The organism is Legionella stuttgartensis (assembly GCF_977063405.2).
Window position 1 is genome coordinate 1 of the sequence record NZ_CDRUHA020000003.1, and the last position, 54,790, is coordinate 54,790.

The window sequence follows — 54,790 nt, forward strand, 5'->3', positions numbered from 1 at the left end:
CTTTAAGAATTTTTAGAAGATTTAAAATGGTTATATTGGCTTCGCCACGTTCCACAGTCCCGTAGTAACCCCGATTCATTTCGATGAAATTGGCAAAACCCTCTTGAGAAAAACCTTTCTCTTTTCTGATTTTGCGAATTTGCTTGCCTAGTACAATTAAGTCGGTTTGTTTTTTCATTCAAAAAGCATATGTGCTATGCTTCATATATAGCCACACGGTATGTCTATCATTTTTGAGTTTTGTTTAGGAAATGGTAATAAAATCCTATTTTGTTATTTTTAACATTGTTAATTTTTAACACGGTAAATAATCGTTATTTGAACTATATTGATACGATTAGGAGAAGAAAATAATACCTGACTCACTGGATAGTTATCAGGAATTAAAGTAGGTTAGAGTTCTTTAGTTAAATTGAGCGGACTCATGAGGAATTCATCTGTAGGTAAACCAATTTTAGTATTGAGAAATGACGTGCTACTTAATTAAAAGGGATTTAAAGATTTGTTTTATGCTGGAGACCATAGATGAAAGGTATCGTTTTTACCTCCTTAAATAACATGATTATAGAACAATTTGGCATAGAAACCTGGGACCAACTCGTATCCTCACTAGACCTTCCAAGTGGTGGAAGTTATACAGCAGGCGGCACTTACTCGGATACAGAACTTCAGCAATTGATTCAGGCCATTGCGAAGAGGACCAATCAGCACGCTTCTGTTTTTTTAGAGGCCTTTGGTGAATACATGTTTCCTATCTTATCGAGTAAGTACGCAATTTTTTTAAAAAAGGACATGACATTAAAAGAATTTTTAAAAAGCATTGATGGAACAATTCATGTGGAAGTAGAAAAGTTATACCCAGATGAAACATTACCTACCATTAGCTATGAAGAGCCTGCTGCAAAACAATTGGTTATGTTATATCGATCACATAGAAGGCTCTGCCATTTTGCAATAGGTCTCATCCAAGGAGCCGCTCAACATTTTAAAAAGAGAATTACCATTAAGCAGACTCACTGCATGTTAAAAAAAGATGATCATTGTCGTTTGGAGATTACCTTTGAGTAATGAGAACAAAGCAATATTTGAGCGCTCTTATTATCGCGAAAGAAAAGCACGCGAGGAAGCCGAATTATTGTTGGAAAATAAGACAAGGGAACTTCATTTACTGAACCAGGATTTGGAAAAAAAGAATGCTGAACTGCTAAAAACGCTAAAAGATTTAGAAAGCGTACAAAAGAAATTATCGAAATTAGCCCATTTTGATGTATTAAGCCGATTACCCAATCGATTGCAGTTTGAACTGGATTTAAAACGTGAGATTGCCAGGTCAAAAAGATACGGTCGTCATCTGGCTCTGTTAAGCATCGATTTGGATTTTTTTAAAAATGTGAATGATCGCTTTGGTCATGATGTCGGTGATGGTCTATTGCGTGAAGTAGCGAAGCGTCTTTGCTCAAGTCTTCGCGAAGAAGATTGTGTGGCTCGATTAGGAGGAGATGAGTTTGCTGTTATTTTGACAGAAATTAATAATCCACAACAGGCAAAATTAGTGGCCAATACTATGATTCAAAAGATGGGTCAACCATTCCTTATTAAAGGTCATACCGTCATGATTGGACTAAGTATAGGAATTGCTTACTTTCCTGATGCCGGTGAGGAGGCAGTAACCCTTCGTAAGAATGCCGATATTGCTTTATACAACGCCAAAGAATGTGGTCGAAATAATTGCCAAATCTTTACACCGTCTCTTAGAAAACAATATTCAAAACGCTTGGGAATAGGGACCGAGTTGCATCTTGCTTTGGAGCGACAAGAGTTTTTTCTCGTTTATCAGCCTCGGGTTGACTTAAAAACGAATTCTATGGTTGGGATGGAGGTCTTATTGCGTTGGCAACATCCCAAGCGAGGTGTTGTTTTTCCTGATGAATTCATTTCCGTTGCAGAGCATTTTAACTTGATTATTCCAATTGGTGAATGGGTCTTACGAACCGCGTGTAGGCAGTATGTGGATTGGAAAAAGAGTTACGCTCCTTTCAACTGCACCCTGGCGATTAATATTTCGCTTCATCAATTTCAACACAAAGGGTTTATTTCTTCTGTGAAGCACATTTTACAAGAATATCAAATGCCATCGGATTGGTTAGAGCTTGAAATTACGGAAGCAACGGCAGTCAATTTTTTGGGAAAGATTGAAGATACATTAAGTACGCTTCGCAATATGGGGGTAAAGCTTGCTTTTGATAATTTTGGCTCAGGCTATTCTTTTTTATCTCACTTAAAAAATTCACCAGTCCAATCCATCAAACTGAAACAAACCTTAATTGAAGATGCTCATCTCAGAGAAAATGATAATTTAATTATCAAATCGACGATTGCTTTGTCGCAAGAATTAGGATTGAATGTGGTGGTGGGTGGTGTCGAAACAGAAGAACAACTCAATTTTTTACGGTCAAGTCACTGTTTCGAAGTGCAAGGTTATTACAGCAGTAAACCGTTAACAGTAGGACAGATGACGCAATTTATCGAGGAAAGGAACTCCAAAGGGCTGTAGCTTTATGTTATTTCATTCCTATCAAAAAATAACACCAATTAGGTTACCAAAAATAATTTAGCCTAAAATGGATAAGTTAATAAGCCCCGCTTTATTGACCAAAATCTATGAGAAAATGTTTCTTGTAGGAAAGTAGGAGCGCTGTTTGGTCAAGGAGACAGCAAGGGGTGACTATTTAGCCTTTCTATTTCCGAAGAGAGACTCCTTAAACGGAATTGATGGGTTAAATCTTGTGCTATGCTGTATTATATCGTGTTGATTATAGGGCATAATGCCAGGGATGTCGTGGCCATGAAGAGATCAGAAAAACAATGTTGTCCTAAGGAAAGGATACTCACTCAGAGTCAAGAATTGCAAGAAGGGGTAGATTTCTCGTGTTGTGCACAGGCTGATAGAGGTACTTCCGATAACTTCTTTCCATTTTTCACTCGATTAGTGCAAGCCAACTTGGCTAAATGGACGGCAGGAATAAGTCCTGCTGCCATCGGCTCTTCTTATTCCACCTGGCTTTGGCAATTGGCCCAATCCCCTGGGGTTTTGTGGGAACTTGCTTTTTATCCGTTTTTTCATGCCAAGGATTGCATTAATAATATCGTTTGTGTTGAACGTGCTGCGGATGGTAAAGACGTGCGTTTTAAAAAAGACAGTTGGCAGCCCATGCCTTGGCGTTTATTCGCCGAAGGATTTTTGCAGATGGAGGATTGGTGGCGACGCGCCACAACGGACGTACCAGGATTGCCCAACCAGGTGGAACGTATTGTTTCGTTCTGGGCACGTCAATCCCTTGATGCCCTATCCCCTTCCAATTTTGTTTGGTCTAATCCTGATTTATTCCATGAAGCCAGGCGCACTGGGGGCCTTAATCTCATCCAAGGAGGCCAAATCGCATTCGAAGATTGGCTAGAAAAGCTAACCGGTGCACCACCTACAGGTTCTGAACATTTTATCCCTGGGAAACAAGTGGCTATTACCCCAGGGCGGGTGGTCTTTCAAAATCATTTAATTGAGCTCATTCAATATGAGGCCCAAACGAAAACAGTCTATAAAGAGCCGATACTTATCTTACCAGCCTGGATTATGAAATATTATATTCTCGATTTATCACCACATAACTCCTTAGTGAAGTGGCTCGTAAGTCAGGGGCACACCGTATATATCATTTCTTGGCGCAATCCTGACAAAGAGGACCAGGATTTGGGGATGGATGATTATTATCGGCAAGGAGCTATGGCTGCATTTGATGCGGTGTCGACCCTTTTGCCAGAAACTAAAATCAATCTGATGGGGTATTGTTTAGGGGGCACCCTGGCCATGATTACCGCAGCTGCGATGGTAAGAGACAAGGACGAACGTTTAAACAGCTTGACCCTCGTGGCAGCCCAAGGGGATTTTACTGAGGCTGGGGAATTAATGCTTTTTGTGACTGAAAGTCAAGTGGATTTTCTTAAAAGTATGATGAGGGAGCAAGGGTATCTGGATACCAAGCAAATGGCCGGTTCTTTTCAGATGTTGCGTGCTTATGACTTAATTTGGTCCAAAATGGTTCAAGATTACATGCATGGCATGCGGCGCGGGATGATTGATTTAACCGCTTGGAATGCGGATGCTACACGAATGCCTTATAAAATGCAAAGCGAATACCTTGAAAAACTGTTTTTAAAGAATGATTTTGCCGAAGGGCGTTACACCGTTGAAGGAAAGCCGGTGGCTGCTGAAAATATTCAGTTGCCTGTTTTTGCGGTGAGCACTGAAAAAGACCATGTAGCCCCTTGGCAATCCGTCTATAAAATCCATCTTATGACAGAAGGGGATGTGACCTTTGTTCTCACTGGCGGTGGGCATAATGCGGGCATCATCAGTGAACCTGGCCACTCAGGACGTTCTTATCGTGTTCATGAGCATAAACAAGGCGAGGCTTACTTAAATCCTGGGAGCTGGCTTGCGATGGCAGAGAAGCGGGAGGGCTCCTGGTGGCAAGCATGGCATGCGTGGTTAGTCCAGCAAAACACTAAAAAACGCATTGCATCATCGGTCATGAATCCCTCACTGCCAGCGGCACCGGGAACTTATGTGCTTCAGAAGTAGAGCGTTCTTCTTGAACAATAAAACAGGAGTCAAGGACGGATGAAGAGTAAAAACGCTTGATTGTCGATTTTGCTAATCCGCATTCTATTGGTGCTGCTCAATAGGGCAATGAATTGGTCATTACTTATCAAAATTGAAAAACCAGGGAATAGGTACAAATTTTTAGCCCCCCATTTTCATGCCGCTGGATATTATTAAGCATCTGATAAAGCCGCACCCATTGCTGGGCAAATCCTTTATGTGGATGGCGGCTTTAAAATATAAACGCTCAATGGACTTTCGAGTGAGTTACATGTATTGCCCACCATTGACATCAAAATTGGCGCCGGTAATAAAACCACTTTGCTCTTCTGCAAGGAAAGCAACAACACGAGCAATTTCCTGGGGTTTGCCTAATCGTCCCACAGGAATTTGAGCAACAATCGCTTCTAAAATGTCATCCCTCAGAGAAGCAAGCATCTCGGTATTAATATAGCCAGGGGAGATGGTATTCACTGTGATGCCTTTCTTTGCGACTTCTTGTGCCAGACTTTTGGTAAAACCGTATAATGCGGATTTAGTGGCCGCGTAATTACACTGGCCAAATTGACCTTTGCGTCCATTAACGGAAGAAATGGTGATGATACGTCCATAACTATTATCCAACATGGTGGATATCACGGTTTTCGTCATATTAAAGACACTATTTAAATTGGCATGGATGACATTCTGCCATTGTTCTTGAGTCATCTTTTTCAAAGTGGCATCGTTTGTAACACCGGCATTATTCACTAGAATATCGATCTTGCCGTATTTTTCGATGACCAATTCGGTCACTTTCTCACAATCATTGAAGGAAGAAATATCGGCGTAGACAATGTCGATATCAAAGCCTTGCATGGCCTGTTTTTTCTGCCATTCTTTCGCCAAATCATGATTGCCTTGTTTAAAATAACAGGCAATGACTTGATAATCTAACTTTTGCATTTCCTGGCATATGGCAGTACCAATACCACCAGTGCCCCCTGTGACTAAAGCAACTCGTTGATTCACTTCTTTCCTCCTTGATGGTTTCATACAGTAAAAAAATAAGTGTTATTGTCATCAGAACGGTTTTGCCTAGATCTAATAGTGGTCATTTATTAGATAACTTCTACTTCCTCGGCCTGAGGTCCTTTCTGTCCTTTTCCCATTTTAAAAAGAACAGTTGCCCCATCAGGAAGTGTTTTAAAGCCGTCACTTTGAATTGAACTAAAGTGGACAAAGTAGTCTTTGCCACTGCTTTCAATAAAACCAAAACCCTTGTCTTTATTAAACCATTTGACTTTACCACGAATTTTATTGGCCATTTTTGTTTATTTCCTTATAATCAAGCAGGTTACATAGTGTCATGCCACGTTGTTCTTTTTGTCAATACTTGTTAACCAGAGAGCTCTTAGTGATTTAATGGATTGAATCAGTGGACTCTCCAGTGTTTCCCTTTGTTTTTTTCAATGAAACCACTTTATCACATTGAATCTCAATGGTATTTGTTTTAGCAGCAGATACTCCCCAACATCGTATTCTTTTTCCCTCTTTCTCGATGAATAGCACGTGAATAACCAAATTTTTCCCATAAGTGTTGTCGATGGTGATGCCTTGAGTCTCATTCGTTTTTGTCAGGAGTCTTCCCAGTGAATTGCCACTACGGTGGAACTCTATTAATACTTCAGTATTGGATAAGGAAACATTGTTTATTTTGGAGTCTTTGTGGTATTTGATGTGATAGGATTGCAAGCCAGCATAGGCATTGAGTGTCGTGCAGGAAAAAATTGCCGCAAAAGTAATTTTAAGAAGAACTATTTTTTTTATTTTAAATGACTTGATATCGTTCATGTGATTCCTATCCTTATCTTTGTCCATGTACTTTTACTATTTTGTGTCATAAAATTTTTACATGCCCAATCTTTAATAGCAAACGGATTATCTGCTTAGACGTTGCACTTCTAACCTTAATATGTATAATTCTCAAAAAATTTACATTTCATTAAAATTTAAAGGCATCCATTAAATGGCTCATATAAGCAAATTTTTACCCCAATCTATTGAAGAGGCAAGTAAAATAACCACCGATCCTTTTAAAATTGGAGACCGTGTATATTTTGTAAATGATCAAACAAATGAAACATGGACAATTGTGAATTTTTCATTGAGCTCTATTGATAAAAAACCCGTGGCTATTCTCAGAAGCGATACTTTTGATACCTATTCTTCCCTGGGAAATATCAAATTAATTTGTTAATTGGGCTGATTTCAAAATTAATCAGCTAAATGCTTTACCCAATCAGCAAAAGCCTCATCTTCGAACTGATAAGTTCCAAAATCAATTTTAGTAATCAAATTTTTATTCGATAATCTTCTTAGTGCATTATGAGTGGTATTTTTATTAACACTATCAATTCCAAGGGCTTCACCGAGTTTTTGCAAAGCTAGTTTTCCATGTAAGTCACTTATTCCATTGGCAATCATTGACATTATTATTTTATCGGCCGGCAATAACGTTTCCCATTGACGCTTAAAATTATCATCACTAAATACCCTGCTTTTAGTAGCCGCTAAAGCTGCAGCCGTGCCCTCCTCCGGATTACTTAAATAGTATTCTATGTATCTTCGAAAAAACTCAGGAGTCTTCTTCAGTTTTTCAAATGCATCAAGAGCGTCATGAATACTCATTGGGTATTTCGATATTTTATTTACCCTTTCGACCATAGCCAATACGAAATCTTTTCCTAATAATTCGAAGGGTTCTAGAGGCGCCCAGTTATAAAATGGCTCTGATGCAACCCCAAACATACGTCTTAGAGTGGTTTCCGAACTGCCAGCAAAAATTACTTTTATACGCTCTTTCCTGATATCCAATGCTGCTCTTAGAGCATGAGCAAAATGAGAGTTCTCTTCATATGCCAAAACTTGGGCTTCATCTATTACCAAAATCATTTGATCTTTTGTTTTATCGAAAGCATTCATTGCTTCCATTAATAAAGTACTGGTTCCTTTTTTTGTTTCTGCTAAATCTGTCTCAAGAGTCCTTTCCCCTAGACCTGTAATTTTTCCTGAGGCCTTAACTTTTTTAATATTTATAGGCTTGTTTAAACTGGTCCAAATTTTATTAAATCCTTTTGGCTCAATTGTCTTATAAAATTCGGAAACCAAAGCTGTTGCAGGATCAATTTCTAATTCCCAAAGATTACTATAGACGACAATATAACCTGCCTTTTGAGCTGCAGGTATAAAATCTTGTTTCAAAAATTCGGTTTTTCCCATTCTTCGTCTAGCAAATAATCCTCGGGCAGAGGTTAGACCTATTTCAAATAGATCGAGATATTTTTTAGCTAGTTCGGGGCGGGCATAATGCCAATTGTTGTGTTTTTTCATAAGTTCTTAATAATTCTTAAAGGATTTAAGAATTATTCTATAGGATAGCCTAATCATTAACAATGAAAGTCTTAAAAATTCTTATCGTATTTAAGACTTTTTAAGAATTATCAGAAGTGTCTTAGTATGTGCATAAACCTTCGTGGTCTATTTCTTGCTTTAGAAAATGTTTACTTTTGGGTTGATTGAATCTCAAACATTTTCTTTATAATCGATATATCCTTTAAGGATCAAATATAGACTCTTATTCGCAAAATGTCCTAAACAATTTGTCATTTAATGTATTTGCTACATTGCTACACGACCATCAAATCATTGAAACCTGATGGATAAAATTATCCATTAAATCATAGGGTAATTCGGTTTTTTCTGTTATAAATCCGATTAATTAATTGTAGCAAAACTCGTGCTACTGTATTGCTACATAACGCTACACTAAGAACACCGAAAAAACACATCCTGAAATAGGCAAAAGAGGGTGTCCTCAGTTGTGGCTTGGGTTTCTTCATGTTTTGTTTTTTTAAGTTCTTTTGTTTTTTGCAAAGAGTTCCTTATTTATAATAATTTTCTATAAATAAGGAAAATGGCAGAAACAAGACGTGATCCAGTGAAATTTATTAATCTCTGAAATTGTAGCGATATGTAGCATTTATGTAGCAATATATTGCTACATAAATGCATTCATTTTGATGCGATGAATATTGTTATGATCCTTGTGAACACTGTATTATCTGATCAATATAGGTATGCTCGTTTGTCAACGAGTAGCAAAAGTAGCATGGTGCTCAATGGGTGAATATTAGAATAACGTTTAAATCAAGGGGAAGTTAATGCCTTCTGAAAAATCTCGGTACCTTAACAGAGGACCTAAATCACCTGTGGATATGCATCAGCTGAAAAAGTATTTAAACTCTTTTACTAAAGAACATTTGGCTGAAATTGTTCTTTTAAATGCACAATATAATTCTGTCTTATGGAGGGCTTTAAGTGCATCTATTGGAATGCGACTTGCCAATGGAGACTGGGAAGAGATAAAGAAAGCCATTGACTATGCATTTTATTTCCCTGAGTACATCCGTTATACAGAAAATGGGTATGGATTCATTATTTATGAAATGATTAATGCGCTTGAGTTCTTGTATAAAGATAGAGACAAGCAATTTATTTTGCAGGTTGCTGATTATATGTTTGAGCAGGCAGAACAGGCTCTTGAATCTTTTGAAGAAGGTTGGGATTGGACTTGTGCATTAGAAAGCCTTAAAGACTGGATAAGAAATAAAAAATCAAATGTAAATGAAGGTGTAACTTAATAGAATTAACACAGAAAAAACAACTTTTATCTCATTGGCTTTCTCCTAAATGAAAGGGATCGCAAGCAGGCGCACAATCGTGAAAGAGATGTTGCTTAAAATTTTTTCTTAGGGATACTTAAATAATCTTTTGATTCAACTTCCCTAATCCCCTTTATAAATTTCGTGATGATTGACCTTTTATTATAAAAAGCACTATAATTAAGTCATAATAAAGGTATTTATTTAGGTCATTAAAATGCAAACTTTATATGCAACACAAGTCGCTAGCATTAGCGAATTAAAGAAAAATCCCACAAAACTTATTAATGATGCGCATGGGATGCCCGTGGTGATTCTTAACCATAATGTAGCTGCTGCTTATTTAATTCCAGCAGAAACTTTTGAAAAACTGATGGATGCTGTTGACGAAAGCGAGCTAAAAAGCATTGTAGAACAACGCCTTTCAGAGCCCTTTACGCCAGTTAAGGTTGCGCTTGATGATCTATGAGTTACATTTCCATCCGCTTGCGTTAAAAGAATGGAAGAAACTATCGAAGGAGTTGCAGGAACAGTTTAAAAAACTATTAAAACGGCGACTGGAAAATCCGCATGTTATTTCTGCCAAACTTAGTGGCCATCTTAAAGATTGCTATAAGATAAAATTGCATCAGGCTGGCTATAGATTGGTCTACCAAGTTAACGATAATAAAATGATTCTCCTTGTTGTTGCTGTAGGCAAGCGAAACAAAAATAAAGTCTATGAGTCAGCAGAAGATAGGACTTAAGCTGATGATGAATAGGGTATTTGATGGTGTGCACCTGAAGTGATTCTTAAAAATAACAACTACAGAAACTTGCTAATTTAACTTAGTTTATGCAATCAATTTGATGACTGGATTAATGGTCGTTTTAACAGGTTTAAAAAAATTATTATATCTATTGACCTTGCCGTTACGTCAACCCTTATCGTGTATGTTGTCAATTAGAGGAGAGCAAAATGGCATACACGATTAATCAATTGGCGAGGCTTTCAGGGGTCAGTACCCGCACTCTGCGATTCTATGATGAAATTGCTTTATTAAAACCTGCCTACTATGGTGGCAATCAATATCGTTATTACAAAGAAGAGCAGCTGCTTATGTTACAGCAGATTTTATTTTTTCGTGAGCTTGGTTTTCCTCTAAATGATATCCAACAGATTATGAGTAGTGATGATTTTGATAAAATAGAATCATTAAAAAGACATAAATCTGCTTTGGAATCTAGTCTTGAACGAACAGCAACGCTCATCAAGACGATTGATAAAACCATTTCACATTTAAGAGGAAAAATAATTATGCGTGATGCGGAAATGTATGATGGCTTCGATCCCATCAAACAACAAGAGCACGAAAAATATATGCTCGAAACAGGAGTGATATCACAAAAGCAAATTGATGATAGTTGGACGCGTGTTTCTCACTGGAAAAAATCAAATTGGGAACAGTTTAAAAATGCGGGTGAAAAGCTTAATCTTGAGCTGGCCAATGCATTAGCAAAAGGAGTTAGGACTGATTCGGATGAGGTTCAGGCATTAATCCAAGAACATTACGATTGGGTTAATAATTTTTGGACACCAACAAAGGAGACATATTTAGGACTTGGAAAAATGTACCTGGACCATCCAGATTTTCGATTATTTTATAATAAATATCACCCTGGTTTGGTTGATTATTTGGTAGCTGCTATGAGAGTTTTTGCTGAACGTAAGCTATCGTGATCATCTTGCTCTGCTGATAGAAGCATCAGTAGAGCACTATCTTTCTGGGAAATTATTATGAATACCAAAATTTGCTTTACTAATTCTACTATTCTGTTAAACGATGGCAGAACACTTGGATATGCTGAGTTTGGAGATCCAAAAGGAGAGGTAGTTTTTTATTTTCATGGACTTCCAGGTTCTAGGCTTGAGGCTGGGCATTGGGAAAATATAGCATGTTTAAATCATTATCGATTAATTAGTATTGATAGACCAGGAATGGGTTTATCTTCTAAACATCCAACGCGCACTATTCTTTCATGGGCTGATGATGTTGAGGCTCTTGCCAATTACTTAGGTATCCCTAAATTTTCTATTATAGGTCACTCTGGTGGAGCTCCTTTTGTTGCAGGATGTGGATATAAAATACCTCATCGGTTAAATAAAATAGCGATTGTCTCAGGTATGGGGCCTTTTGAAATACCTGAGGCTACAGCAAGTCTAGGACGAGGACAGCGGTTTATAAATAAAATGATTAAAGCAATACCCCCAATTGCTACCGTCATGGTAAATCTCATGTTTTTGATGCTGAAAAAACCCGGGATATTAAAAAAAATGACGAGTAAAATGTCAGAGGTAGATCAGCGTATTTTAGGTGACACAGAAGCTGGTGATTTATTTATCCAATCATCGTTAGAGGCTTTTAAAGGTGGTATTACAGGCGTATCTCAAGAAATTCAATTAAGCCTAAAGCCTTGGGGATTTGATATGAGCCATATAAAGTGCCCTGTTGTCATTTGGCAAGGTAGATTAGATAAACAAGCTCCGTTAGCTCATGCCAATCTTTATGCAAAATTAATCCCTAACGCCTCACTAAAAGTTTTGGATCATGAAGGACATATCTCGTTGCTCATTAACCATGGTGAGAAAATTTTGCGCAGTGTTCGTGAATAAAATTTTGCATCGTCGCTACTATTTTAGGTTACAACCGTATTGGAAGTAACGATCGTGATAAAAGTGGCATACAAGAGAACATTTTTATTTATATTAGAGCGTTAGATTCAACGATTTTCCCCCAATTTCACAATTGTCGCTATTGCCTGTAAGATAAACGTAGCCCATCGTTTTAAGTTCTGTTTGCAATCCCAATAAATTATAAAACTGCTCACATTCAGCAAGTTTATTAACTGCTAGGGCTATATGTCCCAAACTGGCATTTTTGGGTAACATTTTTTAGGTCCTTATTTGAATGTAAGTTGGTTCATATTGGAAGCATTGTTTATTATTAGATACTCTCAACCCGAAACGCTTGATAAGAAGGTGATTCATAGGGATGAGCCTTCTTTAAGGCCGCAACAGCCACTGTGATTTGCTCTTCAGTACAGATAATTTCTACTTTATATTCAGGTACTCTTTCAAGCTGATTGATTTCCCCAATAAAAGCATGGCTTCCAGGTAATGGCATAAATTGCCCCTCACCCAATGTTTGCCAAGCACAATGCTGATAATGATCAACACTCCCTGCGCCTGTAGCAAAAATAGCATTTTTAACAATTTCTAAATGGGTTTCTGGAACACAAAAACAAAGCATGTACATGATATCACCTATGGGGAAATTAATTCTGATTTCCAAGAATCTTCTATCTTCGTATAGCGAATTACTTCAGAAAAAGAAATAGAGCCGACCGTGTAGAAAATCCATGTTTCTGGGATAAAGCGAAAACCGAAATAATACTCGCTCATAGGGATAGGAAGTCCTGCAAATTGATCACTCAATTCTTTTTTCCTGGTTTCCAATTGGTTTAAATCTTTAATGACAAGTCCTGAAGTAGGAGCATAAGCAGAGAATCTCAATTGGCGTTCACGAGGAAGAGTACTCCAAAAAGCTTCATTTTCTTCTTGAGAAATGGGGATTGCTGTACCTTCTAAAATAACTTGTCGGTTCTGCATCGCAAATAAAAAATTTAAACAGGATTTAGGGTTATTTAATAATTCAGCAACCTTGCGTGTTTTTTGCTGCGTAAAAAATAAAAGACTCTCTGTTTCAATTTCCCGAATGGCCACCACTCGACTATGAGGTTCGCTAGAGCTGCTACAAGTACTTAAAACAGCACAGGAAGGATCCTCAATCCCCCTTTCTTTTTCCTTGTTCAACCATTCTTTTAGCATGTTAAAGGGCACGAGTTTCTCCTGTAAATTGGTGTGATAAAGTTAAAAGTATTAAACAAAACTCATGTTGGCACTTTGCATGCGCGTGGATTCACTTCCACCATCGTTTTTGAACCTGATTTTACAATGCGTATTTGATTGTGCTCCACTAATAATTCAACCGCTTGGTCGCGTTTTATTTTATCTCGCAATGGACTTAATTGTTGAATAGTTCGTAAGGTTGTTGAACTAATATTTTTTTCAATAAACCAGTCCATAAGTTTTAGGGCATCGGAAAACTGCAAAGAAACGGTTTCAGTAGGCATAATTCGTCGTGCTTCTTGCAAATGCCAACTAATTATTTCAATGGCATTTTCGGTATGCTCTACACCAATATCCCCATGGCGTCCTTCAAAAAGATGAAAGAGTGCTGCAAGCCGCGCTGTATTTTCAGCGGCCTTTGACGCGAAATCAACGACATCGACCCACTGGCCTTGAGGTTTTAACCCAGCTTCCACTGCATTAAAAAATAAAATCCATTGTTGTTTTGCGGCCATACTCATTTTCAACAATGGAAGTTGAATACAACCTTGATGGCTTAATTGTTCTGACTGGTTTAAGCAGGCAGTGACGCGTTGCTCATAATGGGTTAGAGAATGTAAAGAGGCAGGCGGCTCTTGGTAAAATCGATTTCCCATACTATTGGCAGGATAAGCCATAAGGCAACGAGCTAAAAAACCGCTTTGTCGGCTAATACCGGATGCTTGCTTGGTAAGTTGTTGTAAGATAAGCGGTTGCATCATCAAGTTAAGTGTTAAACGCCGATTTTCAATGGTAAATCCTTGCGTTGTCTTACGATGTGCTGTGAACGTCTTACCGTCCCACAAACGATTAAGCAATGCTACAAAACGAGTTGGATTGCCTTGCATGCTATGGCTACCCAAGATGATGCCTGCCTCATCAGACCATAAGGATGCAGAAGGCCAACCTTGGGCTAAATGAATAGCCAGTGCTTCTTGGGTAGCATCTTCAAAATAAAGAGTGGGTTGCAAAGGAATTTCCGGTTCTTGATGAATTAACTCATCAAGCATTTCTTTGGCATAATCCGAGTCTTCTCCCGTATAGGTTGCACGTTTGATTTGGGAGAATAAACTGTCTTTTTCCATTTGCCATACTTGGTGTTGCGTTAGCGCTGACAACACTTCAGGTTCGCGCCTTTTACGAATAAGTGTTTCCCAGTGACGCGCTGCCCTCGAAAAAACATTATCTGCAGCAGTTTTTCGGGTGCCAGAGCCGCTGGCAATTAAAAAATAAAGCGATACAGGACTAATTAAATAGTTGTCTCGCGCTACATTGGCAAGTGATTGACATGATAAAGACATGTTAGCCAAGGCGCTGCATGCAATCAAAGGCAGAGGTTGCTGTCCATATTGTTGATAGTCTACTACGGCTTTTTTAACAATTGAGGGAAGTGCCTCAACTGGGTAAGGACAGTCAGGGGCTAAGATTGGGGAAAGTGGAATAGGTTGTCCCCATGTAATGCTTTGATGTAGATTATTTTTAATCTCTAATTCATTCTGTTCAATAGTCATTGTTTTAGAGGATAAAGTTTTGGTTTTCGATTTTACCAGTAGCCTCAGTATGATGTAAAATTAGTGGCTGAAATATACTGATGATGCTAAATACTGGCTCTATGGCGATTCGGATATAGCGCTTCTATTAAAAATTGTTAGGGTCTAGATGATTGTAAAATGTGTACGAGCTGGTGTCCATGAATTAAAACAGATCAATGAGTTAATGTATCGCTCAAAATCTTATTGGGGATATGATAAAGCATTTATGGATAAATTCATGCAGCTTTTTCAAATGACCACAGACTATCTTGAAAAAAATACAGTGCAACTTTTTTGTGAAAGAAATACTGAAAAACCCGAAAAGGTGATGGGTTTTTATAGTTTTAGCATCAGAAATAAAGAGTCTGAACTGGATAATTTTTTTATTGATCTAGATTATATTGGTAAAGGCTTCGGTAAAAAAATGTGGTCTATGATGGTAGAAGATTTTAAATCAAATGGTGTTAGTAGATTCAAATTATGGAGCGATCCTGGTGCTGAACCATTTTACAAGAAAATGGGATGCATCAAAATTGGTGTTAAAAAATCTCCTATGATGCCAAATAGATATCCCATTATTTTTGAGTATAAGATTTGAAGAAGTTTTTTTCATTTTACTCTGGAGTAATGTGGTTTTTTTGAGCAACCCAAACAGTTGCTTCCCCACAATCAGGATCCCTAATGTTATGTACAAGGACTTTAAAATGGCACTTTAGAAGAATTTGAGTATGCGTTCGGGGAAATACGGGTTGAATTATTTACTTGGGATTAGGAGCATAAGGTAGGAGCGCGATATAATCCTCTGCTGTTCTGCAAGAACGGATATATTCAAAAAGATTTTTTAGATAATTGAAAGGATTGAGCCCATTGGCTTTGGCAGTTGCGATGAGGCTATAAAATAGAGCACTGGCATGAGCACCTCTTGGACTACCCGAAAACAGCCAATTTTTTCTACCCAAAGCGAAGGGTCTGATGAGATTTTCCACAAGATTATTATCTATTTCGAGAGCCCCATCTAATAGATAAGTAGTAAGCTCGCTCCATCGTTGATGCATATAAGCTAAAGCATCGCCTAATTTGGATTTGGGCGCAGCCGTTTTTAGAGATTTGTCCAGCCAGATTTTAATGTCATCAAGGATAGGCTTTGCTTTTTCCAGACGAAGTTCATAACGCTGTTGGTTTGTGTAGTAGTTATCCCGCGCTATTTTTTCAATGAGATAAAGCTTTTGGATATAAGCGACTGCTTGATGGGATTTTCCTGTGGTCTTAGCTAATTTCACCAACTGGGCAAAAGGTCTCCTTGCATGAGCGAAGCAGCCTAAATGGATAATATCTGGATGATTATCTACCCAATCATAACCTTTATAGCCATCCGTTTGTAGATAACCTTTAAAATCCTTAAGGATTTGTTTGGGCCACTGCGCTTGCCTTGTTTGTTGGTAATCAAAGAGAATCACTTTTTTATCGGGTCTGTGATTACGATAGACCCACATGTAACTGGTGCTGGTATTTTTTCGATTCGGCTCATCCATGACTTGCACTGTGGTTTCATCAGCCTGTAGGTAATTCGAAGTAATCAGTTCTTGCACAAGTGCATCCCTCATCGGCATGCAGACTTCAGAAGCCGCCATTATCCAGCCACATACAGTGTTTCTTGGTAATTCGATACCTAATCGAGCCCACATCTGCTCCTGACGATATAAAGGCAAATGGTCTTCGTATTTGCTGATAATGGTATGGGCTACAAGACTTGGGGTTGCAATGCTTTTAGGAAGAAATAGTTGTGGTAGAGAGGCAATGCTCACTCCCTCATCACAGCGATTGCAAGCATATTTTGGACGAACATGCGCAATCACCTTAAGCTCTGCAGGGATATACTCCAACTGCTCCGTTACTTCTTCACCAATACGTTGCTTCATACATCCACAAGCACAAAGCTTTTCTTCTGCTGGGATATCGTGCTCTATCATTTCACGGGGTAAATGTTCTGGCAATGGGCGTCGTACTGGTTTTTTACGGGTGTAGCTTACAGTAACTGTATTTTCTTCTTGAGGTAGCTCTGTAGTTTCTATGCGTTCTGCCTCATCAAATTGCAATTCACCTTGAAGCACATTCGCTTCTGAAGAGCGGTCAAAACGCTGTTGTTTGGCCAGGCGTAATTGCTCAAGAAGATGATGGTATTTCTCTTTCCATTCCTGGGCTTCTTGTTTTAAGGCTTGATTTTCATCTTGAAGTGGGGCAAGAATTGCTTGAAATTCTGGAGAACAAATGGAGTTGTCAGGAGTCGTTTTCATGGTGGAATTATACCATAACCACCATGATTATCTCAGCTTTTTTCAATGAAAATCACGATAAATTACAGGGATTTCACCTTGGTGAAACGTGTATTTATTAGAAGCCATCAGCCAATTTAAATGGTCCTTGGTTAACTCAATATGGCCTTGGGTATTACGCGGGAAAATGAATTTTCCTTTCTCTAACCTCCGATACCATAAGGTAAAGCTACACTCCTCATAGTAAAGGGCTTTGAGTTTCGAACCACAGCGACTACGGAATAAAAATAAATGCCCTGTCTCAAGTTCCATGTCGAATACTTCTTTGACTAATATCGCCAGGGTATTAATCGATTTCCTCATGTCAGTAATACCGCAATATAAATGAACCTGAACTTCTTCTGGAATCAGCATAGCAACCTCAATTGATTCAGTAAGGAAGAAAAATCTTTGCTCTTGATATCCATCTTTACTTCACAGCTAATCTGATTGGGAAATTGGATAATAATCGATTGGCTCGTTAGGGTCTCCTGATGAACAGAGTCCTTGTTACTAATCAGTATCGGTTCAAAATGACTGGGCTTATCTGCCTCGGACTTCTGACTTCCTGACGCTATCCTTTTACGCCATTGATACTTAAATTTTGCAATAGGAATCCCTTGCTCACTGCAGAAATCTTCTTGCGATAATCCACTTCGTTCATATCCTTTAAATAACCGTTCCCAATATTCTTCTTTTGATTTCATTTCTAGCTCCTCTTTTTGAGAAGCTCAGTTTATGCGGTTTTTAATTCAGTGGTAGGTGTATTTAGCCGAACGCATACGAATTTGAGTATATTCTTCAGACGAAAGGGATGCATGATATAAATCATATCCCCCATTATCACCCCAGACTTCCCCGTACTCGGGTCCGGAAGTAAATATTAATAAACCATTTTGCTCTACCAAAGAAGCAAGAGATTTTAATGTTTTTCGTTGATCATCATGAGGTAAATGAAAGAAACTATGCCAGGCAATGACCGCATCGAATTTCTCTTGTAAATCTAAAGTTCTCATATCAGCAAGTAGCCATTTTGCATCTGGGAATCTTATCTTGTATTGCTCAATCATTTTTTGACTTGCATCAATGCCCGTTACTTTATATCCTTGTTTAATTAAAAATTGTGCTATGGGTTCGCCTGTACCGCAGCCATCCGATATTTCAACTGAACAAAACCACCGCCAATACATTTGGTTTCAAGATGCTCCAGTTCAATGTCTTGTGTCAAATGTACAAATAATGAACGACCAGAACCTAGCAAGACTGGTGCGATGGTTATTGTTATTCATGGATTAAATTCGCGGCTATAAAATTTTGGACAGTTATTCCTCCATCAATATAAAGATGCTTAAATCCTTCATCAGTTAACCGCTTAACGAGCTCGATGGGTGTTTCGGAAGATGCTGAAACATATTTTAAATGAGCAGGAATTTCTATAGGTTTGCTACTCATCACTATGACAGGAAGCTCACCATAAGGCCAAGGGTCGAATGATAAGACTTTCTCAAAAGAATGCCTCCCCATAATGAGTCCATCGACCGTAGATATGAACTCTTTATAACCACCATCCTCACCTGGGGGCACAAGCTCATTTGCTTTCATTAGCCAATCAATAGAACCATTATCTCTTGCAATAAAGCCATCAAGACTTGTAGCAATAAATACAGAACATTTAGCAAACATCATCATTTATCCTTTGTATACAGACTTATTGATTGAGCTCATGCAGTGTAATAGCATTTCCTTCAGAATCGATGATAATTGCCATTCTACATACGGGTGATGAAAAAGTATCCAATTTGAATGTTACCCCATTCTTTTTTAATTGTTGCGTTAAGGAATCCAAACCTTCCACTTCAAAAGCAATACTACCCCCGGACACAGCACTTGGTTTAACACCTTCCGCAAGGGTTGTGATTGCAAAGCATCCGCCTTGGGGTAAGTCGTACTCTATCCAATGACCATTCGCAGATATTTTGCTAGGTATTAAACCAAGATTTTTTTTATAAAAATCCATCGCTCGATCTAAATTTTCGACAGGATACATGGTAAACGCTACTTTTTTAACATGGTTTCTCCTTTAAATAATTTTTCCCATTATTATAAGCTCACATGCGCCCAAATGTCGTCATGGTGAAAATGATCGATTATTTATCGAAGCGGTTTGCTGGATTATCAGGACTGGCGCGCCTTGGAGAGATTTGCCACCTGATTATGGAAAATGGCAAAGTGTTTATGGTCGCTATAATCGATGGGTTAAAAATGGACATTTCAATGGAATACTTGAAATTTTAAAAAAAAGATGGCGATCACGAATGGCACATGATGGATGGTAGCGTTATTCGAGCACATCAACATGCGGCTGGAGCTCAAGGCGGCCAAGAGAAACAAGCACTAGGCCGAAGCAAAGGTGGTTTTAGCTCAAAAATCCATGTAAAGGTTGATTCTTTTGGATTGCCTTTGAGTTTTATTTTAACACCTGGACAAGACAGTGAGATAAAAACAGCAAAGGAATTGCTCGGTGATGAACTATCCGAGTATTTATTAGCCGATAAGGCTTATGATAGCAATGAATTTCGCGGGGAGTTGAAAAATAGAGGAATCACGGCGGTCATCCCATCCAAAAAGAATCGCATCATACCTATAGAGCATGATACACATATATACAAAGAGCGTAATTACGTTGAGCGTTTTTTTAATCGAGTCAAAAGTTTTAGGAGAATTGCTACACATTATGATAAAACAGCTATCATGTTTCTAGGAGCACTAACTCTAGTAAGTATTATATTGTGGCTGAAACTTTAAAAACACGCCCTAGTATTAAAGTGCCATTGTTACCTAAAAATAAATTTTTTTAAAGAATTCACTCTAGACATTGAATAGAACTATTTGTTTTTCTAGCAGTATTTGGAAAATTAATTACTAATAAAGAAAGACTTTGGTTATCTATCTGTATGAAAATACTATAACAACTTTATGTCACATGAACATCATGTATTTATTCAAGCATTTTTGGGACCCTTTTATTAAAAGTTCACGAGAAGTTTTCAAAGAAATTTTTGGCTGGGTATTTATTGTGTGGGATATTTTGCGATTATCTGCCTTTATTAGCCTCTATTTTACAGAAAGGAGGTTCTAGTTCACATTTGCTCCGTTTCTGTAACTTAAGCATTCAAATTCTTAATGCTAACTATATGAAAACAAATTATTTTGTTAAAATAAGCGCTAACTTTTGATGGTAAGTGGCCTAGCGCTCCGGAACTTGCGCCCTGATGCAAAAATCTAAAATATTAGATTGGAAAATCTCTTATGACGTCATTATATTTATCTTGTGCATGCTAAGCCTTCCTTGGATTTAAAAAACAGGCAGCATTGCAGGCATCAGCTGATTCGTGATGGCTCTTGGGATAAGGATAGAGGATGTCAAGTCTTAAATTTCTTTAAGCTTAACTTAAATAGGTTGGCTGTTTTATTTATTGAAAAATTTTAAATGTTGCAGAATTAATAACTCTAGTTCTCTTATTCAAGGATATATATTTTGCCAGAATTAGCATCGATGCGTAATTTAATTTTTTTATCCTCTGTACCAAGGGCCTTTGCCTCATACTGACTGCCGTGCGCTTCAATTTTGAAAATAGTATGATAGCCAGCGCCCTCAATTCTCTGCGCCGCTTCAAGCATTGAGATGGGGTATTTCTTGGTTTTTAAATTGGTGTTGATAAAGTCCCCTGTATTTGGGTTCATTCGAATAATAAGCTGAATCCCTTTTTCATCAAAGGCTTCCACCTCATATAAACCATCATCAAATTCAACTTCTCTTATTACGCTATAACCGCGAGTCTGTAGAATTTTCAAGATTTCAGACATAGGTAAGGTGCGACTGGGAATTTCATCGGCCAGGATTGTTTGTGTGGATAACGAAAAAATAAGGCCGCCACAGATTGAAATAAAAACCTCTTTTTTCATATTCGCCTCCTGTGCGGTGTTGACGGGAATAAAATTTCATCAATTTAACTCCGTTTTTTTTATATTGAATGAATATAAAACCAAAGGAGTACAATTTACTTTTATTTCATCCATAATAATGATATTAAAAAATAACAGCAAGTGAGTTATTCCAAGGATGCGAATGATGAAAAAATCTAGTTTGGTAACCCCATATGTATTAGTGCTCATTTCTTTAATGTTTTTGTTGGCTTCCTGCGCTTCTTCTATTAATAAGGAAGATTCAAAAAACAATAAACAGCCTAAACGTGTATTTGGTGGGTATCACCCGCGTGGTCATGGTCACGGACACCACTAAACCGAATTAAATTAAAAAATTGACATTAAGATAACCGTTAGTGATTCATATTTTAATGCATGGGTATGGTGTGAAAATATTTTTGATATAAAGATAAATAAAATCCATTTTTTTCGATATGTTTTAAGGCTTGATTGATTTGGTTCATTAGCATCTTAGAATCCATTTTGGCCATGATTCCATAACCGATGCCGACGGGGAAGGGTTTACCTAATCCTTTAAACAAGGTGTTATTATTGGCTATCCAATAATCAGCCGAAAAGTCATCCATAAGCAAGGCATCCACTTCCTGTTGATTTAAGGCAGTGATGAGTTGATTAGTTGAAGGATATTCTCTAACCCTATTGGTTTTAAATTTCTGAGTAATGAGTTGTTTGAAGAGAGAGCCTCTGATAATGCCTATTGATCTATTGTTGAGTTTTTTAAGAGATGTAATTGAGTCGTTTTTTGTGGTCATAAAACGTGCTGCACTTGCCAGATAGGGAAGACTAAAGAGAAAGGTTTTCTGTCGTTCGTCGGTGATGATAATTGCCGCTATCCCCAAGTCAATTTTACTCGCTTTTAATTCTGTAAACAGCTCGTCAAACAGCATGGGTTTCAATTGACACTGAGCTTTAATTTGCTTGCAAAGCTCTGTTATGAGCTCAACATCAAATCCAAAGAAATGATTTTTGTCGGCATTCATTGAAAACGGCGGGTCATACGCTACTATTCCAATAGTTAATGACTGAGCCTTAAGTTCGGCAGTCAAGATTATTAAAAAAACAAATAATAATCGTAGGTGCATAGGATAAACAAGTTAATGGATTATAAAGATCAGTGTATACCAGTTTGGTAATCATTTCAGTGACTTAATGCTATGATTTTCTGGTTTTTTTAGCAATAAGGTGTATCAAGGCCCAAAATCAAGGTACACTGGAACGAAAGGTTTGACAAGGATTTGATAGGGTAGGGAATGCGTTATTTATTTTATTATGTTGTGTGGAGTGCAATGAGCCTTGTAGCGAGTGAGGCACTCGCGGCCACCCCTTTGACATTCAAACAAGCCCTGGGCATTGCTTATCGCAATAATCCCGAATTACAGGCCGAAATAGATAAAGCACAAGCCATGCGCGGTTTTTTTATCCAAAGTGGGCTTTATCCCAATCCTCAAGTGACTTTAACCGCAGAAAACTTTGGCGGCTCGGGGAGTTATTCAAGTTATGAGGCGGCAGAAACTACGGCATCAGTGACCCAGCCCATCCCTTTGGGTAATCGGTTGCAGTATCTGAAAAAAGCAACCTATTCAGATTACTTAGCCTCTCTTGCCCAAATTCAAGTACAAAAAGCGATACTTTATGTGGCAGTTGGTGTGGCCTATGTGGATGCACTTTATGCGGGTCAATGGCATCAAGTCACCCAAAAACTTATTCGCCTCAATCAAGACATCGTAAGCGCAATCGAGCGTCGAGTTAAGGCAGGCGCTGGAGCGGAATTAGACTTACGTTTGGCCCAGGTGCGCTTAGGCGAAGCGCGTATTCAAGAAAATAAAGCTGCAAGGGATGCATTATTTCAGCGTGCGAAATTGGCGCGTCTATTAGGTGATGGATTACGAGTTGATGGACAATTAGTGGATAAAGGTCTTCCTGGAGTGACATTGAACTGGGCTGTGTTACTTAGAAAATTACCGCAAAGCCCTCAGTTAGTACAGCTTCAACAGCAATTACACGCCAAGCGTGCGACTATTACTGCAGTTAAAAAATCTGTGTGGCCGGATTTAAACATTCAATTAGGCGGTCGTCATTTCTCTGATGATGGCAGTAATGCCGCAGTGGCTTCAGCCTTTGCAGAAGTCCCTGTTTACAATAGAAATCAAGGAAAAATCATAACCGCTGAGGCACAATACACCCAAACGGCTCATGAGCTTCAAGGTACACGCCTTGATGTGCGTCAAAATGTCTATGGGGCTTTTCTACAAGCCGAACAAAGTCATTATGAGGCGAGCTTGGTGACGAATTCGTTATTACCTTTGGCGCGTAAATCAATCAAATTGGCACAGGATGGCTACCAAATGGGACGTTATACGTATATTGAATTATCCACAGCCCTTAATTCGTTGTATGAAGAAGAGCGTCATTACCAACAAGCTCATGCTGATTATCATAAAGCCTTAATTCAACTGACCGGGCTTTTAGGATTAGCGCCTTCTAAGGAGAGTAAATGAGAGTTTTAAAGCCATTCCTATCCTGCATGCCCTTTATAATTCTGTTATTGGGGTTGAGTTCCTTTTCGTTATGGGCAACAAATGAAGAATCCCATGGCGATGAAGAAAAAAATCATCAAGAAACCATGGAAAAGGGTCCGCAAGGTGGGCGTTTGTTTAAGGATGAAGATATAGCCCTTGAGTTTTTAATTTTTGAACGGGGCATGCCACCGCATTTTCGCGCTTATTTGTATAAGAATGGTGAGCCTATCGCGCCTGGGAAAGCGCAATTGACCGTTCAGTTAAAGCGATTTGGTGATAAAAAAGAAGCAATTGCGTTCACTCCTGTCGAGAATTTTTTACAAAGCGTTGAGGTGATTGAAGAGCCTCATTCTTTTGATGTGAGCATTCAATTAGAGCTTCAGGATAAACGCTATACCTGGCATTATGCGACTTATGAAGGCCGCATTAAAATGGTGCCAGCCATTCTAAAAGCGGCAGACATTCAAACGGCTAAGGCACAAAGCCAAACAATTAAAACTCAACTTAAAGTCGTAGGTAAAATTGCTCCCAATCGAGACACCTTAGCTCCCATCTATGCACGCTATTCAGGCATTATTAAATCAATGACTAAGAATTTAGGCGATGAAGTCACCAAAGGGGAGGTATTAGTTACGATTGAGAGTAACGAAAGTTTACAAAATTATACAATTAATGCACCCATGAGCGGAACCATCGTGCAAAAATACGCAACCAATGGGGAGCTTGCGCAAAGCACCAAACCTATTTATGAAGTGGCTAATTTGGCTACTGTGTGGGCTGATTTTACCTTATATCGTAAAGAGGTGCCTTTAGTAAAACAAGGAATGAGTGTGGTGGTAACTGGAGATGAAGGAACACCAAAATCCATCAGCACCATCTCCTACATTGCGCCCTTAGGCATTGAAGACAGTCAAACAACGCTCGCACGAGCAGTTCTTTCTAATGAGCCTCGTGTTTGGTTGCCTGGGATGTACATTAATGCCGCAATTACCATTAAAGAAAAAACGGTTCCAGTTGCCATACTTTTGTCGGCTATTCAGCGCATGGATGAGAAAGAAGTAATTTTTATCCAGCAAGGAGATTATTTTGAGGCAACGCCTGTTATTTTAGGCCAAAGGGATGATGAATGGGTCGAAGTGGTTTCGGGGCTTGATGCAGGCCAGCGCTATGTCAGCAATAATAGCTTTTTTATGAAAGCAGAGTTAGGAAAGGATGGCGCAAGCCACGAGCACTAAGGATTGGTAATGCTTGAAAAAATAATTCGTTTTTCCCTAAAACATCGATGGTTTGTCTTATTATTTACGACAATCATTGCTCTTTATGGTGTGTATAATTTTCAACGTTTGCCTATTGATGCGGTACCTGACATCACCAACGTGCAAGTGCAAATCAATACTCAAGCCTCAGGCTATTCACCCTTTGAGGTGGAGCAACGAATTACTTTCCCTATTGAACTGGCTATGAGCGGGTTGCCTAATCTGGATTACACTCGTTCTTTATCACGTTATGGACTATCGCAAGTCACGGTGGTCTTTAAAGATGGCACGAACATTTATTTTGCGCGTCAATTAATTAATGAGCGCTTGCAGGAGGTAAAAGACAAGCTCCCACCAGGAGTAGAAACCACTTTAGGCCCAATCTCTACAGGGCTTGGTGAGATTTTTATGTACACGGTAACCAATAAAGCCAATGTACCAGCAAGTCAACGTTACAATCCAACGGAACTGCGTACCATTCAAGATTGGATTATCAAGCCGCAACTGCGTAATGTAGAGGGAGTGGCTGAAGTAAACACCATTGGGGGTTATGAAAAACAATTTCACATCACTCCAGATCCCATGAAACTGGTTCGTTATGGGTTAAGCTTAAACAATGTGGTTGAGGCATTAGAACGCAATAATGCCAATGTGGGTGCAGGATATATTGAAACTAATGGCGAGCAGAACTTAATTCGCGTACCAGGGCAGGTGCAAAACATCACTGATATTGAGAACATTGTTATTGCAAGCTTTGAAGGAACACCTATTCGAATTCGTGATATTGCAGAAGTGGCTTTAGGCAAGGAGCTACGAACAGGAGCAGCAACAGAGAACAGTAAAGAAGTCGTTTTAGGCACAGTATTTATGCTTATGGGCGAGAACAGTCGCACAGTGTCTGAACGAGTTGCGGCCCAAATGAAAGTTATTAATAAATCATTGCCGGAAGGCATTGAAGCAGTCACGGTTTATAACCGAACCTTGCTTGTGAACGCTACCATTAATACGGTGAAGAAAAACTTGCTCGAAGGGGCATTGCTTGTTTGTGTTATTTTGTTTTTGTTTTTAGGTAACATTCGCGCAGCACTGATTACCGCGATGGTGATTCCTTTATCCATGCTCTTGACCATTACAGGGATGGTATCTAATAAAATCAGTGCCAATTTGATGAGCTTAGGCGCTCTTGATTTTGGTTTGATTGTCGATGGTGCGGTCATTATTGTTGAAAACTGCATTAAGCATTTGGGTGAACAACAGCATGCCTTGCATCGTGTTTTAAATTTAGAAGAGCGCTTGAAAGTCATAGCTTATGCCACAACAGAGGTGATTCGGCCCAGTATCTTTGGTGTCTTTATTATCACGGTGGTTTATTTACCGATTTTAACGTTAACAGGGGTTGAGGGGAAAATGTTTTTGCCGATGGCGCAAACGGTTATTACCGCGCTGCTCGCCTCCATGCTTTTTGCTCTGACTTTTGTTCCAGCAGCCGTTGCCATTTTTTTAGGTGGGCGTGTACAAGAAAAAGAAAATTGGTTGGTACACTACCTCTCACTTGTTTATGCAAAAGCCTTGCGCCGCTGTTTTCATGCCAGAAGGTTGGTGATAGGAGCTGCGGTTGCTTTGGTGGGGATAAGTCTTTTGCTTGCATTTCGGTTGGGTGGTGAATTTATTCCAAGTCTTGATGAAGGCGATATTGCCATGCACGCGATGCGAATTCCTGGCACTAGTTTAACACAAGCCATTACCATGCAGCATTTAGTAGAGGAGCGAGTAAGCCAGTTTCCAGAAGTCAAACGTGTTTTTGCAAAACTAGGGACTGCGGAAGTGGCTACTGATCCCATGCCGCCCAATGTCGCTGACACGTTTATTATGTTAAAGCCTCGGAAGGATTGGCCGAATCCTAAAAAAAGCAAACAGCAACTAGTACAAGAAATCGAGGCGGCAGTAAAGCAAATTCCGGGGAATAACTATGAATTTACTCAGCCCATTCAGATGCGCTTTAATGAATTAATTTCAGGGGTTCGTAGTGATGTTGCGGTGAAAGTATTTGGCGATGACATGAATACATTGCTGGAAGTAGCTGAAGCCATCAGTGCTCAATTAAAAAAAGTGCCCGGTGCTGCTGATGTAAAAGTAGAGCAAGTCAGTGGTTTACCGCTACTAACCGTTGAAATCAATCGCGATGCTTTGGCACGCTACGGCTTACAAATTGGCACGGTTCAAGATGCCATTGTCATTGCCACAGGCGGCAAAAAAGGTGGCGAGCTCTTTGAGGGAGATAAGCGTTTTGATTTAGTGGTGCGCTTGCCTGAAGAGTTACGTACAAACCCTAATGTACTACGCCAAGTATTTATTCCGTTGCCACAGGCTAAAGATGGCGAACGACATTTTATTCCGTTGAGTGAAGTAGCCAAAATGGTGCGTAGTGAAAGCCCCAATCAAATCAGTCGGGAAAGTGGTAAACGGCGTGTGGTGGTCAGTGCTAACGTTCGCAATCGGGATTTAAGCTCGTTTGTGAATGAAGCCAAGCAACGGATTGACCAGAGTGTCAAAATTCCCAGTGGCTACTGGGTAACCTGGGGTGGTCAGTTTGAGCAGTTGCAATCAGCCTCTCAACGGCTACAAATCGTTGTTCCTATCACACTATTGGGCATTTTCTTATTGTTGTTTATGAGTTTTGGTCGAGTACGAGATGCGCTCTTAGTGTTTAGTGGCATTCCTTTGGCGTTAACTGGTGGGGTATTTGCACTGTGGCTTCGAGGGATTCCCTTGTCCATTTCAGCCGGTGTTGGGTTTATTGCGTTGTCAGGGGTGGCAGTTCTTAATGGCCTGGTCATGATTACCTTTATTAATAAACTGCATGAACAGAAAAAAATGTACTTAAAAGATGCGGTATTACAAGGCTCTCTGGCGAGGCTTCGTCCGGTACTCATGACTGCTTTAGTGGCCTCTTTGGGGTTTGTGCCGATGGCTTTGGCTACGGGCACGGGCTCTGAAGTACAACGTCCCTTGGCAACGGTGGTTATAGGTGGCATTATCTCATCCACTTTCCTAACACTCTTAGTCTTACCCGGTTTGTATTACCTGTTTCATGAGCGGCACAAGAAATCAGTAATTAAAAAATCAGGCGAGGATGAGTGATTCCTTTGATGGAATTGTAACATATTGGTGATTGTCATTTTAAAATAAGTGGAAAGACATCTATAAAAAGCACTATAGCAAAGATAAGTGCGGCAGCAAGAGAAAGATAAAATCCCAAGTGAGTTATAAATTTCATTTTATGGCCGGAACTCCCTTTTGCCAGAATAATTAAAATTATTCCCATAAAAAAAGCAAATCCTAAGATGATCAGAAGACTGTGATTTGAAAGAAGGGTCGTCATTCTTCTTCCTTATACAAAAATAGATTCATTTAATTATAGCTCTTTTGAGCAAAGGACAACGGATAGTGTTTTTGACAACCGCTGTGAATGAGCTACACTTAAAGTTAAATACTTATTTAACTGTTTAATAAACTATGCTAACTCAAGACCAAATCATCACTTTAAGCGATATCTTGCATTTGATGGGTGAGCCTAATCGTTTAAAGCTTCTTATCGAGTGTTTGCATGGTCCAAAATCAGTTTCAGAGCTGGCGGAACAACTGCAACTTTCGGTGCCATTGGCGAGCCATCATTTAAGTCTGTTACGTTCTGCACGCCTTCTTCTAGCAAATAGAGAGGGAAAGCATATTTATTACACTATTTATGATGCGCATGTGCGTTGTATTTTAGAGGACATGCTCAAACACTTTACTGAAGAGACGGAGAATTAACATGAGTTTTCTAAAACGAATGCTTGGAAGTCTTGGCGGCCATCATGGCGGATACCGACGCTCTCATCATGGCCAAATAAGCCAACAGAATAATTACTCAACCAATCCTGAGCCAAGAGGATTGAGTTGCCCGCGCTGTAAGAGCTCTCTAGCTCCTGGATCACGATTTTGTAGTCAATGTGGCAGTGGTCTTGAGAATACTCAATGCAGTTGTGGCGCCACTATTGCTGCAGGGGCAAATTTTTGCGGCCAATGTGGGGGCTCATTATGACAAAGCCTCTAACCTTAACCACTTTTTTTGTTGCAGGCCTTGATTGCCCGGCTGAAGAGCAATTAATCAGGCGGCAATTAAAAGTGATTCCTGAAGTGGCGCAGATGGATTTTAATTTCATTGCTGAGGAAGTGACCGTGCACCATCGTCTTCCAGCTATTGATGTGTTGCAAAAACAAATTGAAGCGTTAGGCATGAGTGTTCGGGTTCAAGGCAGTACCTCCTCTGCAAAAGAAGAGAAGAAGCAAGTTGATTCGTCATGGCCATTGCTTGCTTTGGCAGGTCTTTTAGCGCTTTGCTCTGAGTTAACTGCTTATTTCATTGCCAAAGAGCAATCAATCTGGGTCATTTTGCCTGCGGTGCTTGCCATTATCTTAAGTGGCCCTTCTACTTTTAAGAAGGGTTTAATCGCGCTTCGTACTAAGGCCATGAATATTAATAGCCTGATGTTAATTGCAATCACCGGGGCTATGATTATAGGTGCCTGGCCGGAAGCTGCGATGGTCACCGTTTTATTTGCTCTTGCTGAGCGAATCGAACGTTATTCATTAGATAAAGCCCGCCTTGCCATTCGCAGTCTCATGCAAATTGCACCAGAGGTGGCTCGGATTAAAATGGATAATGGTCAATGGCAGACTTTGCCTGTAGAAGATGTAGCGGTCGGTGCGGTATTTAAAGTAAAACCCGGTGAGCGCATCCCACTGGATGGGGTGTTGATATCGGGACAAAGTACGGTCAATCAAGCCCCGATTACAGGGGAATCCATGCCGGTGAGCAAGCAAGTAGGTGATGACGTGTTTGCCGGAACCTTAAATGAGCACGGTGCCTTTGAAGTTAAAGTCACTAAGGCTTCGGGTGATACGTTGCTTGCTAAAATTGGTAAAGCCATTGAGCAGGCACAAAGTGAGCGGGCACCAACGCAACGCTTTGTCGATGAGTTTGCCAAATACTACACCCCAATTATGGTCTTGATTGCACTGGTTATTGCACTTATTCCCCCGTTGGTGTTTGGTTATCCTTTTTATGATTGGATTTATAAGGCCTTAACGTTATTGGTTATTGCTTGCCCTTGTGCTTTGGTCATCTCTACACCGGTAACGGTAGTCAGCGGATTGGCTTCAGCAGCACAACATGGTCTTCTTATCAAAGGCGGCAGCTATTTAGAACTGGGGCACCAGCTCAAATTAATTGCCCTGGATAAAACAGGCACCTTAACTGAGGGGAAGCCTGTGGTGACTGATTTTATCGTTTACGATAAAATCCAACCAAAAGAATACTTGTTAGTGCTGGCTGCAAGCCTTGATAGTCATTCGGAACATCCAGTGGCTCATGCTTTGGTTGAGTATTGGAAGCAAAGCCAACCTAATGGGTCTTTATTTGAGGTAGAGCAATTTTCAGCACTTCCTGGCCGCGGGGTGCAAGGCATTATTAGTCAAGAACTGTATTACGTTGGAAATCATCAACTGGCAGAAGATAATAAGGTGTGCTCTCTTGCTGTAGAGCAGGAACTTAAGCGTTTGGAAGAGGAAGGAAAAACAACAGTCATTTTGAGTAATTCAGCGGTAGTTTTGGCGGTTTTTGCGGTGGCTGATACTTTGCGCTCTACAAGCAAATGGGCAATTGACACCTTGCATCAACAAGGACTTAAAACAGCGATGTTAACGGGTGATAATGCCTTAACAGCTAAAGCCATTGCCAAAGTGGTGGGGATTGATGAAGTGCAGGCGAATGTCTTGCCTACTGAAAAATTACAAGCAATTAATCACCTTTTGGAACAGTATAAAACGGTAGGAATGGTGGGGGATGGAATCAATGACGCTCCAGCCTTGGCTAAGGCTACGATTAGTTTTGCAATGGGGAAAGGTACTGATACCGCTTTAGAAACGGCAGATGTTGCATTAATGAATGATAATTTAGCCATGCTGCCTTTATACATTGATTTAAGCCGAAAAACGGCGCGTATTCTTCGCCAAAATATTACTTTGTCCCTTGCCATCAAAGGGGTGTTTTTTATTCTGGCCTTGGGAGGATTCGCAACGCTATGGATGGCGGTATTTGCTGATATGGGTGCGAGTCTAATTGTTGTTGCGAATGGTCTGCGCTTACTTAATTCCCATAAAGGGCATTCTGAATATCAGGAAATGAATGGATAATGAGAGTCTTTGCGGGTTTGTCACGAAAGAGGTTGCATGATGAATGATTGGGTTGAAAATGAACAATGCAGCGCTCATCCATTGCGTTTTTTAGTGGTGGAATCCTCATTAGGAATTCGTATTCTCATTCGTATGCATTTATTAGAGTTGAAGCATTTGGTGGATATGGCAGGAGATGATGACTCGGCAAGAGAGTTGGCTTTCATGAGAGTTTATGATTTTATTTTAGTGGATAAAAATTTAAATTGCCATGAGCTGATTGACCAGATACAAAAAAATTCAGTATTAAACAACCATACGCCTATGATCATTTTAACTTCCAACCCTAATCAGGAAAACCTGCACGATAGCGCTACTTATTTTAAAAAACCTATATCCAAGAAGGATGCAGTACAGTTGCTTGATTTTGTAAAGAATATTAAAAAATGAATTTTTTTAAAGGTGGCGTGTAAACGTAAAATTGGAGAAGATAAGATGCATTTATCTTATGTTATTGAGTATATTACGATGTAAGTAGTTTCATGTTATTTTGATTGGCTGTTAAGGAGAAATAATGAATATTAATGGATTTAAAATAATTGTATTGATCGGTTTATTGGGTCTGGGCTTAACTGCCTGCACTCCTAAAACAACACCTGCTCCAGCTCATCCTGAGGTTGGCTATGAGGGAGGATTTGGTGGTGATGGAGGTCATAACCACCAACCTAAGAACGACTAAATAGGAAAACATAATGTTTACTAATGGATGGTTTTTAGGTTCTTTAGGTATTGCAATTATTGTATTGATTGGTCTTATCTTCTGGTTCAGAAAAACTAAGAAAACCATTCATTTTTACACCGCTTTAATTACTTTTCTTATTCTTGCCGCAATTTTCTTACATGGTGTTTCATTTAAATTAAATTAGCTGGTGGTGATGAGGAGCAATAATGAGTAAGGATGTACCTCATGATTAAAAAAATACTCAAAAGAGCAGTTACTTTGGTTCGCTCTTTTGCTCACGGGAGGCTTTTTAATTGTCGATGTCGCTGGTGGCATTATGGGTTAAATTACTCGTAACACTAGTTCCTATTTATTTTACTTCGTTAATTTTTTATATCCGAATACTAGCTCTTACCCAATAAACTTCTTTAAAATCATTTCAAGAGGACAAAATCCTGTAAATCCACTTTGCAAAAGATTAGCTCCTACAAATACCGTAAACCATAAAAAATTAACGTTGATAAATACTGGGCTGGTCGACACGCCTAGAGCGAGTGATATCAAAACAAAGGCACCAGCGACAATTCGAATAATACGTTCAATAGTCATCATCTATTCTCCTAATACTAATTAATGGTTACGCTTCCACCAACTTAAATAGATCAATGGAATTAAAAACAAGGTAAGTACTGTTGAAGCAAATGAACCAAATATCAAAGAAATAGCAAGGCCGCCAAAGACAGGATCGGATAACATCACAGCGGAGCCCAGAATAATAGCAAGTGCTGTTAAGACAATCGGTAGAATTCGCTCCACGCCTGACTCAATAACGGCTTCTACGATAGAGGAACCTCGATGTTGATGTTCTAAAATAAAATCGATGAGTAATAGCGAATTTCGAACAACAATTCCGGCTAAAGCAATTACCCCTATCATGGACGTGGCAGTGAACGGTTGGTTCATTAACCAATGGCCAGGAAAAACGCCAATGACAGTTAGCGGTATAGCCCCCATAATAATTAGGGGAATAAAAAACGACTGGTAAAAAGCTGTTAGTAAAATATAAATCAAGACTATAGCCACAATAAAGGCTGAGCCTAAATCACGAAAAACATCCAACGTCAGGCGCATTTCACCAAGCCAAAAGAGTTGACTTTTAGCAAAGCGATTAGGCTGTGATTCATGAAATCCTAAATTTTCAACCCCCATTGAAAAAGGGGGCTTCTTGAGCATATTTGTTGCAGAAGTGACCGCATAAGCAGGGCTCGTGCCCAACACTTCACCGGTTACATAAACAACGGGTGTTTGATCTTTAGTGAAGATGGGTTTTTCCTCTTTATCTTCATGTAAGGTTGCAATTTTTGCCAGAGGGATTAGTTGTTGTTGCTGATTTTTTAAACACAGCTGATTAAGTACTTGAGCAACTTCACGTGCCTTTTGCGGAAGACGTAAGATGATGTGCTCGGGCTGTCTGGCATTGGGTTCATGTGCATTTCCGATGGAAATACCCTTGAACAAAGCGCTTACCTCCTGCGCTACCGTTTTTGGGGCTAAGCCTGCCAGCATGACTGCATTATGATTGATTTCAATGCGGTATTGATTGGTGTCTTGAGTCACTGAGTTATCAATATTTATCATGCCGTATATTTTGGGATACACTTCAGAGGTTATCTTATTAGCGACAGACCTCAATTCATTGTAATTAGGCCCGTAGAGACCTGCCTCCATTTGTGAGCGAACAGGCGGCCCAGGAGGGCTTTCAAAAAGCTTGATATGGCTTTGGGGATGTTGTTTTTGCAAATGCACAAGTCCCTGGTAAACCTGTGTTGCAATTTGGTGTGAGCCAATAGCTCGATGATGTTTGTTCACCAAATTCACGCGTATTTGCCCGTATTGACTGCCTCTTAATAGATTATCTCCACGCACCAGAGCGGCAAAATCTTCTGGGGCTGATTCTCCTAAGTACAGCTCCAAGTCTGTGACGTAAGGATTTTTTTGGATGGTTGCACTAAGTTCGCGAAGTAACTCGTTTGTTTTCGTTAACGTTGCGTTAGCGCCTGCATCAACGGACACTAAAAAGGTATTCACGTTGTCATCGGGTAGCATTTTAATTTCAACTCCTAACGGGCTTAATGGGCCATTAGGGCCTGCAGGGCGAATAAATTGCCAGGCAGGTTGGAGTAATACCGCGAAGAGCAATAGTACAATAATCAAATAAAAGAGATGTCGTTTTTTCGATGAGTAAAGTAATCCTTTGAATAATACAAGGTACGCTCGCTGCAACCAGGTGCTATGGCTTTGATGATGCTCATTCATTTGTTTTTTAGCTTTAGTTCTTAACCAACGATAAGCAAGATAAGGAACCACGCTATAGGCAATAAAGAGGGATACAATCATTGCCAATGGCGCATTAAAAGGTATAGGCGCCATAAACGGCCCCATCATTCCACCTACAAAATCCATAGGCAGTAGCGCCAGCATCACTGTAAAGGTAGCAATAATCGTTGGCTTACCAATTTCATTGGCTGCATAAATAACTAAACGGGTAAAGTTTTTTTGCACTCCCTTAATAATATGGCGGTGAATGTTTTCAATCACCACAATGCTATCGTCTACTAAGAGGCCTAATGAAAGAATGAGCGCAAACAAAGTAATTCGATTGATAGTCTGGCCTGATAGCCAGCCAATACCAAGTACTAGGCACAAAATTAAGGGAATAGAAAAAACAACCACTGATGCTTCGCGCCATCCTAAAAACACCATCAGCAATACCACGACACTTAGAATCGCAATCCCTAAGTGCTCGACCAAAGTATTCACTGCATCATTAGCTTCATCTCCATAATTGCGAGTGATTGAGACATCTATATTTTTTGGAATGAGCTGACTGTTTTGTAATTGCTCAAGTTTATTCAAAAGTGCTTTTGCTACATCAACACCATTGCTTCCTTTTTGACGTGCAAGAGCAATGGTTACTGCAGGTTCTATATCTGCATTCTTCAATGGGCCGTGTGCTCCATAGGCAAAATAGGACGCAATAGTTTCATCTTGAGGCCCCTTTTCAATAGTCGCAATATCTTTTAATAAAATAGGTTTGGCCCCATCAGTTCCAATAATAATGTTGGCTAAGTCTTGATTGGAAATGAGTGAGCCCTCGATGCGAAGAGATGTTTCACTTAATTCATGCTCTAATGTTCCTGCGTCAAGACTGATGTTATTAACAGAGAAGGCTTGTTGAATGTTGGCAATTGAAATGGCGTGCTCTGCCATGTGCTTTGGGTTCAGCCAGACACGAATAGCCTGAGGTGATGCACCCATTACCCAACTTTTCCCAACTTGGGGTACGGTGCGCAATTCCTCCAAGACTTTATCGGCAAGCGTGCGTAAGTCAACTGGATTTGCGCCTTTAGCATGTAATGTCAGTGTCACTAGTGGAACATCGTACAAACTGATAGAGCGGATTAAAGGCATTAAAGTACCCGGGGGCATTTTATCCATGTTGCTGTTGATTTGGTTATAGACCTTAACCAAGCTCGCCTCTTCATTTTCATTCACTTTAAAGCGAACCGTAACCATAGCACTATCATCAATGGCCATCCCGTAAGTATGCTCAACGCCTGAAATAGAGGCCATCAACCCTTCTAGTGGGCGAACAATTTGATGTAGCATTTCTTGGCTATCACTACCAGGGCGACTCACAGAAATAGTTACTGCTGGAACAATAATTTCAGGATTATAGCTTCGCGGGGTGCGTTCTAGGGCAAGTACGCCAAACAACAGAATACCAACAATCAGTAACAGAGTCAGCTTGGATTGAATAAAGGTTCGCGCCAATTGCCCTGCTTTATTGAGCTTATTTTTGGAATAAAACACATCCTTCACCATAGTCTCCTGGTATACAATCAATTTATGCGCTTTTTATCGCTTTAGAAATTAGTTGATTACTGAGCATCAGCCAATGGGCTTGATGCACTCTTGATTGATGAAGCGCTTGCAGTTCTTGTGCTTTACTCTGCGTTAGTTTCATCTGACTCTCCAATAAAGCACTTAGAGGAACCAACCCACGACCAAATCGCTGCTTTAGTTTTTGAATTACTGCCTCTTCTTTCTCTGCTGTTTGTCGACTTAATTGCAACTCGTAAAGAGTTTGTTGCTCGGCACGCCGTATTTGCTTTAATTGTAATCGCAGCTGATTTCGTTGCTCATCAAGCTCAAATTGAATTTTTTTTGCATTTGCACTTGCTACCTGGACAGCGCCAGCGCGCTCGCCCGCACTAAATAAAGTCCAGTTAGCACCTAGCGCAATCGTATCTGACGGAAGGCCTGAACCTATGGTATTGCCATTCCAATCATGTCTTAATTGCATCGACACTTGGGGCTTATAGAGTGCCAAAGAGGCAGCAATTACCGCTTTTTCTGCTTGAAGACGTGCATGAAGGGTTTTAATTGATGGATTATCATTGATTGCTCGTGTCATCAATAAAAAGTTGAGTTTTGTCTTTGCACGCAAGGTTGTGTGCCGACTTGGTATAAAGGTGCTTTCGGGACTACCAAGCAACGTTCTAAAGCCATCAAGTTCATCTTCTGTTTGAATTCTTGCATTAGATAAACCAAGAAGAGAGCTGTTTAAGTAAGCCTCTGCCATTAATACATCGCTATTTAGGGTAATAGATTGCTTTTTTAGGTCCTTGGTTGTTGACAGAAACACCTTTGCTCGAGCAACCTGTCTTTCAGCGATGCCTACCAGTTCCTTGGCTGTTAAAAAACGCTCATAGGACACATAGACTTCATACGCCAGTTGATTTTGAGCTTGTTGATTGCCACGTTGTGCGGATGCAACTAAAGCACGCGTCTGTGCTTGCTGCGCTTTTATTCTTCCTCCAGTATAAATAGGAACGCTTAGTTTAAACGCAGTATCCAGATTACTATAATATCCTGGGTGGTTTAATGCTTGAGGCTTGGTATATAAGGTATTTAGTCCAGTATATTGATTGGCGCCAAAATCAGCAAAACTGGCATTCCCTTGACTTAGTTTATAACCAAATACCGACATCGGATTATCAGTCCTTGCTCCGCTTACCTCAAGGTCTAATTGTGGCCAACTCATACTTTTTGCTTGCTTTGAGGCCCCGACCGCTGCTTCTATTGAAGCGTTTGCCGCATGGATTTTAGGGTTATTAGCGAGCGCAAGCTGAATCGCTTTAGAATATGAGATGGGTACCGAGCCTGCGCAAAGAGAAGTCGACAGTGCACTTATTACAATAATAAAAGCACTGTGTTTTCTTGGGGTAATACTACTTAATAACATGACAGAAATCCTTAAAACATTAGAGTATTCTAATGAATGGAGCGATTTTTATTCTTTGCAATAAATTAAATAAAGCGTTGATAAAACAGCTTCCACTTCGGGTTTGCTAATAAAATAATAAACTCGAGTCCCTTCTTTTCTTACCGAAAGTACACCTTCGCGCCTCATTTTAGCTAAATGCTGTGAAAGCGCAGATTGAGACAAACCGACAAGGGGTTCTAGTTCGCCAACCGTGCATTCTTGTTTGAGGAGATAGCATAGAATGAGAAGCCTTTTGGAATTGGCTAAAAGTTTAAGTAATTGTTCAGCCTTAGAAGCATTATTTTTCATCACTTCAAGGCTAGTGTTTATTAATGTATTCATAGGGTCATTATATTAGAAAATTCTAATATTTCAATGTCAGGTACAATCTTTTTTTACGAGTAGTTAAAGTCGAGCAACCGGGTCTTGACTTAATCACACTGTGTTTAGGTTACGGCTTCAAATCTGTCTCAAAATAATGGGCATACTTATTTGCGACTTCTATCCTAATTATTTCATGATGTATTTCACGTAATTATAAAATATACGTTATTTTATTGTTATTACTACAGAGGGATACTTAAAGGAGCGAGATTAAAGTGGGGCCAGAATCGATGTTTTTATGAGGAGCCATAGGCCAACTTGATTATCGGTAATTAGACGCCTCTTTGTGTAAAACAAACATTGAAAATGTAACGCATTTGTTATACAATTTAATTATGAAAAGTATTGGAGTGAATATCATGAATAAGGCGGCGACAATTAATGCTCGTATTGAGCCTGCTCTTAAAATACAGGCGGAAGAGATATTACATAAAGTAGGTTTATCTGCTGCTGAGGCTATTCGGCTTTTCTATAGTCAAGTATGTCTTCAAAATGGTCTTCCATTTGATGTAAAAATACCGAACAAAAAGACGCTTGATGCAATTGAAGAGCTTGAGTCAGGTAAGGGCGAACGATTTAAAACAATGAAGGATGTTTGGAATTCTATAGATAATGCTTGAATTAGAACTGGCTACTCAATTTAAGCGTGATCTTAAAAAGATAGTAAAGCAGAGGAAAAATAAAGATCTTTTAGATTCTATTTTAGATCCCAAGCATAAAGATCATAATCTTTCAGGAGATTGGCATGGTTATCGTGAGTGTCATATAACCCCTGATTGGCTTTTAATTTATAAAATCATTAAAGATGATTGTGTGCAGTTGTTAAGATTATCAAGAACAGGATCTCATTCTGATTTGTTTAAGTAAGTATGGCATCATTCTAATGCGTACTTCTAAGAATATTAGTCAAATCTCTTTTAGGTTGAACATGGAACTTTTAGATAAAATTAGCGCTCTGGAAGAAGAAGCCTCCCAATTTGGGTTCAAGTGGCAAAGTGCAGACCAAATCATGAATCAAATTCACAGTGAGTGTGATGAAATCAAGGAGCACTTGAATCATGATAGTTCTAAAGAAAATCAAACTGCTTTGCAAGAAGAGATTGGTGATTTACTCCACGCAGTGTTTTCGCTGTGTATTTTTTGTAAGTTAAGCCCAAGAGTAACACTTGGACAAACGCTGACTAAATTTGAAAGACGATTACGAGCGGTTAAACTGATTGCTGAGGAACGTGAATTGATTAACCTTGAGGGTCTATCCCTTAATGAGTTGATGCATATTTGGGATAGGGCTAAAGAGTTAGTTGGGTAAAGAGCTGTAATCTCATTATTAAAAGTTAAGCTGAATTCTGGGTCTTTTTTGTTGTGCGTGGAATTAAATTCTGTAGTGAGCTAACCAAGGGACGTCCTGTATACATAGAAGTCATAGTTGTGCCTGTGCGCAGCTGTGATTGCCATTGAATTGAGATCATCCTTGATCTCGCTAGTGTTTCAACATCCTGTCAACAATCCAGCTGCGCCAAACAATTACATTGTAGCTTTATATTAATAAAATAAATTGATTTGTTTGCTTATTTTTTTGTAAGATATTTCTCAAATTAAATACTGATATACCTTGGCGTTCGTTTCAATCGACCATGTATGTTTAATGATCTATTTGATCCAATTAACGTACATACACTTCAATCCTGCTTTTTATTTTTTATCTACTTTTATCTAATCTTGATAAGTATATGACAAACAACAATATAATTGGGTAGCCGTTAAAATTACATAAATTAAGACACTTTTTGTTTACTTGGCTTAAGAAAAAAAAATATTGATGATGCTTTTATCCAACCTTACTCCGAACATGCGAAAAGAGATTCGTTAGAAATTTATTCAAAATTAAGCTTAGCTGATGCACAAGATAAATATAATGATGTTATTGGAGACTTCCCAGTCTGATATTTTAAATTTTTGCATCAGGGCGCAAGTTCTGGAGCGCTACGCCAATTAGAGTATTCTCACAAAAGTTTAATTGGGGGTAATGGGATCTATACAAAAACAGCATCGATAGTTTTTATAAGTCCAATAGTTTATACTATTGGACTGTTTGCAATTATTTGAAAATTAAGTATTATTGATATCTAATTTGGCAATTAAACTTTTTGCAACGCCCGTTGCAGAAAGTTTTTGAAATTAAGTTATCGTAGTCGTATAATTTTCGCTCACGACAGGACAGTGAGCAAAAATTTTGTGCTTGGAAGACAAATTGAATTGAAATCGATTAGTCAATCCAACAAAGGAACCAAGTATGTCAAAAGAAATAACTTTTCATCTCGATCATGATTATAAGTCATTTTTAAGTGCGCTTAAAACTCAAATAAAATCCTCACAATTCCGTGCAGCACTGGCCGTAAATCAAGAAGTTATCAACCACTATTGGTACATTGGCAAACAAATAATTGAGAAACAGAAGCAAAAATCTTGGGGAACGGGCTTTATTGAAACATTATCTCGAGATCTACAGAATTTATTTCCTGAAACCCGGGGTTATTCAGTAGCAAACATCCGACGAATGAAACGTCTTGCCGAGGAATATCCTGATTTAAATGAAATTCGCGCACAAGCTGTGCGGGATTTACCTTGGGGACATATTGTTGTTTTAATACAAAGAGTTAATGATGCTATCATGCGTGATTGGTATGTAAGTCAAACCATTGAAAATGGTTGGTCACGCTCAACACTTGAAAAAAATATTAATCAAAATTTATATCAATCTCAAGCTTTATCCTCTAGTAAAGCATCTAATTTTATACACCGATTACCAGCGGCACAATCATCACTTGCGCAAGAAGTACTTAAAAGTCCATATAATTTTGATTTTTTAGGTCTTCATGATGATGCACTTGAGCGCGAAATTGAGCATGCTTCCATTGCACATATTACCAAGTTTTTATTAGAGCTGGGCAAGGGTTTCTCATTTGTTGGTAGTCAATATCCGATGGAAATTGATGGCGAAACTTATTTCCTAGATATGCTCTTTTATCATTTAAAACTTAGGGCATTTATTGTTATAGAATGGAAGGCAGTTCGCTTCAAACCAGAACATGCTGGACAATTAAATTTTTATCTCAACTTGGTTGATCAGTATCTTAAAACGGAACACGATAACCCTAGCATAGGTTTATTGCTTTGCAAATCAAGAAGCAAAGTCATTGCTGAGTATGCTCTAAAAGGCATAGAAAAACCAATAGGCGTTTCTGAATATCAACTTACAAAGGCAATTCCTGAAAACTTAAAATCAAACCTGCCAAGCATTGCAGAACTTGAAGCAGAATTCAGTGAAGATAATATTGATGGTAGTACGCATAAGACCAAATGATCTATTTATTTTAAATTAGAGTGTGACCATGGCAAGTATTCCTATACCACAACCATTAATAGACACTTGCCAACAGCTTAAAGAAAAAAATTGGCAAGCATTTATGCCACCATCTTTTGCGCCATATGACCTAATTTTTTGTCTCGACTTTTTAAAACAATATGATAACAATAATGCCACATTTGAATCATATCGTCGAGAAGTAGAACGATTAATTCAATGGGCCTGGCTAATTGAGAAAAAATCATTACTGGATTTGAAACGGCAAGACATTGAAAATTACATGCAATTTTGTTTCAATCCACCAAAATCATGGATTGGATTTAAAAAAGTAGCACGATTCATTACGCATAACGGCGAACGCATTCCCAACCATGAGTGGCGCCCATTTGTAGCCACTGTAAGTAAAATTGATCATAAAAATGGACTGAGGCCCAATAAGCAAAACTATCAATTATCACAAAAAGCAATTCGTGAAATTTTTACGGTGCTGAGCAGTTTTTATAATTACTTGGCCTTAGAGGAAAAAGTATCCATTAACCCGATTACTTTGATCAAACAAAAAAGCAAGTATATCCAAAAAACTCAACATCAAGCACAAGTGATGCGCTTGAGTGAAAAACAATGGCGAACTTGTCTTGATACAGTTAAAAATATGGCAAATAATGCGCCCGATAGACATGAACGGACATTGTTTATTATTTCTGCGCTTTATTTATTGTACTTACGTATCTCTGAGCTATGTGCCAGTGATCGTTGGACTCCAGAAATGCGACATTTTTATCAAGATAGCCAAGGATGTTGGTGGTTTAAGACGGTAGGAAAAGGTAACAAAATGCGAGATATTGCCGTACCTGATGACATGCTTGCAGCACTCAAGCGATATCGTGTCAGTATGCAGTTAACCCCACTTCCTTCAATGAATGATCAAAGCCCTCTATTACCTAAAGAAAAAGGTAAAGGAGCAATGACTAGTTCAAGACACATTCGTCGCTTGGTTCAAGACTGCTTTGATAACACCATACAAAATTTAAGAAGCACCGGCTTTTCAATAGAGGCTGATAGTTTTGAGTCAGCAACAGTACATTGGTTGCGCCATACAGGTATTTCCGATGATATTAATATGCGTGGGCGGCCTGTTGCGCACGTACGAGATGATGCTGGTCATAGTTCCAGTGCTATTACCGATCGATATAATGATATTGATCTCCTTGAACGACATCAATCTGCCAAATATAAAAGACTAATGTCGAAAGAAGATTAATCAGGAGGTGTACCAAAATAATTCTGTCAGCAATGCTGACAGTTTCGCATTTTACTTTAACAGATTTCCGCAACACCGCTGCGGAAATCTGTTATTAGCTAGTTTACTGCCGGAGATAGTGACAATTATCACAAATATGAGTTGGATTACATATCTGGGGCAAAAGCGAACTGAGATCCAATAGATACCATGCCAGGCTTGAGTTTATCTCATAATTTATGACATTCAGTGAGTGACAAAAAATCCAGGGGAGAATCAATAAAATTAGTGTGACACGCAACCGGTTTGATTATAATTAACACTTATTTGTGTGATATAGAAACTCTAATTCGCTTTTGCCCCAGATATGTAATTCAACCCAGTATAGCGAGAAAAACAAAAAATACGCTGCTCTCTGGAGTCTGAGTAGATTAATTCGGGATCAATATTTTGCCATGTCTCCTTTATATGAGTATTCAGTCCACGAGTAAAGCAATGCAAACCAAATTCAATGACAAACGCATATCGAATTTCAGGCTTATTTGTAGCTTCCTGTTGAACAAATTCCCAACGCAATTCGTTTAGATGATCGAGTTGATATACTTTGCTTTTGTAAATAAATGGATTCCACGTTTTAATTGTACATACCTCTTATTGTTATTTTGATTTTATCAATGCAAACTGGATTACTTGTTAAGCAATAAATAATCCCCCCGCTCCATAGCAATGGTAATGAATGCACTATATCTTAATGGGCTTGTGCTCCTACGGGCTTTAGTTCTTTTTGAAAAGTCCAAATCAAACCTAATATAATAATCCCCATCCAAGTTATTGATTTGCACCATGAAGCATAATAATAAAGCTGTATGAAGTGTTGTGGCTGATTTAAAATGGGAATTACATTAGGGGATGAAAATAAACTGATATTATTACTTACAATAATTGGTGATGCAAAAAGGAAAAACCCTTTTAAAATAAGCTCATGATTCTTCATTTTAACAGAAGAAAGAATAATCAAAACAAGCGCAGGCGCTAGAAGCAAAGCAAACCTTGGCCAGTAAAAAATATGAGTTATTGGGGTAAATAAATCGCCATAAGAGGAAAATACCCCTGATTTTAAAGCGGTTTCAAAAGAAAGCGACAAATAGGACAGAACTAACAGTAAAAAAGAGAAGTAGTGTATTGGTGTTTTTAGATTTATGCGCATTATAATAGTTCCTTTTTTTTGATCACGGTGTGAGCGTGCTTTAGCTCACCGCTTATTCTTTAGGATATAGTGTTCTTCCAGAAACGGTTGCTATTGCTTCTATAGGAATCGCATGTTCCTCATCATTAGAACAATTTAGGCTGATGATGCTAGCTATAGCATTGCTGTATCGTAATCAGGCCTAATATGTGTATCTGACGAGGCGATACATAATGTATTTCCAATGAATAATTTAAAACGTGCTTGGCTTAGTTTTTCTGAGACGTCGAAAGTCTTTAGAGTAACTCCTGATAACACTGTCCCAGGGGAAATTGTTTTTTCCTTGTGAGCCTTATCAGATGGAAGCTCAAATTGTTTTGTTACTATAATGTGCGCTGTTTTCCCTCCTTCAACATAAATTCTATTGGGTTTTTCTGATGAAGTCGAATTGGTATTTTTTGCTTTGCTTTTTATTAAAAGGAGATCAGGCGGCATTGGGCCGATAATTTTTAGTTCTGGTGAAGCCCAATAGATGGCTTTATTATTGCCTAAAAGTTTATAAGGCAAAAACACCACATCATGTTCCCCCATATTCCAAAAAACACCACAAAATAGATGCTTATCACCTATTGTAGAGCGGTTTAATAAATTACCTTTGCTGTCTGTAAAGCGATCGCAATAATGGTTATTTTGGGTCTTTGGCACTTTTAATGGTGAATACGCTAATTGAATTTCGCCATTGGCACCCATAAGAAACAATTGCCGTGAAGCAGTTGCATAGAAATCATAGCTCAATTTAGCAATGAATGGAGACAAAAACAGCACCAAGATCCCTAGCTTTATACCCAAACGCCGCGATGATTTTTCATCGAAAATAGAAAATAGAATGCACCACGTAAGCACAAGCCCCAGAACAATGATACAACCGTTAGCAAATGTTAAGAACACAATACCTCTCTTGTAAAAACTATCTATGCAAATGGTTACCATTTTATCATATTATTTTTTATAACATTTAATCTTATTAATTAGCTCATTTTTATTGAGTGCATCTATTTTATGTATTATCTTCTTAGGATTATGCCCTTGATCGAGCAATTGTTTAGCCCATAACATAAACACATCATCCTCGGTGAGAATCTTAAAAAGAATACGTTTTAATAAAGTCTTCGTGTGAACGTTTCAGATGTGATTTAACCTCCTCCAAAAACATCTGATATTGCTCAGTCGAAGAAAATAAATCCATGTTTAGATACCAATGTGCGCCATATTTCAAACTCATGGCATTTGATATAGCGGTACGAAAAGCGACTTCTATTCTCTCTAGGGCATCGATAACTAATAAGCGTAGCTCTCTATCAAAGGCATACAAATTTAAAAGATCCGAAAATCGCGTGTTAGGTTTAAATTGGCTAGTGTTTGTCGCAGAGCTAATGAGAAAAGGCTTAAAATAAATCATCAAACGATAGTAACCAATGGTCGTCAAATACTGGCTAGCTTCTTGTTCATTATCCAACAATAGCCCTTTTTGCCGTAAGTGATGTATTTGTTCTGGTATGGAAAGAGGTGGTTTATTAAAAACCATTTTTGAATGCATAAAGTAAATAACCCGCCCTGGTCCGCATTATTAAGAGGCGTGGCAGGTATGGTTAATTATATTATAACCCGATTGCGCTCAAAATCAAATACGATTGATTGTCATTAATGTAATTTAAACAGAATGTGCAACGTAACTGCCTGAATCACCGTACACGCCAATTCCCCATAAGAATGTTATAATTAACCGATCGTTAAAAGTCCTCATTTAAAGATTTTTGATTTAGGAATTATGGTGTAAGCAATGGATGTGAGTGTAAAAGAGTTTTTGATAACGCTATATATCGTAGGTGGATTAATTACCCTAAGTTATTCTATCCACAGCTTTCTCAATTTTCGACGCTTAAAAATATATTACAATAATAATTTGCTGCTAAAAAGGCCTGATATTAAACGCTATTTGATTCTTAACCCTCTCCCTTTGGCCATATTTTTTTGTTATCGAAAAAAGCCCTATAGAGCGATTTTCCGAGCTATTTTTTAAACATTATGGTGATGAGGGGCATACTTATTTTAGAAGCCAAGGGCTTAAAAACTTTTTAAATGACCTATTCAAAGGAAAAAATCGTTATAAAAAGTATCAAATACACACACTTTGCTGGCCAATTGACAAAAACTCTCAAGATTGGATTGAGCATGAGCGATTTTTTAAAGGCAATAATTTCTATGCGCGGATTGGGTTGAAGGAAGAGACACAGGTCTATTAGCCTATATGTACATAAAACAGTTAGCCCCTAATTTTGATTTTGGCTCAACTGGAAATTATAATAGTGAGGTTTGGGAGTATGGAGAGTCTCTACCCTGGATTATAATGCACCATTGCCGGAATGGGTTCTAAAAGCTATTTAAATAGCTTTTAGAAATATTTTTCTTTTCAACCTATAGAGATTATATTTGGGATATTGAGTTGCAATTTAATTAAACAATAATGTCCCAAAATTCCATCTTTCTGGTACTGAACAAATCCTCTTTTGTATATTATATGTTGTCCTTGGTGTTGATTGAACTTGAAACAGGAACGTGCAATCTGTTTTTATCAATTAAATCCAGATGCTTTGGAAGTCATCTATCAAAAGTAAATATTTAAATCATATGATAGATGTAACCCTCTTGTTTTCTGCCTATCACTAAAGTGTGTACCCTTGTGATATCAGAAAGCCAGTTTTGAAATTGTGTGTAATGGCTCGGCATTGGCCATCAATGCTCTTGCTTTTTTAGAGACTTTAATAAGAAAAGGCTAAAATCAAATAGCTGAATTTGTTTAAATAGTTTCGAGATCCTCATTGAGCGTTTATTATTACGGGGAAGGAAAATAATTGTTTGGTCATAAAATGGTCGTGGAGCAGGGTAAAATCCAACTGGAGCACCAAAATGTTCACATTCTTCACTAATAAAGAACCAGTCTTTACTATTTACAGAAAAAAGATCAAATTGGTTTAATAAAGAAAATACGGACTGTGAGTCTAAATGAACTGTATATAGTCTACCGCAAACAGGAAACTTTTTATTTAATTTTAAGGCAAGATATCGAGCTGCTGAAAAATGATGAGATCCCCCACTATTACATAAATGAATGCGGTTGTTATCCCATGCATAGCAATAAAATGAAGGATTATTGAATATTCGTCCGCCCTCCCACTGCAAATTTTTATTTAAATTTTGTTCTGATATGTCGGCGATTAAATTATGGTTAACTGTTGTTGCGAAATCATCAAGGGTTTTAAACAGGCTCAGATCTGATTTTGATGCGCCAAGGCAATCAATATCGCGAATATCACACCACCAATTTTCTGTTTCGTTAACTGTGACAATATATTCTAATTCTGGGATATATTGTTGTGTTGAGTAGTATCTTTCCCTTAGATTCATGGTGTATTTTTTATCAAAATAAAAACTATCCCACCTGTTCCAATGAATTATTTGATCCGCGTTAGCCGTTTGGGGAGGTGTTTTTAATAACATTTGTAGCTGAGAGTGACTTTTGATTTTTTTTATAAATCTTGATGGGTGTAAAAAACCTTCTTGTATCGAATCAACAATTAAATTAAGTACAGTCCCCATGCTTATCCTTTGTTTAGACGTGCGTTCAACTAGCTCAAAAGCTATTAAAATAATGCTAAAGAAGTATTCCTTTTACTATTGATGAAATACTGTTTTTTAGTTGTTTCCCATTATATATTTAAAGTGTTCAGGTTTTTTTTGTTTTAAAATGAGTTGTGTAGTTGGCTGTAATATCATCAGCCTCTAACTTGTATTGATTAAGACGTTGTTTGACAGTTTGACTGTCTTCAAACTTATTATCAGAGGCTATAGATTTTATAAATTGACGAGCGTTATTAACTAACTTTTCTAACAAGCTCTTATTTATTATTTTTATATTTTTACTTGGAGAACACGCATACTCAAAACAAGCAGATAAATGAATCATAATAGGTACACATTTAGCACCATTGCCATAATTGTTATTAAACCAAATTTCAGAACCATTCAGCTGATTACAATCGTGTTTACAAATAAGATCAGTGGTTGCACCATTTTTACATTCAATAACTAAAAATTTTAAATCATCCAACAGCCAGAGATTATCTGGTCCTTTTCCATAATCATTTTCGGGGCGTTGGCCTATAAAGCCAAGTAGGTATGCTAACTCTTTAAAAGCATCCTCAAATATATTTGCAGTGCCTTCACTAAATACAAGTTTTGAAAATACTCCCTCTGCATAGATAATAAGTTTGTTTCCATCTTTAAATTTTTCTTTTAAATAGTTAGAACATTGTATTGCTTGTGATCCGGTATGATTTTGTAGTGGCCTATAACAGATGCCTTCGATTGGTTTAAGAACTCTTAAATTATCAGATATAGCGGATAGCTGAGTTTTTTGCGATTCCACCTTATCGTACTTGTTTATATATTCCGACATGTATTGTTTTAACACGCCTCTTAATAAAGGATCTTCAGTTGACCTATTGATTTCATTCAAAATTCTATTTGCTGCTTCTTGTGGTTTCCCAGAGCGATCTAAATCGTAAGCCTCTCTTAAAGCTATTTTTATTGGGTCAGTTTTATTTTGATTGGAATAATTTAAGTCTGCCATAATACCTCTGCTTAACTTAACCCATTGAGGATCCCTTTTTAGACTGTAGTTTATGACAGTTTTAATCTCATCAGCTCCCTTATCTTTTATTTGGTCTGCTATTTGCTCTGATAATTCTAATTGAGCCTTTGTCGCGGGTGAAAATAGTTCTAAAGTTTCGCTCGTATAAAGCTGAGAAGTAAGATCTTTCCCCATAAGAAAAATGACGCAATAATCATCATTAGATCTAATTCCTCTCCCCATCCCCTGTTCCACTTTATGAACTATTTGATTTACTCTGTTCGAACTACCTGCAAGCTCACTCTGGCGAATTTTATCAATATTATTTCGGGCTGCTGGTAATCCATCTATAACTAATAATCGGCAAGCATTTTCGGGTAAATCAATCCCATCATATTTGTTAACTAAAATCGTTAAGCCAATATGAGTCGTTTTAAGTTGTTCAATTCCATGAAGCATACTGTCTTTATTTAAAATGAGATCCGCTGCATCCTCCCAAAACTCCACTCGCTTGTTAGAGGGGACAATAACTACCACGTTATATTCTTTGGATAATTCCAAACATAATGCTTTAACATCACTATCGAACATATTGGTGTTAAGAGCTTGTGGTAATAAGATTAATCTGTCACCTACATCCCCCGCTGAATCTGGAGTGATGGGGGTATTAAGATATTGGGGGCTTACACCAAAATGAGTCGTTAAGACGCTATCGTCCGATAATGTGGCGGTCATAAATATTTTTCTTGATGCATTACTCAGAGACGGAATCACATCAATTGGAATACAATTACTTGTAATTTCAATGTCATGCTTACTAATCACGCAACTACATCGCTCTAAATTTTCTTTTATTAATGCCCATTTAAATTTTATTTCTTCATGATTTTTGTTTTCAATTAAAACCTGCATTACATTACTAAGATTTTCTTGCCAGTTCCAATATGGGATTAAGATGTAGGCAAAAGGATCCCCTGATTTAATCTCCAAATATTTTGCTTCCGACTGCCTTTTCATTGCCTCTTCAAAAATACTAAATATTTTTTTATGTGCCGGGTTAGAGGATGATACATTCAAAGTGAATTGTTCTTCGACTGTATTTACGCATGCATGGGCATCATCAATAAGGATCGTTTTAATGGGTATTTTAGTTCCTTCATCCCCAACACCAAATACTGATTTTCCGTTAATTAATTTATATATATTAGTTACTAAAATTGCTTTCCCTTTTAAAAAACTCTCATTTTCAGGGTCATCGACTGCATTTAATCCAAGATCTTTTGCTTCGGATAAAACTTGCTCTACTAAAAAATTATCTGGAACAATGTAAACTACAGGTCCTTTCTTCTCATTCAAGCAACTTTTTAAAATTAAAAGGCCAACCACTGTTTTACCGCCGCCTGTATTCATTTTTATGACCAGGTTTCGTTCCTCTTTTCGGTCAAACCACTTGCTCCATACTTGAGATTGCACATCGCGGGGATAATGGAATTTGTTTGATTTTTTATTGGGTAACGCATTAAAAATTTCTCTCGGTTTTAAAACAGTATCAACAGTTTGTCCCGTACCCAATTTGGAAAAATCTAATGCCATTTAATGTCCTTTAAAGTTTACTGTTAATCCATATTGGCCAAAGAGTAATTAGGCCTGTAATTGCAATTTTAAGTGCATGTTCAGCGCATCAGCAACCTTCACCAGGGTCTCTAATGAGGGAATAAATGAACTATTGCCACTTTCAAGGCGAGAAATAACCGATTGTTTGGTTCCAATTTTATTAGCCAATTCAGATTGTGTCATATGTCGCTTTTTACGGGCATTTACAATCATTACTGCTATATTATTAATAATTTGCTCACGCTCATAGTGCTTGGCAAATTCTTCATCTTGATTGATTTTATCGTCAATAAATTCATTTAAGGTAAGTGCTTTCATTCTCGTATACCTCCATCATTCGTTTTTCAGCCAGTTCAATTTCTTGCTTTGGCGCTTTTTGTGATTGTTTTTTATAGGCATGTAAAAGAACGATGATTTCTTTTTGAATGCACACATAAAAAAACCGATAACCACTGCGCGATGTTTTAATTTTAATTTCCCAAAGCGAGCCTTTTATTTGCCTGAATTGTACCCTTGGGCTGTCAAACCCTAGCTCTTCAATACTCTTTAAACAACCAGCAAGTCGCGCTATCTCATCGGACGGCAAATCATTTAGAAATTCCGCCACGGGGTTTTTGCCCGATTGTTTTTGGTAAAATTTTATTTTCATAATAATTTATAGCATAAATGTGATAATTTGGAAAGTATTTAACTAAACTTAATCCATGGATTTTAGTTTATTGCTTAACGTTTCCGAGTTATTCAAAGATTCTAGTTTATCGAGCAGTTCCTTGAGCGGTCTATGATTTTTTAGTAATGGATTTGCCCACAAAAACAAGATATCGTCATCAGTTAATATTTTTTGCACTATATCTGGTTTTTCCTCCAGTAAAATCTCTACAGCACAAGCTACTAACCATTTAGAGGTTGATAATTCACCTTTTGCGATTTCTTCAATGGTTTTTGGCGCAATACTTTTATCTTTATTGAAAAGCGTTCTGGCTTTTTGGTGCAGTTTTTCTGATTTGTTATGAATGGATAATAATTCAGAAAATATCGCCTGTATTTTCAAGGAAACATCTGTTTTTACATTTTCAGATAATCCTAGTTGATTAAGCAGTGTAAGCGCTTGCTGTTTTTTTTCATCAGGAAGGCTTGCTGTCTTTATTTTAAGTTGCCCAATAGCGGCACTTATCATGGCATCATAAACATTCAAGTCGATGTGTTCTTCAAAGCATAACCTGCTGAGCTCATCAATAGCATCAATAAAACTACCTGGTAATCGGATCCTAAAATCTTTTTGTTCGGACAGAGCCTTTGTGGAAAAATAATGCTCAATAGCCACAAGATTATTCATGTAGTGCTTTAGTTCAATGGCTTCGTCCTGGCTTAATTTGTCCCAGCTATCGAATTCATCGCAGTTATTTGCTTGAAATGAGCCATAGGTTGTTTTTTTATCGGCTGATTGCACGTGAACTCTAGGTGGTTTATTCATGTTTGCTTTAACGGCAAACGATAGTTTTTTCATGAATCTACTCCTGTTAATGGCCTACTCCCTACGGTAGGGAGTAGGGCAATAGTCAGTATTTATAATCGGGTATTCTTTCTATTCTGTTATCAATGAATTCAACCAGTTGATCGCAATAGACTCCTTTTATCGGTTTATAGGGTATCACTGGCCACACTAGCATGTCTGAAAAGTCTTTGTTAAGGTAAAAGGAAATATTGTATAAGTCTTGCGCCTCATCCAACTCGATACAGACAAAACCATCTAAATAACGCGCATGAACTCTTATTGCAAGTGCATTAGATGATAGTTCATGCCATTTAGATACGCCCCAAGACCAAACGATCGCTTTATTCGTGTGCAGCAATTGTTGCTGGATAATTTCTGGAATAGTCATTGTGTTCTCCTATGTTTTTACTATGTGTCATTAGGACAAGAACAATATAACAAGGGCAGCAATAAATATCAACATTTTTGGTAAATAATTTTTATAAATATATTTTATAATAATTGTTGACGATTACGCGCTTTTTTGAGATACTGTATTTGTTCCTTGAGAACAATAGTAAAAACATAGGAGAAAACATAATGTTACCCATTTTATCAAAAGAAAAACTATTTAAATTAGCCCCTTCCATATTCACACAAGAAAGTTCCCACAAAACAAGTGATCAGTACTCACCCATCTCAACAGAGCAAATCATTGAAAAATTAATGTCAGAAGGATTTTTTCCAACTTGGGCAACTCAGACCAAAAGCCTGAGTCAAGAATCGAAAGCATTTGCAAAACACATGCTCCGTTTTCAACGCCATGATGTCATTCAAAATAATCAGGGACTTTATCCAGAACTTGTTCTTATCAATTCTCATGATGGCCTGTCTTCTTATCGCCTAATGGCGGGTCTTTTTCGGGTTGTGTGTGGTAATGGAATGATTGCGGGACAATCCTATGACGAAATTAGAATTAAACATCAGGGAGATGTTGTTGGGAACGTTATTGAAGGTACTTATAAGGTGATTGAAACCGCGAACAAGATGCTCGATGTATCAGATGATATGGCTTCAATTCATTTAAACGATACTGAAAAGATGATTTTTGCCGAAGCTGCCCATTCTCTAAAATTTTCTGATGATGAGGGCGCAATGATCGTTGCTCCTGAGCGTTTATTGCAACCAAGGCGTTATGTGGATCAAAAAGATAATGATTTGTTTACGGTGTTTAATGTCCTACAAGAAAATTTAATTAAAGGAGGGATCCGTGGCCATCGTTTAAATAAATACGGTTACACCACTCGAACAAAAACGAGAGAAGTAAAAGCCATTGATCAAAATGTGAAATTAAATCGTGCGTTGTGGACGTTAACCGAAAAAATGATGGAAATAAAAAGGTAAAGGAATTTTTTAGAGGCAAAGAAAAATCCCTTTGCCTCATCTTGAAAATAGCGTGTTAACAATAGCAAGATAAAAGGAACATTGATGAAATTAAGACTATACCACGGACGCAATACCCCAGAACAAGAAATGGATGATTGGGGCTTTGAAGGAGCAACACTTTTTGGTGTTGATGGCATTATCTGGACATACGGAGTTCCTAGAGTGTTTTTTATTAATGATGATTATTTTAATATAGCCAAGGAAGTAACCGGTTGGGATGAGATTGCTGATGGTTTAGAGATGCGTGTTTATGAGGATTTAATTAAAACCAAAGAGGGGTACTTTGGGGATTGGGAATTAATTGGAATATAAGTGGTACTTTTTTCTATTCTTTTTGTCTCCTTTTGTTGGTTTTATATCTTATATATGCGTTGATAATTAATAGTATGTTAATTGATAGGATCACAGAATAATAAAAAATTCTGTGATCTAAAATTAGAGCTTCCAATTTATTGATGATTAAAAATAAAAAATTCTTGATGTAAGAAAAAATAGCATTAATATTAATCAGAATAATAATGACTAAAAATAACCCCACCTTCCTTTTTATTAAGGAAAAAAATAACATTATTGAATGTGCTTTTATTTGTAAGGATCTAATATTCATTCTAGGATAGTACCCTACCTGATACCAATCCCACGGCTTCTAAGGGTATCGATTTTGAGTTCTCATTGGCGCAGTTTATGCCGCTAATTTTTGCAACTATATTTCCTGATCTATAATCAGTTTTTAAAATGGAATCCGCAATTGCCGTACAAGACATGGAATTGATGTTTATTTTAAATCGTAATTGATTTGGATTATCAGAATCATGAAAAGGAGCCATGACGAATGCGCTGAAAATTGTACCCATGGGTATCGATTTAGATTCCTTAATATCAGATGAGGTGAAATTAAAATTTTTTGTAACCACAACTTCCCCCATCTTGCTTTCTGACACATAAATTCTTTTTGATTTTGATGTGAGTTCATTTTTATGTTCGGCCAGCAGTTTTAGAGACTCATTTTTATTAATAAACGGAATAGGGATAAACCAATCAACAATGGTTATCATGACCTTATCCAGAAAAGGAGGTTCAACACCATGAATTTTCGCGGCAATCTCGGACAACTCTTTTAGAGATATATAGGTTTGCTTTTCTTTTTGATTTAGTTTTGATTGAACGGAATAAGAGTGATAACCAAATAGACCAATAATAGTTAGTGGTATGATGTATTTACATGTAGTCCTAATACGGTTTTTCACTCGGATATCCTTTTTTTTTAATTGTATATTTACTAAATTAAATCCTAATGCGGAACAATACTAAACGGATTCAATAGCCTGTTTCTTCTCTTTTCGATGTTGCTTCCATTCTTTATCTTTAGAAAAGATCATGATGGAGGACTCTTCAAAAAAATAGCTAATATCATCAATGCCAACCCATGAGCAGTATTCTTTTATTTCTGAGTAAATGTCTTTACTAATTTCGATTTTAATTTTTTCTTTTTCAGGTGTTTTTTTTGCACTAATTAAAGCCATGGTATTCTCCAAAATTAACATCAATTTTATAAAAAATTTAGTTTACTATATCAGTAAAAATAGGACATAAAAATACAAATCGAAACAATTAATAGCGATTGGCAAACGGATCATAACTATTGCAATAATTTGTAGATGAATAACTACGATAATTGTTGTCATGATTTCTATAATAATCATCAAATGAACTGTTAGATCCAAATGTATTGCCATTTACATCCAGACAACCAATCATTGGCAGGCCGCTTGCAGGATTAATTTTTGTATCATTTGATTTAGAGTAAGAATGAAAAGAATGCCGTTTAGCATACACAGCCTTCTCTTCTTCAGTCCATTCACTATAGGGTCTAAAATGAATGATTTTAGCAATTTTTTTCAGAAATCTTTTTAATATATTCATGATATAAATATCCCTATTGAGTAAATGGTTAAGAGAATACTGTGAATCACAAGCACGCAATTATTATGCGCTTTTCATAATATTAATTTAAATAAATAATACTAAAATTCCCAGTTAAATGCCCATACAAAAAGAATGATTAAATTAAAAAAGAAGTCGGGTAACAGGATCGAATTGCTCCGATCCCGTCCCCTAAGAACGTAACGTGCGACTTTCACCGCATTACGCTCAAGCCTTTCTAAGGCTATTCACCCAGCAGTTCATCACTTTCAATAACGTTTA

At 38.1% G+C, this 54,790-nt stretch carries 62 protein-coding genes and 1 pseudogene; 29 read left to right on the forward strand and 34 right to left on the reverse strand.

The features are described 5' to 3' along the window. A partial coding sequence (locus ACWTEW_RS01120; RefSeq protein WP_454783464.1) for a helix-turn-helix domain-containing protein occupies positions 1-178 on the reverse strand: 178 nt, incomplete at its 3' end. A 347-nt stretch (positions 179-525) separates the two neighbouring features. Here ACWTEW_RS01120 and ACWTEW_RS01125 point away from each other — a divergent pair. From ACWTEW_RS01125 to ACWTEW_RS01135, 3 genes are all read left to right on the forward strand, one after another. Beyond that, a complete protein-coding gene (locus tag ACWTEW_RS01125; protein WP_021460711.1) occupies positions 526-1,068 on the forward strand; it encodes a heme NO-binding domain-containing protein in 543 nt (180 codons plus the stop codon). Then, positions 1,034-2,554, forward strand: a complete 1,521-nt coding sequence (locus ACWTEW_RS01130; protein WP_031297987.1) for a putative bifunctional diguanylate cyclase/phosphodiesterase — start codon at positions 1,034-1,036, stop codon at positions 2,552-2,554. Before ACWTEW_RS01125 ends, ACWTEW_RS01130 begins: the two co-directional genes overlap by 35 nt. A 291-nt stretch (positions 2,555-2,845) precedes the next feature. Beyond that, the gene (locus ACWTEW_RS01135; RefSeq protein WP_454783456.1) at positions 2,846-4,639 is read left to right on the forward strand and encodes a PHA/PHB synthase family protein; all 1,794 of its coding nucleotides are present in this window, start codon (positions 2,846-2,848) and stop codon (positions 4,637-4,639) included. Between the two features lie 288 nt (positions 4,640-4,927). On the opposite strand, the gene phbB is transcribed toward ACWTEW_RS01135, so the two are convergent. The 3 genes from phbB to ACWTEW_RS01150 form a co-directional block, all read right to left on the reverse strand. After that, positions 4,928-5,671: an acetoacetyl-CoA reductase gene (gene phbB, locus ACWTEW_RS01140; protein WP_021460714.1), complete on the reverse strand. Its 744-nt coding sequence runs from the start codon at positions 5,669-5,671 to the stop codon at positions 4,928-4,930. Between the two features lie 89 nt (positions 5,672-5,760). Next, a complete protein-coding gene (locus ACWTEW_RS01145) occupies positions 5,761-5,967 on the reverse strand; it encodes a cold-shock protein (RefSeq protein ID WP_021460715.1) in 207 nt (68 codons plus the stop codon). A gap of 94 nt (positions 5,968-6,061) precedes the next feature. Then, positions 6,062-6,493, reverse strand: a complete 432-nt coding sequence (locus tag ACWTEW_RS01150) for a hypothetical protein (RefSeq protein WP_021460579.1) — start codon at positions 6,491-6,493, stop codon at positions 6,062-6,064. Between the two features lie 175 nt (positions 6,494-6,668). Between ACWTEW_RS01150 and ACWTEW_RS01155 the strand changes: the two genes are divergently transcribed. Continuing rightward, complete coding sequence (locus ACWTEW_RS01155) at positions 6,669-6,899, forward strand: hypothetical protein (RefSeq protein WP_021460580.1); 231 nt, start codon at positions 6,669-6,671, stop codon at positions 6,897-6,899. Positions 6,900-6,916: 17 nt separating this feature from the next. Here the strand turns inward: ACWTEW_RS01155 and ACWTEW_RS01160 are convergent, their stop codons facing one another. Beyond that, a complete protein-coding gene (locus tag ACWTEW_RS01160; protein WP_021460581.1) occupies positions 6,917-8,032 on the reverse strand; it encodes an ATP-binding protein in 1,116 nt (371 codons plus the stop codon). Positions 8,033-8,862: 830 nt separating this feature from the next. On the opposite strand from ACWTEW_RS01160, the gene ACWTEW_RS01165 reads away from it, so the two are divergent. The 5 genes from ACWTEW_RS01165 (at position 8,863) to ACWTEW_RS01185 (ending at position 12,016) form a co-directional block, all read left to right on the forward strand. Next, positions 8,863-9,342, forward strand: coding sequence for a hypothetical protein (locus ACWTEW_RS01165; protein WP_021460582.1), 480 nt, complete (start codon positions 8,863-8,865; stop codon positions 9,340-9,342). 238 nt (positions 9,343-9,580) lie between these two features. Continuing rightward, a complete protein-coding gene (locus ACWTEW_RS01170) occupies positions 9,581-9,832 on the forward strand; it encodes a type II toxin-antitoxin system Phd/YefM family antitoxin (protein WP_011212545.1) in 252 nt (83 codons plus the stop codon). Then, a complete protein-coding gene (locus ACWTEW_RS01175) occupies positions 9,822-10,109 on the forward strand; it encodes a type II toxin-antitoxin system RelE family toxin (RefSeq protein WP_011212544.1) in 288 nt (95 codons plus the stop codon). Before ACWTEW_RS01170 ends, ACWTEW_RS01175 begins: the two co-directional genes overlap by 11 nt. 212 nt (positions 10,110-10,321) lie before the next feature. Then, complete coding sequence (locus tag ACWTEW_RS01180) at positions 10,322-11,083, forward strand: MerR family transcriptional regulator (protein WP_011212543.1); 762 nt, start codon at positions 10,322-10,324, stop codon at positions 11,081-11,083. 57 nt (positions 11,084-11,140) lie between these two features. After that, on the forward strand, positions 11,141-12,016 hold the full coding sequence (locus ACWTEW_RS01185; RefSeq protein ID WP_011212542.1) for an alpha/beta fold hydrolase: 876 nt from the start codon (positions 11,141-11,143) through the stop codon (positions 12,014-12,016). A 93-nt stretch (positions 12,017-12,109) separates the two neighbouring features. Here ACWTEW_RS01185 and ACWTEW_RS01190 read toward each other — a convergent pair whose 3' ends face one another. The 4 genes from ACWTEW_RS01190 to ACWTEW_RS01205 are packed head-to-tail and all read right to left on the reverse strand — an operon-like array spanning position 12,110 to position 14,802. Further along, entirely contained in the window at positions 12,110-12,292 is a 183-nt protein-coding gene (locus tag ACWTEW_RS01190) for a VOC family protein (protein WP_011212541.1), read from the reverse strand. A 55-nt stretch (positions 12,293-12,347) separates the two neighbouring features. Next, entirely contained in the window at positions 12,348-12,659 is a 312-nt protein-coding gene (locus ACWTEW_RS01195) for a YqfO family protein (RefSeq protein ID WP_025520126.1), read from the reverse strand. An 8-nt stretch (positions 12,660-12,667) separates the two neighbouring features. After that, positions 12,668-13,243, reverse strand: a complete 576-nt coding sequence (locus ACWTEW_RS01200; protein WP_021582681.1) for a pyridoxine/pyridoxamine 5'-phosphate oxidase — start codon at positions 13,241-13,243, stop codon at positions 12,668-12,670. A 50-nt stretch (positions 13,244-13,293) separates the two neighbouring features. Next, on the reverse strand, positions 13,294-14,802 hold the full coding sequence (locus ACWTEW_RS01205; protein WP_021460635.1) for a YfjI family protein: 1,509 nt from the start codon (positions 14,800-14,802) through the stop codon (positions 13,294-13,296). 205 nt (positions 14,803-15,007) lie between these two features. On the opposite strand from ACWTEW_RS01205, the gene ACWTEW_RS01210 reads away from it, so the two are divergent. After that, complete coding sequence (locus ACWTEW_RS01210) at positions 15,008-15,421, forward strand: GNAT family N-acetyltransferase (protein ID WP_454783457.1); 414 nt, start codon at positions 15,008-15,010, stop codon at positions 15,419-15,421. Positions 15,422-15,581: 160 nt separating this feature from the next. On the opposite strand, the gene tnpC is transcribed toward ACWTEW_RS01210, so the two are convergent. From tnpC to ACWTEW_RS01240, 6 genes are all read right to left on the reverse strand, one after another. Continuing rightward, positions 15,582-17,117 carry an IS66 family transposase gene (gene tnpC, locus ACWTEW_RS01215; RefSeq protein WP_454783458.1) on the reverse strand — a complete coding sequence of 512 codons (1,536 nt, stop codon included), beginning with the start codon at positions 17,115-17,117 and terminating at the stop codon, positions 15,582-15,584. 42 nt (positions 17,118-17,159) lie between these two features. Beyond that, positions 17,160-17,510, reverse strand: a complete 351-nt coding sequence (gene tnpB, locus ACWTEW_RS01220; RefSeq protein ID WP_454783459.1) for an IS66 family insertion sequence element accessory protein TnpB — start codon at positions 17,508-17,510, stop codon at positions 17,160-17,162. After that, positions 17,504-17,842, reverse strand: coding sequence for an IS66 family insertion sequence element accessory protein TnpA (tnpA, locus tag ACWTEW_RS01225; RefSeq protein ID WP_454783460.1), 339 nt, complete (start codon positions 17,840-17,842; stop codon positions 17,504-17,506). The genes tnpB and tnpA overlap by 7 nt, the downstream gene beginning before the upstream one ends. 45 nt (positions 17,843-17,887) lie before the next feature. Further along, positions 17,888-18,325 carry a class I SAM-dependent methyltransferase gene (locus ACWTEW_RS01230; protein ID WP_454783461.1) on the reverse strand — a complete coding sequence of 146 codons (438 nt, stop codon included), beginning with the start codon at positions 18,323-18,325 and terminating at the stop codon, positions 17,888-17,890. A 91-nt stretch (positions 18,326-18,416) separates the two neighbouring features. Continuing rightward, a complete protein-coding gene (locus tag ACWTEW_RS01235) occupies positions 18,417-18,824 on the reverse strand; it encodes a dihydrofolate reductase family protein (protein WP_238400666.1) in 408 nt (135 codons plus the stop codon). Positions 18,825-18,843: 19 nt separating this feature from the next. Continuing rightward, positions 18,844-19,182 (reverse strand): VOC family protein, encoded by a 339-nt coding sequence (locus ACWTEW_RS01240; RefSeq protein WP_021460631.1) that lies wholly within the window; start codon positions 19,180-19,182, stop codon positions 18,844-18,846. A 127-nt stretch (positions 19,183-19,309) separates the two neighbouring features. On the opposite strand from ACWTEW_RS01240, the gene ACWTEW_RS01245 reads away from it, so the two are divergent. Next, a complete protein-coding gene (locus tag ACWTEW_RS01245) occupies positions 19,310-19,471 on the forward strand; it encodes a transposase (protein WP_370569568.1) in 162 nt (53 codons plus the stop codon). Beyond that, positions 19,452-19,940 (forward strand): annotated as a pseudogene (locus tag ACWTEW_RS01250) (IS5 family transposase); the annotation flags it as partial. The gene ACWTEW_RS01245 and the pseudogene ACWTEW_RS01250, both read left to right, overlap by 20 nt. A gap of 714 nt (positions 19,941-20,654) precedes the next feature. Here the strand turns inward: ACWTEW_RS01250 and ACWTEW_RS01255 are convergent. Further along, the gene (locus ACWTEW_RS01255) at positions 20,655-21,101 is read right to left on the reverse strand and encodes a PepSY domain-containing protein (protein WP_021460627.1); all 447 of its coding nucleotides are present in this window, start codon (positions 21,099-21,101) and stop codon (positions 20,655-20,657) included. 163 nt (positions 21,102-21,264) lie between these two features. Between ACWTEW_RS01255 and ACWTEW_RS01260 the strand changes: the two genes are divergently transcribed. Beyond that, the gene (locus ACWTEW_RS01260) at positions 21,265-21,438 is read left to right on the forward strand and encodes a hypothetical protein (RefSeq protein WP_154694749.1); all 174 of its coding nucleotides are present in this window, start codon (positions 21,265-21,267) and stop codon (positions 21,436-21,438) included. Between the two features lie 52 nt (positions 21,439-21,490). Here ACWTEW_RS01260 and ACWTEW_RS01265 read toward each other — a convergent pair whose 3' ends face one another. Then, positions 21,491-22,225, reverse strand: coding sequence for a transporter substrate-binding domain-containing protein (locus ACWTEW_RS01265; RefSeq protein WP_032831349.1), 735 nt, complete (start codon positions 22,223-22,225; stop codon positions 21,491-21,493). Between the two features lie 204 nt (positions 22,226-22,429). Between ACWTEW_RS01265 and ACWTEW_RS01270 the strand changes: the two genes are divergently transcribed. The 3 genes from ACWTEW_RS01270 to ACWTEW_RS01280 are packed head-to-tail and all read left to right on the forward strand — an operon-like array spanning position 22,430 to position 28,059. Continuing rightward, positions 22,430-23,641 (forward strand): TolC family protein, encoded by a 1,212-nt coding sequence (locus tag ACWTEW_RS01270; RefSeq protein WP_370569567.1) that lies wholly within the window; start codon positions 22,430-22,432, stop codon positions 23,639-23,641. Then, the gene (locus ACWTEW_RS01275) at positions 23,638-24,897 is read left to right on the forward strand and encodes an efflux RND transporter periplasmic adaptor subunit (RefSeq protein ID WP_021460624.1); all 1,260 of its coding nucleotides are present in this window, start codon (positions 23,638-23,640) and stop codon (positions 24,895-24,897) included. Before ACWTEW_RS01270 ends, ACWTEW_RS01275 begins: the two co-directional genes overlap by 4 nt. 9 nt (positions 24,898-24,906) lie before the next feature. Then, positions 24,907-28,059, forward strand: coding sequence for an efflux RND transporter permease subunit (locus ACWTEW_RS01280; RefSeq protein ID WP_021582687.1), 3,153 nt, complete (start codon positions 24,907-24,909; stop codon positions 28,057-28,059). Between the two features lie 34 nt (positions 28,060-28,093). On the opposite strand, the gene ACWTEW_RS01285 is transcribed toward ACWTEW_RS01280, so the two are convergent. Continuing rightward, a complete protein-coding gene (locus ACWTEW_RS01285) occupies positions 28,094-28,300 on the reverse strand; it encodes a hypothetical protein (protein ID WP_021460623.1) in 207 nt (68 codons plus the stop codon). A gap of 134 nt (positions 28,301-28,434) precedes the next feature. On the opposite strand from ACWTEW_RS01285, the gene ACWTEW_RS01290 reads away from it, so the two are divergent. From ACWTEW_RS01290 to ACWTEW_RS01315, 6 genes are all read left to right on the forward strand, one after another. Beyond that, a complete protein-coding gene (locus ACWTEW_RS01290) occupies positions 28,435-28,731 on the forward strand; it encodes an ArsR/SmtB family transcription factor (RefSeq protein WP_021460622.1) in 297 nt (98 codons plus the stop codon). 1 nt (position 28,732) lies between these two features. Beyond that, a complete protein-coding gene (locus ACWTEW_RS01295; RefSeq protein ID WP_021460621.1) occupies positions 28,733-29,002 on the forward strand; it encodes a zinc ribbon domain-containing protein in 270 nt (89 codons plus the stop codon). Further along, positions 28,999-31,155, forward strand: coding sequence for a heavy metal translocating P-type ATPase (locus tag ACWTEW_RS01300; protein ID WP_021460620.1), 2,157 nt, complete (start codon positions 28,999-29,001; stop codon positions 31,153-31,155). Before ACWTEW_RS01295 ends, ACWTEW_RS01300 begins: the two co-directional genes overlap by 4 nt. 36 nt (positions 31,156-31,191) lie before the next feature. Further along, positions 31,192-31,584, forward strand: coding sequence for a response regulator (locus tag ACWTEW_RS01305; RefSeq protein ID WP_021460619.1), 393 nt, complete (start codon positions 31,192-31,194; stop codon positions 31,582-31,584). Positions 31,585-31,708: 124 nt separating this feature from the next. Beyond that, entirely contained in the window at positions 31,709-31,873 is a 165-nt protein-coding gene (locus ACWTEW_RS01310) for a hypothetical protein (RefSeq protein ID WP_021460618.1), read from the forward strand. A gap of 13 nt (positions 31,874-31,886) precedes the next feature. After that, positions 31,887-32,060, forward strand: a complete 174-nt coding sequence (locus tag ACWTEW_RS01315) for a hypothetical protein (RefSeq protein ID WP_021460617.1) — start codon at positions 31,887-31,889, stop codon at positions 32,058-32,060. Between the two features lie 206 nt (positions 32,061-32,266). On the opposite strand, the gene ACWTEW_RS01320 is transcribed toward ACWTEW_RS01315, so the two are convergent. From ACWTEW_RS01320 to ACWTEW_RS01335, 4 genes are read right to left on the reverse strand one after another with little or no spacing between them, the layout of a single operon-like run. Further along, positions 32,267-32,467 (reverse strand): YgaP family membrane protein, encoded by a 201-nt coding sequence (locus ACWTEW_RS01320; protein WP_021460616.1) that lies wholly within the window; start codon positions 32,465-32,467, stop codon positions 32,267-32,269. Between the two features lie 18 nt (positions 32,468-32,485). Further along, on the reverse strand, positions 32,486-35,728 hold the full coding sequence (locus tag ACWTEW_RS01325; RefSeq protein WP_230304736.1) for an efflux RND transporter permease subunit: 3,243 nt from the start codon (positions 35,726-35,728) through the stop codon (positions 32,486-32,488). A gap of 34 nt (positions 35,729-35,762) precedes the next feature. Next, positions 35,763-37,163 (reverse strand): TolC family protein, encoded by a 1,401-nt coding sequence (locus tag ACWTEW_RS01330; protein ID WP_454783462.1) that lies wholly within the window; start codon positions 37,161-37,163, stop codon positions 35,763-35,765. A 48-nt stretch (positions 37,164-37,211) separates the two neighbouring features. Further along, positions 37,212-37,526 (reverse strand): ArsR/SmtB family transcription factor, encoded by a 315-nt coding sequence (locus tag ACWTEW_RS01335; RefSeq protein ID WP_021582658.1) that lies wholly within the window; start codon positions 37,524-37,526, stop codon positions 37,212-37,214. A gap of 401 nt (positions 37,527-37,927) precedes the next feature. On the opposite strand from ACWTEW_RS01335, the gene ACWTEW_RS01340 reads away from it, so the two are divergent. The 5 genes from ACWTEW_RS01340 to ACWTEW_RS01360 all read left to right on the forward strand — a co-directional run bounded on the left by ACWTEW_RS01340 (position 37,928) and on the right by ACWTEW_RS01360 (position 42,196). Then, positions 37,928-38,188, forward strand: coding sequence for a type II toxin-antitoxin system RelB/DinJ family antitoxin (locus ACWTEW_RS01340; RefSeq protein WP_021460640.1), 261 nt, complete (start codon positions 37,928-37,930; stop codon positions 38,186-38,188). Next, entirely contained in the window at positions 38,181-38,435 is a 255-nt protein-coding gene (locus tag ACWTEW_RS01345) for a type II toxin-antitoxin system RelE/ParE family toxin (protein ID WP_021460641.1), read from the forward strand. Before ACWTEW_RS01340 ends, ACWTEW_RS01345 begins: the two co-directional genes overlap by 8 nt. Before the next feature lie 61 nt (positions 38,436-38,496). After that, positions 38,497-38,877, forward strand: coding sequence for a MazG nucleotide pyrophosphohydrolase domain-containing protein (locus ACWTEW_RS01350; RefSeq protein ID WP_021460642.1), 381 nt, complete (start codon positions 38,497-38,499; stop codon positions 38,875-38,877). A 984-nt stretch (positions 38,878-39,861) separates the two neighbouring features. Next, positions 39,862-40,932, forward strand: coding sequence for a PDDEXK nuclease domain-containing protein (locus ACWTEW_RS01355; RefSeq protein WP_021460643.1), 1,071 nt, complete (start codon positions 39,862-39,864; stop codon positions 40,930-40,932). Positions 40,933-40,960: 28 nt separating this feature from the next. After that, positions 40,961-42,196 (forward strand): tyrosine-type recombinase/integrase, encoded by a 1,236-nt coding sequence (locus ACWTEW_RS01360; protein WP_021460644.1) that lies wholly within the window; start codon positions 40,961-40,963, stop codon positions 42,194-42,196. Between the two features lie 727 nt (positions 42,197-42,923). Here the strand turns inward: ACWTEW_RS01360 and ACWTEW_RS01365 are convergent. The 9 genes from ACWTEW_RS01365 to ACWTEW_RS01405 all read right to left on the reverse strand — a co-directional run bounded on the left by ACWTEW_RS01365 (position 42,924) and on the right by ACWTEW_RS01405 (position 51,548). Continuing rightward, the gene (locus ACWTEW_RS01365) at positions 42,924-43,382 is read right to left on the reverse strand and encodes a hypothetical protein (RefSeq protein ID WP_058393154.1); all 459 of its coding nucleotides are present in this window, start codon (positions 43,380-43,382) and stop codon (positions 42,924-42,926) included. 153 nt (positions 43,383-43,535) lie between these two features. Next, complete coding sequence (locus tag ACWTEW_RS01370) at positions 43,536-44,309, reverse strand: hypothetical protein (protein WP_230305092.1); 774 nt, start codon at positions 44,307-44,309, stop codon at positions 43,536-43,538. 193 nt (positions 44,310-44,502) lie between these two features. Beyond that, positions 44,503-44,958, reverse strand: coding sequence for an Abi family protein (locus tag ACWTEW_RS01375; RefSeq protein ID WP_021460518.1), 456 nt, complete (start codon positions 44,956-44,958; stop codon positions 44,503-44,505). Positions 44,959-46,154: 1,196 nt separating this feature from the next. Further along, positions 46,155-47,018, reverse strand: a complete 864-nt coding sequence (locus tag ACWTEW_RS01380; RefSeq protein ID WP_021582677.1) for a DUF6685 family protein — start codon at positions 47,016-47,018, stop codon at positions 46,155-46,157. 127 nt (positions 47,019-47,145) lie between these two features. After that, complete coding sequence (locus ACWTEW_RS01385) at positions 47,146-49,644, reverse strand: helicase C-terminal domain-containing protein (protein ID WP_025520167.1); 2,499 nt, start codon at positions 49,642-49,644, stop codon at positions 47,146-47,148. Positions 49,645-49,692: 48 nt separating this feature from the next. Beyond that, positions 49,693-49,983 carry a helix-turn-helix domain-containing protein gene (locus ACWTEW_RS01390; protein ID WP_021460513.1) on the reverse strand — a complete coding sequence of 97 codons (291 nt, stop codon included), beginning with the start codon at positions 49,981-49,983 and terminating at the stop codon, positions 49,693-49,695. After that, a complete protein-coding gene (locus ACWTEW_RS01395) occupies positions 49,961-50,314 on the reverse strand; it encodes a type II toxin-antitoxin system RelE/ParE family toxin (RefSeq protein WP_021460512.1) in 354 nt (117 codons plus the stop codon). The genes ACWTEW_RS01390 and ACWTEW_RS01395 overlap by 23 nt, the downstream gene beginning before the upstream one ends. A 48-nt stretch (positions 50,315-50,362) precedes the next feature. Beyond that, positions 50,363-51,172 carry a hypothetical protein gene (locus ACWTEW_RS01400; RefSeq protein ID WP_021460511.1) on the reverse strand — a complete coding sequence of 270 codons (810 nt, stop codon included), beginning with the start codon at positions 51,170-51,172 and terminating at the stop codon, positions 50,363-50,365. A gap of 52 nt (positions 51,173-51,224) precedes the next feature. Next, a complete protein-coding gene (locus ACWTEW_RS01405) occupies positions 51,225-51,548 on the reverse strand; it encodes a hypothetical protein (RefSeq protein WP_021460510.1) in 324 nt (107 codons plus the stop codon). A gap of 191 nt (positions 51,549-51,739) precedes the next feature. Here ACWTEW_RS01405 and ACWTEW_RS01410 point away from each other — a divergent pair, with 191 nt between their 5' ends. After that, positions 51,740-52,543 (forward strand): DUF932 domain-containing protein, encoded by an 804-nt coding sequence (locus ACWTEW_RS01410; RefSeq protein WP_021460509.1) that lies wholly within the window; start codon positions 51,740-51,742, stop codon positions 52,541-52,543. 84 nt (positions 52,544-52,627) lie between these two features. Then, positions 52,628-52,897, forward strand: coding sequence for a hypothetical protein (locus ACWTEW_RS01415; RefSeq protein WP_021460508.1), 270 nt, complete (start codon positions 52,628-52,630; stop codon positions 52,895-52,897). Positions 52,898-53,193: 296 nt separating this feature from the next. Here ACWTEW_RS01415 and ACWTEW_RS01420 read toward each other — a convergent pair whose 3' ends face one another. From ACWTEW_RS01420 to ACWTEW_RS01430, 3 genes are all read right to left on the reverse strand, one after another. Beyond that, positions 53,194-53,832, reverse strand: a complete 639-nt coding sequence (locus ACWTEW_RS01420; RefSeq protein ID WP_021460685.1) for a hypothetical protein — start codon at positions 53,830-53,832, stop codon at positions 53,194-53,196. Between the two features lie 60 nt (positions 53,833-53,892). Then, complete coding sequence (locus tag ACWTEW_RS01425) at positions 53,893-54,108, reverse strand: hypothetical protein (protein ID WP_021582697.1); 216 nt, start codon at positions 54,106-54,108, stop codon at positions 53,893-53,895. A gap of 88 nt (positions 54,109-54,196) precedes the next feature. Then, positions 54,197-54,568 carry a hypothetical protein gene (locus tag ACWTEW_RS01430; protein ID WP_454783463.1) on the reverse strand — a complete coding sequence of 124 codons (372 nt, stop codon included), beginning with the start codon at positions 54,566-54,568 and terminating at the stop codon, positions 54,197-54,199. Between the last annotated feature and the right edge of the window lie 222 nt (positions 54,569-54,790).

Bases quoted from the DNA above. Each gene is read 5' to 3' on its own strand.
- ACWTEW_RS01135 (WP_454783456.1), top strand. From the start codon at position 2,846: ATGAAGAGATCAGAAAAACAATGTTGTCCTAAGGAAAGGATACTCACT.
- ACWTEW_RS01305 (WP_021460619.1), top strand. From the start codon at position 31,192: ATGATGAATGATTGGGTTGAAAATGAACAATGCAGCGCTCATCCATTG.
- ACWTEW_RS01165 (WP_021460582.1), top strand. From the start codon at position 8,863: ATGCCTTCTGAAAAATCTCGGTACCTTAACAGAGGACCTAAATCACCT.
- ACWTEW_RS01425 (WP_021582697.1), bottom strand. From the start codon at position 54,108: ATGGCTTTAATTAGTGCAAAAAAAACACCTGAAAAAGAAAAAATTAAA.
- ACWTEW_RS01395 (WP_021460512.1), bottom strand. From the start codon at position 50,314: ATGAAAATAAAATTTTACCAAAAACAATCGGGCAAAAACCCCGTGGCG.
- ACWTEW_RS01240 (WP_021460631.1), bottom strand. From the start codon at position 19,182: ATGTATCCTGTCGAAAATTTAGATCGAGCGATGGATTTTTATAAAAAA.
- ACWTEW_RS01130 (WP_031297987.1), top strand. From the start codon at position 1,034: ATGATCATTGTCGTTTGGAGATTACCTTTGAGTAATGAGAACAAAGCA.
- ACWTEW_RS01300 (WP_021460620.1), top strand. From the start codon at position 28,999: ATGACAAAGCCTCTAACCTTAACCACTTTTTTTGTTGCAGGCCTTGAT.
- ACWTEW_RS01235 (WP_238400666.1), bottom strand. From the start codon at position 18,824: ATGATGATGTTTGCTAAATGTTCTGTATTTATTGCTACAAGTCTTGAT.
- ACWTEW_RS01335 (WP_021582658.1), bottom strand. From the start codon at position 37,526: ATGAATACATTAATAAACACTAGCCTTGAAGTGATGAAAAATAATGCT.
- ACWTEW_RS01210 (WP_454783457.1), top strand. From the start codon at position 15,008: ATGTATCGCTCAAAATCTTATTGGGGATATGATAAAGCATTTATGGAT.
- ACWTEW_RS01360 (WP_021460644.1), top strand. From the start codon at position 40,961: ATGGCAAGTATTCCTATACCACAACCATTAATAGACACTTGCCAACAG.
- ACWTEW_RS01205 (WP_021460635.1), bottom strand. From the start codon at position 14,802: ATGACTATTGAACAGAATGAATTAGAGATTAAAAATAATCTACATCAA.
- ACWTEW_RS01415 (WP_021460508.1), top strand. From the start codon at position 52,628: ATGAAATTAAGACTATACCACGGACGCAATACCCCAGAACAAGAAATG.
- ACWTEW_RS01345 (WP_021460641.1), top strand. From the start codon at position 38,181: ATGCTTGAATTAGAACTGGCTACTCAATTTAAGCGTGATCTTAAAAAG.
- ACWTEW_RS01185 (WP_011212542.1), top strand. From the start codon at position 11,141: ATGAATACCAAAATTTGCTTTACTAATTCTACTATTCTGTTAAACGAT.
- ACWTEW_RS01390 (WP_021460513.1), bottom strand. From the start codon at position 49,983: ATGAAAGCACTTACCTTAAATGAATTTATTGACGATAAAATCAATCAA.
- ACWTEW_RS01365 (WP_058393154.1), bottom strand. From the start codon at position 43,382: ATGCGCATAAATCTAAAAACACCAATACACTACTTCTCTTTTTTACTG.
- ACWTEW_RS01180 (WP_011212543.1), top strand. From the start codon at position 10,322: ATGGCATACACGATTAATCAATTGGCGAGGCTTTCAGGGGTCAGTACC.
- ACWTEW_RS01405 (WP_021460510.1), bottom strand. From the start codon at position 51,548: ATGACTATTCCAGAAATTATCCAGCAACAATTGCTGCACACGAATAAA.
- ACWTEW_RS01280 (WP_021582687.1), top strand. From the start codon at position 24,907: ATGCTTGAAAAAATAATTCGTTTTTCCCTAAAACATCGATGGTTTGTC.
- ACWTEW_RS01230 (WP_454783461.1), bottom strand. From the start codon at position 18,325: ATGTATTGGCGGTGGTTTTGTTCAGTTGAAATATCGGATGGCTGCGGT.
- ACWTEW_RS01380 (WP_021582677.1), bottom strand. From the start codon at position 47,018: ATGGGGACTGTACTTAATTTAATTGTTGATTCGATACAAGAAGGTTTT.
- ACWTEW_RS01255 (WP_021460627.1), bottom strand. From the start codon at position 21,101: ATGAAAAAAGAGGTTTTTATTTCAATCTGTGGCGGCCTTATTTTTTCG.
- ACWTEW_RS01145 (WP_021460715.1), bottom strand. From the start codon at position 5,967: ATGGCCAATAAAATTCGTGGTAAAGTCAAATGGTTTAATAAAGACAAG.
- ACWTEW_RS01175 (WP_011212544.1), top strand. From the start codon at position 9,822: ATGATCTATGAGTTACATTTCCATCCGCTTGCGTTAAAAGAATGGAAG.
- ACWTEW_RS01410 (WP_021460509.1), top strand. From the start codon at position 51,740: ATGTTACCCATTTTATCAAAAGAAAAACTATTTAAATTAGCCCCTTCC.
- ACWTEW_RS01385 (WP_025520167.1), bottom strand. From the start codon at position 49,644: ATGGCATTAGATTTTTCCAAATTGGGTACGGGACAAACTGTTGATACT.
- ACWTEW_RS01340 (WP_021460640.1), top strand. From the start codon at position 37,928: ATGAATAAGGCGGCGACAATTAATGCTCGTATTGAGCCTGCTCTTAAA.
- ACWTEW_RS01295 (WP_021460621.1), top strand. From the start codon at position 28,733: ATGAGTTTTCTAAAACGAATGCTTGGAAGTCTTGGCGGCCATCATGGC.
- ACWTEW_RS01195 (WP_025520126.1), bottom strand. From the start codon at position 12,659: ATGTACATGCTTTGTTTTTGTGTTCCAGAAACCCATTTAGAAATTGTT.
- ACWTEW_RS01150 (WP_021460579.1), bottom strand. From the start codon at position 6,493: ATGAACGATATCAAGTCATTTAAAATAAAAAAAATAGTTCTTCTTAAA.
- ACWTEW_RS01290 (WP_021460622.1), top strand. From the start codon at position 28,435: ATGCTAACTCAAGACCAAATCATCACTTTAAGCGATATCTTGCATTTG.
- ACWTEW_RS01125 (WP_021460711.1), top strand. From the start codon at position 526: ATGAAAGGTATCGTTTTTACCTCCTTAAATAACATGATTATAGAACAA.
- ACWTEW_RS01170 (WP_011212545.1), top strand. From the start codon at position 9,581: ATGCAAACTTTATATGCAACACAAGTCGCTAGCATTAGCGAATTAAAG.
- ACWTEW_RS01375 (WP_021460518.1), bottom strand. From the start codon at position 44,958: ATGCATTCAAAAATGGTTTTTAATAAACCACCTCTTTCCATACCAGAA.
- ACWTEW_RS01320 (WP_021460616.1), bottom strand. From the start codon at position 32,467: ATGATGACTATTGAACGTATTATTCGAATTGTCGCTGGTGCCTTTGTT.
- ACWTEW_RS01315 (WP_021460617.1), top strand. From the start codon at position 31,887: ATGTTTACTAATGGATGGTTTTTAGGTTCTTTAGGTATTGCAATTATT.
- ACWTEW_RS01285 (WP_021460623.1), bottom strand. From the start codon at position 28,300: ATGACGACCCTTCTTTCAAATCACAGTCTTCTGATCATCTTAGGATTT.
- ACWTEW_RS01275 (WP_021460624.1), top strand. From the start codon at position 23,638: ATGAGAGTTTTAAAGCCATTCCTATCCTGCATGCCCTTTATAATTCTG.
- tnpB (WP_454783459.1), bottom strand. From the start codon at position 17,510: ATGCTGATTCCAGAAGAAGTTCAGGTTCATTTATATTGCGGTATTACT.
- ACWTEW_RS01270 (WP_370569567.1), top strand. From the start codon at position 22,430: ATGAGCCTTGTAGCGAGTGAGGCACTCGCGGCCACCCCTTTGACATTC.
- ACWTEW_RS01190 (WP_011212541.1), bottom strand. From the start codon at position 12,292: ATGTTACCCAAAAATGCCAGTTTGGGACATATAGCCCTAGCAGTTAAT.
- tnpA (WP_454783460.1), bottom strand. From the start codon at position 17,842: ATGAAATCAAAAGAAGAATATTGGGAACGGTTATTTAAAGGATATGAA.
- ACWTEW_RS01265 (WP_032831349.1), bottom strand. From the start codon at position 22,225: ATGCACCTACGATTATTATTTGTTTTTTTAATAATCTTGACTGCCGAA.
- ACWTEW_RS01260 (WP_154694749.1), top strand. From the start codon at position 21,265: ATGATGAAAAAATCTAGTTTGGTAACCCCATATGTATTAGTGCTCATT.
- ACWTEW_RS01400 (WP_021460511.1), bottom strand. From the start codon at position 51,172: ATGAAAAAACTATCGTTTGCCGTTAAAGCAAACATGAATAAACCACCT.
- ACWTEW_RS01160 (WP_021460581.1), bottom strand. From the start codon at position 8,032: ATGAAAAAACACAACAATTGGCATTATGCCCGCCCCGAACTAGCTAAA.
- ACWTEW_RS01355 (WP_021460643.1), top strand. From the start codon at position 39,862: ATGTCAAAAGAAATAACTTTTCATCTCGATCATGATTATAAGTCATTT.
- ACWTEW_RS01330 (WP_454783462.1), bottom strand. From the start codon at position 37,163: ATGTTATTAAGTAGTATTACCCCAAGAAAACACAGTGCTTTTATTATT.
- ACWTEW_RS01350 (WP_021460642.1), top strand. From the start codon at position 38,497: ATGGAACTTTTAGATAAAATTAGCGCTCTGGAAGAAGAAGCCTCCCAA.
- ACWTEW_RS01155 (WP_021460580.1), top strand. From the start codon at position 6,669: ATGGCTCATATAAGCAAATTTTTACCCCAATCTATTGAAGAGGCAAGT.
- tnpC (WP_454783458.1), bottom strand. From the start codon at position 17,117: ATGAAAACGACTCCTGACAACTCCATTTGTTCTCCAGAATTTCAAGCA.
- ACWTEW_RS01310 (WP_021460618.1), top strand. From the start codon at position 31,709: ATGAATATTAATGGATTTAAAATAATTGTATTGATCGGTTTATTGGGT.